This is a genomic window from Thermococcus celer Vu 13 = JCM 8558 (assembly GCF_002214365.1).
Classification (GTDB): Archaea; Methanobacteriota_B; Thermococci; order Thermococcales; family Thermococcaceae; genus Thermococcus; species Thermococcus celer.
On record NZ_CP014854.1, the window covers coordinates 1,652,203 to 1,705,306 of the forward strand.

Genomic DNA, 53,104 nt, shown 5'->3' on the forward strand with positions numbered 1-53,104 from the left:
CGCCTGTTGGGGAGGCCCACTGCATCCACCAGCTCCTGAACCGTCGGTTCCTTTGCGAGGATGGGGAACACGCCGTGCTTGGTTCCGAGGCCGATAACCTCAAGCACCGCAAACTTAACCATCTGTTCAATGTTGACATCGACAGCGACTATTGGGTCCATACTATCACCTCACATGAACCTCCTGTAATAACGGTAATATTCCTTAAGGTAATCAACCACCCTCTTCCCGTAGTCCGTCAGGCGGTAGTACTTGAAACCGTTGTTGGAGACCTCCTCGACGAGGCCGAGGTACACGAGAGAGCTCTCGCCGTTGTAACGGTTACCAAGACCTACCAGGGCCCCCCTGACGTTCGATGGATCGGAACCGACCACCCTCGCTATCTCCGATAGGTAGGTGGCGGATGGGTATATCTCGCTCAGGTACATCAGTATCTTCTTCCTCAGCTCGCTTCGGTGAATGGAACGCAACACCTGCGGATCAATGATAACCGCTTTCATGTCTCATCCCCCTGCCCGTGCTTTAGCTTCAGCGCCTCTGATTATAACTGTCGGCCGCTGAAGTCATGGAAGGTTAACCCGTGATGTCCAACTTTAACCACGTATAGTATGTTCGAATAATATATAACGTTTTTGGTTGAATTATGGGGAAACTCCATTGATAATGATTTTAAATTGTAGAATTTTCATTCAGAACTTGAACAAAATATGCTTTAAAACCAGTCCTGCAAGGGTATGGATAATTTCCAATTGGTTGTTCGACTTCCGTCCGCGTCCATGCAGTGGGGGGCATAAAGTCTAAATACTATAACATCGCAGATTGTTCAGCTGAAACCGGGTGACATGGAGATGATAATCGAGCTCGCCGTTACCGCGGGAATCGCCGTGATTCTGGTGTACTACGTCAGGGACGTAACCAGGAAAGTCCTGGCCAAACACTTTGAACTCAGGGAAGAGCTCGGCGAGCTTGAATCCCGATTTTCGAACCTGAAGAACGAGCTGGAATCGGAAATATGGGATGTCAAGTCAAGTGTATCCTCGGGAGAAAGAGGGGTGAGGGACGAGGTCAACAAAAACCTCAGGGAGATCGAGGAAAAACTCAAAAAACTGGAGAGTTCCCTCAGGGACCTTCAGAAATTTGAAACGAAGGCGAACTACGAACTCGGAAGCATTAAACTTGAAGTGGAGAAAACCAACCGGCGTGTTGATTCCATCGAGGAGAAACTGGAAAAAACAGGGGACGTTTTGAAGGAAGAGCTCAAGGATGAACTGCTCTCGGAACTCAAGGAGGAGATAGAGCACCTCGAGGAGGCCATAGAACGGAGGAAGCAAACGGAAGTCGAGGAATTTCTTGAGGTGATAAAAGCCGCGGTGACACTCCAACCGGAGAAGCTCAGCTCGGGCATGGCGGAGGCCAAGAGGGCGTTGTTATCGCTGAGGGATATAGCCAAGGTCTACGTTCTCACGGGACGCGGACAGAGGGAGTTCAGGGAGCTCAAGGCTAACCTCGTGGAACTCCTGAAGAATCTGCGCAAGCTCGCCATAGTCTCCATTCCTGACGAGAACGTCTACGCGGCGTTCAACGACATAATAGTTAAAGTCAAGAGGCTCGATATACCGATGAGGGTTGAGAGGGACGGGAGGGAGAGGGAGCTCAACCCAGAGAAGAGCTTTATCCGGATCCATAAGATAGTATACGAGCTCGCCGGTGAACTCGACAGGATAGCAGATGAACTGCAGGAGCCCATACCAGTCACTCCGGTTGAGAAGGAGTTCTACGAGAAGTTACGGCGGCAATTCGAAGAACTGGAAAAGCTGGAGGAACAGGTACGGCGGCTCATACTTAAACTAAACACTGAAAAAGAAACCATCCCGAGGGAAGAGAATGAAAGCCTTGAGGACATACTTAGAGACCTCGGCCTATGATGCGACTGACCTTTGGGGTTTATCCAAATCTGAATGAATTAACGGAGAGTCCAACGCCTTCCCCTCAGCAGGAGCGGTATCATAGCCAACCCGATTACGATGGCTGGACCGCAGATCCCTTTCTTCTCGGCACCCTCTCTGGCGAGTTTCTGGATATCTATGACGTAGAAGTTCGAGCTGGCCGTTCCGACAACCGCCACGTTTCCCTCAACCGCTATGCTCCTGACGTAGCCGATATCCTTAACCACCCCCAGAATCCCCCCTGTTTTCGCATCGAGGGCGTAGAGCGAACCCTGGGTGTAAACCACAGTTGTCCCGTTCTGTTGCCTGCTCTCAAACCTGCCGATGCCGACGAGGAGGGTACCGTTGACGTACCTGACGACCTTGACCCTGGAGGGAAAACTCTGGTTCCAGAGCACGCTTCCGGTCTTCGGGTCGACGGCCGCGAGGACACCGTGGCCTTTCCCCATACCACCGACGTAGATCCTGCCGTCAGCCGTCTCGATGTCCTCCGTGTAGAAGAGCTCCTTTTTCCATATTACCTCTCCGGAGGGGTCGATGCGGTAGAGGTAACCCTCTGAGGTTCCTTCGCCGGTTCCAGCGATGACGTCGTTCTCGAAGAGCTCCATGTCCCTGACCCACTGGCCGGTTTTAACCGTCCAGGAGAGCGTTCCGTTGGGCAGGACACCATAGACGTAGCCGAACTGCCCCGGTCCAACGTAACCGGACGGAAAGCCCGCCCCGACGTAGATTATTCTCCTCCCAACGCGGACCCGGCTCACGAGGCTTGTGAAGTTCAGAACCCAGCCCTTCAGAACTACTCCGTCGTCGGTTACCTCACCCCTGTACAGGTGCCCCACGTACGTAACGCTACCGTTATCCGTGAAGAAGTCGCCATCGACGGCGTAAACGTTGCTTCCCTCGATTTGAAAATCGTAAAGCTTGTTGGCTGTCAGGTTCCTTGAGACGAACCTGCCGTTTCCGTCGAACGTTACGAAGCCACCGACGGTTCCGGCGATAATCCTTCCATCCGGGAGGGGGTACAGCCCCATCACGTAGCCCGAGTCGTTCTCCCAAAGGCGCGTTCCGTTCGAGGAGTAGGCGGCCAGCCGGCCAAGGTAGTATATCCCTATCATTCCGCTTGAGTTGGCCAGCTGTCTGTAGGAGCAACCGGCGTACACCCTGCCGTCGTTGACTGCAACCGCCTCTATGCTCTTCTGGTACTGGACATCCCCACAGACGGTGCCCTTCCACATTATTGGACTTCCATCGGCTACCACGGTTCCCAGAACTGAAAGGGTCAGTGTTAGCAGCAGAATCACCGAAATTGTCCGTTTCATTGCTTACCCCCGTGGGGTTAAGTGAAAAGCTTATATAAAACTTTGGCGGTATTTTACACAGGTGGTCGAATGGAGGAAGAGGGAGAGCTGGACCTCAGGGAGGCACTGGCCACGGGGGAGCACATCGACGAGATCGCCGTGCGGGCCACCCTCGACAGGGACTTTCTGAAAGAGGTGCTCAAGTACCTCGACGATGACCTGTGGATAGTTCAAAAGAACGCCCTCAGAGTCGTCGTTGAGGCAATACAGGAGATACCCGAGCTCCACGAGTCCTTCATAACCAAACTGATGGTCATGCTGAGAAAGAGCGAGTCAATACCCCTTACACAGGAGATAGCGAGGGCCTTTGGCGTGCTCGCCGAGGTCAACCCCGAGAAGGTCGCGAAGGTTGCCCCGGCCATATTCGCCAACTACCGGGTTGGCGACCCGAAGATAAAGGTCAACATGGCCTACGTCCTCGAGGAGATAATGCGCGTGAACCCGACCATTCTTGGGAACGTGTTCCGGGACATCGGTTACATGCTCACCTCGAAGGACACCACCGACAAGCTCACCGCCCTCAACTTCATCTCGGCACTCGGGGAGAGGGGGATCATATACATCACGCCTTTCCTGCCGAAGCTGTTTGCCCTCCTTCACGACAGGAACGAGATAGTCAGGGCGAGCACCGTTGAGACGCTTACCCACGTGGCAGAGCTCAACCCAAAGCTGAGGAAGTTAATCCTCTCAAAACTCGAGGAGATGAACGACGGAAGCGAGCTCGTCGCAAAGAAGGTCAGGGAAGGGTTAAACAAGCTCATTATCCTCGAGGGAAGTGGCTGAGGTTTCTTCCGGCTCTTTGACCTTGCCCTCCGTTGATCCCTCAAGCCTCTCCTGGAGGAGGGTCTTCAGGGCTTCCTTCAGCTTCTCATTCTCGTTCCTGAGCCTGGCGTTTTCCCGACGGATATCCTCGATCTCGCTGAGGATGCCCTTAATCTCACTCAAGGCACCCTCAAACTTTGACTTCGGAACGAACTGGGTTTTCAGGATGGTAAGGGCCCCGTCGACGTCCTTTGCCCCGGTTAGGGAGAGGAGCTCCTTCCGAACGCGGTCCATCTCCGTTAGTTTCGCCTCGTAATCGGAGATCCTCCTGCTCAGGGCGTTGATGCGCTTCGAAGTTTCCTTGTAGGCCGCCAGTTTGCGCTTGAGATCCTGGATCTCCCGCTCCCTCTCGGCCAGTTCCTTCTTCAGGTCTTCCAGTTCCTTGGCCGCAGAACGGAGGCGTACGTTCTCGACGACGAGCTCTTCGTAGTGCCTCTGGATCTCCAGGAGGGTCTTTGAGAGGTCAACGCTGACCCCGAGGGTGCTCCTCTTGAGTTCCTCCTCAAATTCCTTAAGGCGATCCTCAACGTAGGCCCTGATGAAATCGTCCATCCTCTTGCTGTAGTGTTCCTCGACCCGCCTGAGGATCTCCCCGGAGAGCCTCTCCATGCGTTCTTCCATCTCGTTAAGCTTTGGAACCAGACTCTCAACGCTGTCCAGAAACAGGGTCCGCCTTTCAAGTTCGGTCAGCTTGCTCTCAAGCTCCTTGATGCGCTTATCCATTGAATGAGTGGTCTCCCTGTGCGAGGTGCTCAGCTCGTCAAACTTCCCGTTGAGGGTCTCAATTCGTTCCGCAAGCATCTCCCGGCTAATTCTAAGCTCGCGGATCGTGGCGGCTATCGCCTCCAAGGCCAGAAGGGAGTAGTCCCCGATGTCCTCTGACTCGGGAATCGAGGACTTAACCCTGTCCCAGTCGGGAAGCGTTTTGAACTCGTCGATGATACCCGGGTGATGGGCTTTGATGTACTCCCAGTTGATCCCCGGTCTCTTCGATTTCTTGAGCATGAACATCTACCATAAAAATGTCTCCGGAGAAATTTAAATAGCTTTTGTGTAGGTGATTACTCCAGAAAGAGTAATGTAGTGGCCGGCGGCGTCCCCGGCTTCCCGCCCCCTCCCGGAGGGCAGTACAACCGGGATCGCTGGCGGGCTTAACTTCCGGGGTCGAAACGAGACCGGGTGTGACCCCGCCGCTATGACCGCCGTACCGTTCTATACCTCCCGCGGTGCATTTATAAATCTTACGGTGGATGGAGGGAGATGATGGAGAGGGAGATACTCGAACTGCTGAGACTGGAGCGTATCAGGGAACCGCTCAGCCCCGGAAAGAGACTCAGGGAGTTCCAAATGAGGCTCCAGAAGTTCAAAAACGGTGAGGAAGTGGAGGTAGCGGGTTTTCTCATAGGCAGAAGGCCACCCGGCGCCCCCCGAGACGCCCTCTACTACATCCTCTCTCCCCTTCCGCCGTCGGAGCTTTCCTCGCTTGGAAAGCGGGAATTCCGCACCTACCTTGTCATAAGGATAACCGAAAGGACGGAGATCTCCGGGAGGGCGAGGCCGGGGAGCTACGTCCTGGTTAAGGGTACCATCGACGCCTACCCCTGGGGGAACCTGAGGGTCGTTCACGCGGGCTCCATCGAGGGAAGGGACTACTCAGAGTACTGGAAGGACTACCGCGGGTTCGCCCTCAGCAGGCGGGAGGTCCTCGACCTCTTCGAGAGAACTGTTTACCTGCGCGACGACATGAGAAACGCCCTAATTTACTCGATCTACGGCGTCCCGTTCATACCGGGAAAAAGTTGGGGTGAGGGCTTCGAGTTCACCACCTTTAAATACGGGGAGAACTCTGACCTACTGGCCCTCTGGAAGGCCCTGAAGTACCTCTACTCAAGCCTCCCCTGGGAGGTTCGCCGCACCAGGCAGAGGATAATGGAGGTGGACGACCCGTTTTTGGGGCTGGATTTCAGGCTCGGGAACCCCAACGGGAGCGATATGAAATACTACACCCCCCCGACCAAGAGGGGACTCGTCCACCTTCCCTCGGACGTGGAGAGGGACTTAGAGGGCAAGAGGGTTATCGGCCTCCTTCCGAAGAACGTTGATGCAAACCCCCTCGACAGGATGGCCCGGCTCTCGGAGACCCCCTTCGTTCTTCTGCCCTCTGAGGAGAGGCCCTACTTCGAGAAGAACCGCGAGTTCCTCCAGCTCATCCCGAACCTCCTCGTCACGATTTTCACGCGGAGGGAAAAGTTGGCCGTCCTCGACAGAAAGAAGACCCTCCCCCTCGAAGAGGAGTTCCTGAGGTGGCTCCGGGAATTCAGGGATGACTACGGGGACCCGTTCAGGGCCCTGACGGCGCCAAGCGGCCCGATGAACGTTGGACTGAGAATTGAGCTGGGGAAGAGGCTCTTCGGTTCGATAGTGAGGTTCAACGGGAGAATCACCAGAAAGGCCGCGAGGGACGTCAGGTTGATAAACGAGGCCATCGTGAACGACTGGATGGTCGTCCTGAAGGATCACCCCTCGGAGATGATGAGGCTCCTGAGGGAGTACCGGATGTACGTTCCCGGAACACTCAAGGCCGGAAGGGCGCTCGAGGTTCTTCACGACCTCGCCTCCGTGAGCCCCTCGGGGGAGGTAACCCGGGAGGACTTCATCCGTGAACTGATAAGGGACGGCTTCTCCAAGGGCGAGGCCCTGGAGCTACTCGAGAAGTTCCTGGCCGGGGGCTACGTCTACGAGCCGTTCCCCGGAAAACTCAAGCCGATAGGGTGATACGATGTCCAAGAGGTTCATCCGCCAGAAGGAGCAGAGGGAGAAGCGTAAAATCGCCCGCGAGAGGATAGACGTTCTCTTCACCCTCGCCGAGCGAGTCTTTCCGTACGAGCCCGAGCTGGCCAACCGCTACGTCGGGATAGCCCTCGCGGTCCAGCAGAAAGCTAAGATAAGGATGCCGCGGAAGTGGAAGCGTCGTTACTGCAGGAAGTGCCACTCCTTCCTCGTCCCGGGGAAAAACGCCCGGGTGAGGCTCAGGGATAAGCCGTATCCCCACGTCGTCGTCAAGTGCCTCGAGTGCGGGCACGTCATGAGGTACCCGTACCTGAAGGAACAGAGGGAGAGGAGAAGGAAGTCCCTCGAGGAGAGAGCAAGCGGAAAAACCGACGCTGAGGAAAGCTCTCACTCGGAATCGGAATGAACGACCGCCACCGCCCTGACGGGACTGCCGGAGCCGCCCTCTATCCTGAGGGGAAACGCGATGAAGGTGAAGGTTCTACCGATGAGTCGCTCGAGGTTGGCGAGGTTCTCGAAGACCGGCACCTCCTCGCTCAGGAGTATCCTGTGAACCGCGTCGTCGCCGATGCTCATCACGTCGGTGCCAACAGCCTTGGCCCCCTCAGCGACCAGGAACAGCGCCACCTCGGGCGAGAGTTCCCTTCCCCCCGTTAGAAACAGGACGATCCTGTTGAGGTAGCCGCTATCCGGGACCTCGTCGAGTTTAACGCTTCCCTCGCCCTCCCTCACGTCGATCACGAACGCCTCCCCGATGAACTTCTCGAGGGGCATCTCGTCAACCGTCTTTCCGCCGGGGACGAAGTGGGCAGGTGCATCGACGTGCGTCCCCGAGTGCTCGCCGAGCTTGAGGACGTTCAGGTAGTAGCCGTCCCTATCGATGAAGGCCCAGGGCCTGATGCTCACCGGCGGGTCGTCCGGGTAGACGGGGGTTTCCTCGGAGAGGGGAACGGAGAGGTCGACTATCATGGGAACACCGAAGGCTCTACACCGTTCACCCTAAAAACCTTTCCGAACTTCGGGGCAATGAAGCAGGGCCTTTGAATGAAGAGCTTTTAAGGGGCAGCCACCTATGGTCACCGGTGATGGACGTGGACTGCACGGTGGACTACTGCGTCAAGGACCTATCCCTCGCCCCGGACGGGGAGAGGAAGATAGACTGGGTCTCGCGCTTCATGCCCGTTCTCCAGAGCATCAGGCGGGACTTCGAGAGGAGGAAACCGTTCAAGGGAATCAGGATAGCGACGACGCTCCACCTCGAGATGAAGACGGCCTTTTTGCTCCTGACCCTGAAGGCCGCCGGCGCAGAGGTCTCGGCCGCGGCGAGCAACCCTCTGAGCACGCAGGATGATGTTGTCGCGGCCCTGGCCAAGGCGGGGGTCAGGGTCTACGCGATTCGTGGCGAAGATAGGGAGCGGTACTACGAGTTCATGCACAGGGCCCTCGACATAAAACCGAACATCATCATCGACGACGGCGCAGACATGATAAGCACCCTGATGAGGGAGAGAGAAGAGCTCGTCGAGGACGTCTGGGGGGCGAGCGAGGAGACGACGACCGGCGTGATAAGGCTCCGCGCGATGGAGAAGGAAGGGGTTCTGAGGTTCCCGATAATAGCGGTCAACGACTCCTACACCAAGTACCTCTTCGACAACCGCTACGGAACCGGCCAGTCGACGTGGGACGGGATAATAAGGACGACGAACCTCCTCGTTGCGGGCAAGAACGTCGTCGTTGTCGGCTACGGCTGGTGCGGCAGGGGCATAGCCATGCGCGCCAGAGGTCTCGGAGCTACGGTCATCGTCGTCGAGGTCGACCCGATAAGGGCCCTCGAGGCCCGGATGGACGGCTTCCTCGTGATGAACATGATGGAAGCGGCGAAAATCGGGGACATCTTCGTGACATCAACCGGCGACATCAACTGCATAAGGCGCGAGCACTTCGAGGTCATGAAGGACGGCGTCATCCTCGCGAACGCCGGCCACTTCGACGTGGAGATAAGCAAGCCCGACCTCGAGGCCCTGTCGGTTGAGATAAGCCAGCCGAGGCCGAACGTAACCGAGTACAGGATGGCGGACGGGAGGAGGCTCTACCTGCTGGCCGAGGGCAGACTCGTGAACCTGGCGGCGGCCGACGGCCATCCCGCGGAGATAATGGACATGAGCTTCTCCCTGCAGGCGAAGGCGGCGGAGTACATCAAGGACAACCACGAGAGGCTCGACCCGAAGGTCTACGTGCTCCCGCGGGAGGTGGACGAGATGGTCGCCAAAATCAAACTCGCGGCCATGGGGGTAAAGATAGAGGAGCTTACAGAGGAGCAGAGGAAGTACCTGGCGAGCTGGGAGCACGGGACATGAGCCCTCACCATCCTGCGGTGAAAAGAACGTATCTCCCGTCCCCCTTCGCCCACTCCCTTTTCTTTGTGAGAACCCGGGTTTCCCAGGGCGATCTCAGGGTGATCGTCTCCGGAACCTCTCCATCCCACTCCAGTTTTAGAAGGATTGGCCGCTTCACCGGTGAGCCTCCTATCAGTTCGAGGGTGACCCTCCCGTTATCCCCGAGGCGCTCGATCCTGGGAGAGTCCCCCGCGGTCATGTAGGCCCTCAGCACGAGAAACGTTCTTGAAGGGTTCTCGGGGGGTTTTCGGTTCCCCCCGGGCTCCACCTGGAAGGCCAGTACAACGGCAACCGTCGCACCGGCCAGGAAGGGCAGGAGGAGATAGAAGGGGAACATCTGAGGAGGTTCCCTGGCCCAGGAACTTTGGGCGAAGAGGAGGAAGAAGAAAGCCATCCCAACGGCCATTGAAAATAGAACCTCCCCCAGGGCGGAGAGCGTTACCTCCCCCAGCTCCCTCCGGGAAACACCGGGGATAAGGGCGGACGACCACTCCAGGTACCCGGCCAGCAAGAGGAAAACCGTGTAAGCCAGGAAACCCAGTGTATATCCCGGGACGAGTTTCAGGGGAAGGCCGAGGAGGCCGGGGAAAAGGTAGAGGCCGAACTCAAGCCCAACCATAACCGGGAGCCTTCTCCAGAGGTAATAGAGGCCCGCGGAGAGCGGGGAGAACACCAACGCCAGAAGGATGACCGGAGGAACCCACAGTCCGATGACACCGTAGATCTGGGAAGAGACCTCGGTTCCCACCCTGCCCTCCGAGAGGAGCCAGGCAAGGGGCAGGGGTGAGGAGAGGGCGATGGAGTACTCCAGCAGTCCGATGGAATCCTCAGCGCGCACCGAAGACACCACCTACAACCCTTTTAACGGCGGTTCCAACGTCTTCCTTCCCCGGATCCCAGCGAACGACGAGGGCTTCGAGGTTCTTGGAGAGGCCCTCTTTGTGAAGGGATGATAGGACGAGGGGGACCTCCCCGAAATCCCCGTAGGGGTTGACGTCAACGAGGAGGACACGGCAACCGAAATGTCTCCTAAGCCCCCCAATGGCGTTTTTAACCTCGTCGAGGTTGTGGGGGGTAAGGTTGGTGACGATGACGGCGAGGCTGAGGCCTCCCCCCAAGGAGGTTCTGGAGCGTTCGACGGCGAGGGGGAGGGACTCGTCCTCCCTGACGGAGGGGCCGGCCGACAGCAGGGCACGCGTAAAGGTGGACAAGGCCTGAATTCCGGTCCTCGGGGTGATGAGCTTTCGGGAACCGGCGAGGTAGAGGCCCACGCGAAAGTCGTTCCTCAGGAGGAGGGCGACGAGGGACAGGGCGAGGCCAAGGGAACTCTCAAGGGCGCCGTGGAAGACGTTTCCAACCGCCACCTCCTCCGTCGTGTCGAGGTAGAGCATCACCGTTGCCCTCCCCTCCGGCTCGTACTCGTTGACGAGGACGTCCCCGAGGCGGGCGGTCGCCTTCCAGTTTATCTTCCTCAGCGGATCCCCGGGGCGGTACTCACGTATCTCCCTGAAGTCGGTCGACGTCGGCCCCATCGGTGCCACGTGACTTGAGGACATCCTCTCACGGGTTTTCAGTTTTGAAATCCGTATCCGTCTGAGGCCGGCCACCCTCGGGTAGGCCTCGATTCGAGCCTCGTCCCCTGCCACGAGGTAGGTAACGTCCTTTATGCCCAGAAAGTCCAGCCCTATGACCTCAACGGGGGAGAGCGTGTGGACGCCCTTCTTCAGGGGGCGAATGGTGTACTCGTACTCGGCGACCAGTCTCTTCCCTGGCCTTTTGAAAAAGACGTGGCGGTTCTCCCCGGCCACCTCGAGACCTGGGGAAGCAAAGTCCTCAACGACAACGAAGCCCGAACCCCTCTCAACGGTGAGGCGAACCCGAACGCGCCCCTCCTTGCCAACGCCCAGCTTCTCTCTTTCCACCCACCGCTCGACTTCAATGCCCGAGGGTGTCTCCGAGAGGATCCCGTAGAACAAAACGAACGCCGGAACAAAGCTGACGTAGGCTATTCCAATGACCCCCGTCAGAACGGCGAGCGCGAAGGGAGCCAACGTTAAAAGAACCAACCACGTCAGCCTATGCACCCCGTATCCCCCCGTGGGCTTTGAGCCTCCTCACCAGCTCCTTCACGAGCACTGCCCTTCTCCTCCTCTCCTCGAGGGCCATCTTTTCAACCACCCACGGAGGAGCGAGGGAAGGAGCCGATGCTTCCCTGTAATTGGCTATCGGCCTTATTATCTCCTCGAGGTGGGGGGTGTAGAGGGAGGAGGCGTTCCTCACGACGAACACCAGCAGGGGAGCGCTGTCGCCCTTCTCAACGAAAGCCCTGACGACCCTCTCCAGATCCCGCGAGTAGGCGTCCCTCTTGGGCTCAAGATCGGGAAGTGGCAGGGGCGTTAAATCTTCTGAACCGGCCCACCTCGAGGAGAGATAGCTGGAGACGAGGTACGCGAGGTAGAACACCGCCAGCGACGCGAAGAGGTAGAACAGCAGGAGAACTGCAGAGCTGGTGGACGGGTAGGCGAGTATGAAAGCTGAAATCGCTCCAACGGCGGCCATTCCAAGGAGGTTCCTCTCGAGGAAGTCGCTGTTCTGCCTGATCCTGAGAACGTAGGCGAGGGCATAGAGCAGGGCCACCCACAGGAGGAGCGACACCGCGAAGGTCCCGAGCCACAGGTCGGTGTGGAGCAGGAAGACGGCGAGGGCCATTATCAGAAAACCCAGACCCCTGACCAGCAGGTCCCCGTACCTTCTGGCGTGCCTCGCGACCCCGGCAACGGCCGCACCCACCCCAAAGAGCAGGCCCGGATAAAAGCCCAGAAACCCCAGTCCCACGAGACTCCAGATGACGGCGTTCTTGACGAAGTCCTTGAGTGCATCACCGCTTTTAAGCATCAAACCACCCCCAGCCCCCTCAGTCCTTTGATGAGGTCGAAGAACTCCTTTTCTCCCACCGTGTGCTCCGAGTACTTCGCCAGAATAAACGGTCGGGTGACGGAGCGGAGAGAGTTTTCGTCGAACCCCCTGCGGACGAGCAGGCGCTCGATTTCGATGGGCGTCACGTTCCTTCCGGAAACGCCGCTGGAATACACAAAGGGCAGGAAGTGCAGTTCGTAGGCCTTGATGATGGCCTCCCTCGGCGGAAGAACGTAAAGCTCGAGCTCGCCCTTTCCAGCGCTGAGAACGTGGCGGCCCTCCCCAGGCCTCAGCGTGAACTCCTTTCCAGCGCCGAGGTACTCACCGTCGAGGAAGAGTTCTCCCTCCGACGATAAGGCAACCCTAACCGTCTCGTCCGGAAGGAAAACCCTGCGCGACGGTTCCAGAAAGTCCACGCTCCCGCCGGGGGATTCCTTCCGGGAGGGGTGATAGGCCCTGTTCCCGGTCTTTTTCTTTGAGTATGCGGAGTAGCCCGCGCTGACAAGGGCGGCAGCGGCCAGCAGGATGAAGAGCCCACCGAAAGTCCGGGAAGACCTTTTCAAAAGCTTCAGCAGTTTCTGCAGGATGGGAGTTGAACTGGTGCCCCCCTCACCGGTCGAGAGCGGGACGGTCTCGTTGAGCGGGAGGTAGTAACGGTTCCCCCCGTAAACGATGTTGGTTGAGTCCGCCCGAACGCCGCTCAGGTTGAGGGTCGCGTAGCCTTCCCCGTCGGTTTTGAGCGTAACCACCCCCGAACCGATGGAAACGTTCAGGGTCTCGTTGGCGAGCGGGACGTTCCTCCAGTGGAGGTAAAGCCTCAAAGTAGAGTTGATTATCTCCACGGAAAGCTGGGGTTTTCGCCTGACGACAATAGTTGGATCGCTGTTGGAGGGGTAAGCCTCGTAACCGCGGTAGTAGGCTATGACGTGGTACCTGCCGGGTGGCAGTCCCGGTTCCAGAGTACCGTTCACGATGAACCTGCCGTGCCGAACCGTTCCCCGGCCCAGTTGAACCCCGGGCTTGCCCTTGGTCTCGTTCAGCGTCACCCACACGACCCCGCTCTCCACGGGCCTCCCATCGGGATAGCGGACGGTGCCGGCGACGGTAATCGCAAGTGAGCCGTTCCCCTCAACGACCGCCGGATAATCCGTTATCTCAACCACCGGCTTCTTGAGAAGGGCCACCCACATGAGGAGTGCGGCGGTCCCTCTCCCGGATTTGACGGTGACGAAGAGCGGGTAGTACCCCGGCTTCTGGGAGGGGTCCACCGGGCCGATCGAGTACCTGTAAATCCGATAGCCACCTGAAATCCGGAAGGATTCCTCCTTCAGGGGTAGGGAGGTATGGATGTGGGCCACACCATTGTCGGAGCTCTCCCTGAACTCGAGGGTGACGCTCTGGTTGTAGGTCATGAAAACCAGCGGGGTATCCGTGTCAATCGTAACCGAGCCCGGGGAGATCCCCCTAATCGTTCTGACCTCTCCATCCTCAGAAACGAGGGGAACGTAGTAGGTGCCGTTGTACCACACGATGATGTCATCGGGTGAACTGTTGGGAAGAACGGGAAGGCTATTCGCGGGCCCTTCGGTGCAGACGAGCATCGGATCACCCGGCAGGACCGCCACGGGACAGTTGGTTTTGATGTTCGCGGGCTTAAACGTGAAGTCGGATCTGGGGAAGTCCTCCCGGAGGTTTAACCCTTCACTGGAAGAAGTTTCCTCCTTAACTCTGCGGGGGGAGGCATTCCTATCCCCGGAGCGGGACGATAACATCGCCTTCAGCAGGCTCTGGACGTGTGAGTCCCCCGACTTCGAAGTGTTTGAACCCCCCGATTTCAAATCCGGAGAACCGCCGGATCGTGAATATTGAATGGTGGAATAGCCGAGGGTTATGGACGCGAGGAACAGCATCGTGATGAAGAGGAGCGCGGCGTGTTCCTTCCTCATTTTTCGGCCGCCCCTTTAGGCACAGGGGTCTTCGTCAACGCTTCCCTGACAACGTCCACCCCACTCACGCCCTCGAAAGCGTACTCCGGCTTAATTACAATCCTGTGGGCAAGAGCATCCACCGCATAAACCTTAACATCATCCGGTAGCACAAAATCTCGCCCCTCAAGCAAAGCATTCGCTTTAGCAACCTTCATCAGCGCGATGCCACCCCTCGGACTCGGGCCAGCCTCAACCCGCTCATCAGAACGAGCATTCCGCACCAACTCCGCAATATACCGCAACAAATCCCCGCTGATGAAGATTCCCCGCTCAACGAACTCCTGCATCTCCATGAAGGTCTCCCGATCAATAACGGGCTCAAGATCAACCGTCGGATCATCCTTCCCCCAGGAGAGGCGCGCTTCAAGAATGGCAACCTCATCCTCCAAACTCCTCGGATAACCCACGCTTAGCCGAAGCAAGAACCTGTCCAGCTGGGCCTCGGGGAGGGGGTAAGTTCCCTCGAACTCTATCGGGTTTTGAGTGGCGATCACGAAGAACGGTTTCTCCAGGGTAAAAGTCTCTCCTTCAATGGTGACCTGCCTCTCCTCCATCGCTTCAAGCAAAGCACTCTGTGTCTTCGGAGGAGCCCTGTTGATCTCGTCCGCGAGGAGGACGTGCGTGAATATCGGTCCCTTGATCAGTTCGAAGGTTCCGATGTTTTGACGCCAGACCTTCGTCCCGAGGATGTCGGCCGGGAGTAGGTCGGGCGTGAATTGGACGCGCGTGTAGTTCAGGCCGAGGGTTTTTCCGAAGGCTTTGGCGAGGAGGGTTTTGCCCAGTCCCGGGTAATCCTCGAAGAGGACGTTCCCGTTCACGAGAGCCGCCGCCAGCGTCTTCCTAACTACCGTTTCATTCCCAATATAAACCCGCGAAATGGCGTTGATTACATCGCGCGCTATTTCACTAAACTCGTCAACGGTCGGCATAGTACACCCCACCTATGGAGCTTGTTTACCATTCAACTTAAAAATTCGAGGAAGTTTAAAAGTTTTATGGGACGCCTGGAAAACTGAATGGATGCCTGTTCTTTAGAACACGTGAAGGGCGCTCGCCTTGAAGCCCGCGTAGAGCTCCTTCCCCTCCTCTATCCCAAGCTCGAGCATCGAGGAACGGGTCACGAAGGCCCTCAGATGAATTCCTCCAACTTTGAGGTGCACCCTGACGAGGGGGCCGAGCTCCTCGACCGATTCGACCGTTGCCCTGAGCTCGTTCCTGGCGGAGGTTCTCACGGGCTCGAGAGAGAGGATTACATCCTCGGGCCTCAGACCTACGCGCACCCTCCCGCTCGCCTCCACCGGGAGCTCTATCTCTATGCCGTTCGCCCTCAGGAGCCTCCCTTCGGCCGTCCCCTCGATGATGTTCTCGAAGCCGAGGAAGCGTGCTACCTCCTCGCTCGCCGGCCTCGAGAAGACCTCCCCGACTGAACCGACCTGGACGAGCCTCCCGTCGAGCATAACCCCCACCCTATCCCCTAAACTCACCGCCTCCTCGAAGGAGTGGGTGACGTGAAGGGCCGTGAAGCCGAGTTCCCGCCTCCAGCGCTTCATCTCCACAATCAGCCTCCCCCTCGTCCGGACGTCCAGGTTGGCGAAGGGCTCGTCGAGGAGGAGGAGCCTGGGCTCCACCGCGAGGGCCCTCGCTATGGCCACCCTCTGGCTCTCGCCCCCGCTGAGGGTCTTCGGTCTCCTGCGGAGGAGGTGGGTTATGCCGAGGACCTCTGAGATATCCCTGATCTTCCGCTCGATTTCCTGCTTTGGAAGCTTTCTCAGCTTTAAACCGAAGGCTATGTTGTCGTAGACGCTCATGTGGGGAAAAAGGGCGTAGTTCTGAGGGATGTACGCCAAACCGCGCTTCTCGGGGGGCAGGCGGGTTACGTCCCTTCCCTCGAGGAGGACCCCGCCCGAGTCGGGGGTTATTATACCCGCGATGATCTCGAGGAGAACCGTCTTCCCAGCGCCGCTCGGCCCGAGGATTATGAAGTACTCCCCCGCCTCAACGTCGAAGGTAATCTCCCTGAGTTTGAACTCCTTCCAGTCCTTGGATACGGATTCAACCCTCAGCATTCGAACCCCTCCCGACGAGCCACCTGAGAACCACGAACAGGGTGAGGCTCACCACGATGAGGAGAACGGAGAGGGGCCTCGACGCCCTTAGGCCGTAGTTGTTGAAGTACTCTAAGACGAGGATCTGGGCGGTCTTCGGGTAGTAGGCGACTATCAAAATCGCCCCGACCTCGCTTATCGCCCTCGCCCACGTCATTATGGCCCCGCTTGCTATGGACGGAAGGGCCATGGGGAGAGCTATCGATAGGAAGGCCCTTAAGCGGGACGCCCCAAGGGTCCTCGCGACGTGCTCCAGCCTCTCGTCCACCGCCAGAAATCCATCTCGCGCGGCGTTTACCGTGAAGGAAGCTGATACGAAGAGCATCGCCGCGATTATTCCAGCGTAGTTATCCAGAATCGCCTTCGAGAAGGTCACGAGGAGCATTATGCCGACGACGGAATGGGGGATGACTATGGGGACATCTATCAGAGCCTGGACGAGGCTCTTGCCCCTGAAGTTCTCCCTCGCAAGGACGTAACCGAGGGGAACGCCGAGGAGGAGCGCTATCACCGCGGTGGCGGTTGCCGTCAGCAGGGAGTTCCTGAGGGCCCTTATCACGAGTCCGTCGTGGAGCGTCTTTAAGAGCATCCTCCAGTCGGCCGCCTGTTTCAGGAAGATGGCGACTAAGGGAACCGCGATGTAGAGGATCAGGAAGCTCCCCATTATCGCGAAGAACGCCACCGTGTAGTCGCGCCTCATTCTCGTCCCCCAGAGGGTTAAAGGTGAAGAATAAAAACTCATCCCTCGACCTTGACCATGTCCTTTATCTCCTCGGGCACGTTGCCGAAAGCCACCGGTGGCCATACGAAGTCCTGGTGGTTCCTCTCGAAGATCTCCCTGCCCCTCTCGCTCAGGAGATACCTGAGGAACTCCATCGCGAGCTCCCTGTTAGGCGCGTTCTTGGGAACCGTGACGCCGTAGACGATGGGCTTTGCCGTGAGTACCTTTCCGGTTGAGCCGAGGTAGACCTTAACCTTACCGTACTCGTCCGCCAGCTTGAGGCTCTTCAGGTTTATCTCGTCGGGCAGCTCGATGTAGCGTAGGTTGTGCTGTTCCGCAACGCTCTTGTAGATGAAGTAGTAATCGAGGGAGCCGCTCTCGACCAGCGGGGTCAGGTCCGTCTCCTTGGGCCTTATCACGAGGCGGTCGGTCCCAACCTGAATCTCCTTCGGAACCACGATGTGGGTTCCGTTGAAGCGGACGTTCGTGTTCTCCTCGACGAGGGTCCCGAAGACCGGCTTGCCGTAGTAATAATCCGCGAGCTTCATGGCCATGAGACTCCTGTAACCGCATGGGTCCTGGTTGGGGTCGCTGAAGCCGAAGGAGACGTCCCTCCTCGAGAGGACCTCGTACCAGTTGCTCGGGTTTATCTCGTCCGCGTACTTGCTCTTATTTGTGAAGGCTATCACTATCTCGTTGGTGGCGAAGGCAACGTAGAAGTCCGTGTAGTTCGGCACCATGAGTTCTGGTATGAGGGAGTAGTCGGCGACGGCCACCACGTCGGCCTTCATTCCGAGGTCCGTGACCTTCCTGACGGCCTTGACGCTCCCGCTGGCCTCGTCGTGGAACGTAATCCTGTACCCGAGCTTCTCCTTCGCGTACTCCTTAAAGCCGTCCTCCACCTCTCCAAGGGGGATGCTGAGCGAGCCCGCGTGGAAGACCGTCAGCGTGGCCTCCTTGAGCCCTGACGTTGAACTGGAGTTACCGCCGCTTATGCACCCCGCGGCGACCACCGAGAGGAGCAGAACCATGGTTAAGAGAACGCCCTTCCACCTCATTGAACCACCAACCGATACTCAGAAACGGGCATTTAAACATTTTGGGGAAACAGGAGCGTTTAAGTTAAATATTCTCGTTTACAACGGATTTCGCAATCGGGCGTAGTTTACAGAAACGAGAAAAATTGAAAGAAGGCGCAACTTCACCGCCTTTTCCTGAGGAAGAGCGGTAAAGCTGCGAGGGCCACCATTATCCCCGGCCCGCAGATCCCGCCACCGGCTTCAGTTGTGCTTCCTCCTCCCGGCATCCTGTGCTCAACGTATATCGCCTGGAGCTTTCCGATTATCGTCTCGTTCTTGATGAGGTAGGCCTTGCCACCGGTGAAGAGCAGCAGTCCATCGTTGTCGAGGGCCGCCTTCACGATCTCGGGTGTGGCCGAGACGTTGTACTCCCCCTCAACTATCGCCACGAGCTTTCCATCGTAGGCTATGCCTATAGCCGGCACCCCTCCTATCCCAGTGTAGTTGTACTGGGCCGCGAAGAGCCTCTCGTTCTCGTCGTTGTTGACCAGCTCGTAGTAGGTGAGGCTCTTTTCACCGTAGACCTTTGGGATCTCCGCCTTCATCCTCTGACAGTGGGGGCACGTTGCCATCCCGTACATGTAAAAATGAAGTTTGCTTGGGTCGATTTGGGCCTCAGCGATGGCGTAGGAGACCGTTGAGAACACCAGCAGACCCATGAAAAACAAACTTAACTTCTTCATTTTCTCACCCGGTCCCATTTCTCACGGGGAGTTATAAACCTTGGCCGCGGAAAGCTTAAATCCTTGGAGTTCCAAAAGTTCTGGGGGTCATCATGCAGGAATGGTACCGCTCCCGGGCGCTTTACGAGGCGGTTCTCAAGCTCCTCGATTCGGGGAAGGTGGAGGAAGCGATGGAGATGGCCGAGGGCATACCAGACAAGGTCATCAGGTCAAAAGCACTCTCCAGAATAGCGGTTGAGGTCGCGCGAAGGGGTGCACCCTACGGGGAGGCACTTGAGAGGGCCATCAAAGCGGCGCTGGATGTGGATAACCACGAGGAGGGCACCAAGGCCCTCATGGGCCTGGCCTTTGAGTTCCTCAACATGGGCAAAACTGAGGAAGCACTCCGCGTATCGAGCTACATCACCGACCTCTCGAACAGGTCGAAGGTTGAGGCGGAGGTAGCGCTTGCCCTTGCAAAGGCCGGGAAGGTCTCCGAGGCCATGGAACTCATCAACAGGATCCTCGACGAGGACGTTAAGACGTGGGCCATGTCACGTCTCGCAAGCCAGCTTTAACTTTGGGCTTTGTCCTGTCTATTTCCTTGAAATTTCAGGCGGATTTTGACAGCAAGCCATCCACAAGACTTTTTACGCTTTTCTCCCCCTCCAGCTGGAGGTGAGAGAATGAACGGTGGAGCTTTAATAGGACTCGTAGGAATGCTCCTCCTTGTGAGCGCGTGGGTTCCCCAGACGTGGGAGACTATAAAGACGAGGAAGTGCCCGCTCAACATGGGGTTCATACTGATATACGTGACGGCCTCGACGTTGCTCACGGTGTACTCCTACATAATCGGGGACTGGATATTCTTCGCCCTGAACTTCCTCGCGGCGTTTCAGAGCGCGATAAACCTGACGGTAAAACTGATGGAAAAGAAAAGGTGATCACTTCCTCTCGTAGAGGCCGACGAGCTCTCCCCTCTGGATGACGTGGCCCTCCATGGCCCTCTCCAGCTCCTTTCTGTCCGAGCCGGGCCCGAGGTTGAGGGTCGTGTCGAGTGCGTAGACCTTGAAATGGTAGTGGTGAACGCCGTGGCCCCTCGGCGGGCACGGACCGCCGTAGCCTATCCTCCCGAAGTCGTTGCGGCCCTGAACAAGGTGCACGGGGGCCTCAACCTCGGGCTGGGGAGGCACACCCTTTGGAATCTCCCCGAGCGGGGGGATGTTCCAGGCTATCCAGTGGGTGAAGGTTCCCCCTGGGGCGTCGGGGTCGTCCACGATGATGACAAGACTCTTGGCCTTCGGATCTATGTGCCCGATGAATATCGGTGGGTTGACGTCCTCGCCGTCGCACGTGAACTCAACGGGTATGTAATCCCCGTTGTGAAATACCGAGCCTATCTCCAGATCCATACTACCCCCTCCTTCAGGTTTTTGCTGGGATACACACCCAGCGGCCAGCATCCCAAAAACCAAAACCAGCACCACCACCCATTCCTTCATGTTAATAACTTCTTTTTCAAACGTAAAAATATTTCGGCGTTAGGATTTATTAAGTTTAAATGTAAAGAATGGATGGTGATGGCCGTGGAGCTGAAGGGAAAGGTCGCCCTCGTCACCGGCGGGGGAAGAGGAATAGGAAGGGCTATATCCCTCGCCCTCGCGGAGAGGGGCGCGAGCGTTGCCGTGAACTACGCCCACAGCAGAGAAAAGGCGGAGGAGACGGTGGAACTGTGCCGTTCCCTCGGGGTCGATGCCATCGCGGTGAAAGCCGACGTGAGCAACCGCGAAGAGGTCAGGAGGATGGTCGAGGAGGTCGTCGGCCACTTCGGGAGGATAGACGTCCTTGTGAACAACGCGGGGATCCTCGGAAGGGCCCTCAAGCCAATGGAAGTAACCGACGAGGACTGGGACGCGGTGCTCGGCGTCAACCTCAAGGGGGCCTTCATCGTCACGCAGGAGGTTCTCAGGTACATGAAGAAAGGCAAGATAGTCAACGTGGCCTCGATAGCCGGCAAGGACGGTGGAACCGTGGGCCCGCACTACGCCGCCTCCAAAGGCGGGCTCATAGCCCTGACGTTCAACCTCGCGAGGCACCTCGCCCCGGACATCCTCGTCAACGCGGTCGCCCCCGGCCCCGTCGATACAGACCTGATAAGTCCAGAGATAAAGGAGAAACTCCGTTCGCTCTCGCTGACGGGGGAGATAGCTAAACCCGAGGAGATAGCCCACGCAGTGATTTTCCTCCTCGAGAACGACCACGTAACAGGGGAAGTGGTGGACGTCAACGGCGGAAGACTGATGGATTGATTTTTAAGTTCCTTCCCCATTTTTCTTCGATGTCGCATGAGGGTGCTGTGGGAGAGGGAGATTCCGGCCGGGGAAATAGTCGTCTCGCCGAGGCCGGTCTGGAAGTGCCGCGCCTGTCCGATGTACGGTAAACGACCGAGCTGTCCCCCTTACGCCCCCGACTGGAGGGAGGCCGGGGAGTGGGTGGAACACTTCAAAAGGGCTCTGCTGGTGAAATTCGAGGTGGACATGGACCAGTTTGAGGAGGAGAAACGAAGGGCCATCCTGTACCTCCTGAAAAGGGAGGCGGAGTTCTTCAGGCAGGGAAAGATGTACGCCTTCGCCCTGTTCCCGGGAAGCTGCAACCTCTGCGACGACTGCCCCTTCGAGAGGGGCGAGCCGTGCAGGATGCCCACGAAGGTCAGACCGAGCATAGACGCCATCGGCATCGAGATAGGACGGCTCGTGAAGATAGACTTCTCGGAAAGCGTTTTGTACGGGATGGTGATGATCGAATAGTGGACGGTTGAGTTTCAGGTGTTGGGGATGGTGGTATGAAGCTCGCCTACGTTACGTTGCTCGGCCGCTCGGAGTGGGCCCTCGTCAACACCTACTACGCGGTCGTTTCGGGGGGAAGGAAGCCGGACAGGGTCTTCGTCTTCACGGAGGAGACGTATCGGGGAAAACTTCCCCGGGTGATTAAGGCACTCAGGGCAATCTCGGAGGCCCACAACTTCACACCGGAGATCATGACAGCTGTAATCCCAGATAACGGCTTCCTCGAGGCGGATAGAAGGTTCAGGGAGCTCTTCCGGGACCTCGAGGAAAAAGGCTACACGATAGACCTGGACATCACCTCGGGACGAAAGGCCCTCGCGACCGCCGCCGTGGTTCAGGCGGGAAAGTTCCGGGTTGGGAGGATAGTGTACCTCGCGCTCCTCGACACGGACTTCCCGAACAGGCCCTACATGATGATACCCCTCCACATGCAGCGCCTCAAGAACTTCACAGGTGAGGGGAATGAAGTTTCCGGTTGAGGTCATCGAAAAGCCCGAGCTCCAGATCCTCATGAACGTCCTCGGAGAGATGGAGGTTGGCTTTCCCCTCTACGATATTCCCCTGCTGAGGGCGAAACCCACGGAAAAGGGTTACCGGGTTGAGGTCGTAGCTGGGAAGAGGGAGTTCGACGAAAACGTTCCCGGGGGCCTCTCCCACGAGCTGCCGACGTGGAGCGACCTCTACGAGTGCTTCATCTCCTCGGGGATACTGAGATACGGGAACATCGACGAGTTTCTCCAGAACCTCGAGCTCTACGAGAGGCTCAGAAAGGGCGTCGTCTTCGCCCCCGACACCAACGTACTCTACCACCGCTTCATCTCAAGTTTTAGACCGCTCGACGGTTACCGGATAGTCGTGGCCGAAGGCGTGAAGAAGGAGATAGAGAACGCCATGAACTACAAGTACAGGCGCAGGGAGCTCGAGGAGATGAGGCGGGGGGTCAAGAACGGGCACCTCCTGATGGAGCTCAGCAACAGGCGAACGAAGAGGAGCAGGAAAGCCGCCTACATAGCCCTCAAGGAGTTCGAGAGGCTCAAGGACAGGGTAATCATAGCGGAGAGCGTTAAAGAGCCTGCCCACAACAACGACGAGGTGATAGTCAAGAGCCTAAAGCGTTACGACGACATGACGCCGACCCTTCTCGTCTTCCTCACCGCGGACATAGCGATAACCGACGTGGCGGAGATGGAGGGGCTGGAGTACTTCCTCTTCCGATACCCGCGTGAGAACCTCGGCAGGCACGACGTTTCCGCCTACCAGCTGAGGACGCTCCTCTTCAACCTCGCGGCGGTCTTCGGGGTTATCGAGGTCAACGGTATCAAGGTATTCGGCGAGTTCGGAGGCAAGGGCGGCCTCAACGAGCTTAAGCTGGTCTTTCCGGAGGAGAACCGACTATACCACGAGTTCGGCTTCCACCTGAGGCTGAGCAGGAAGCTGGTGGATATCATGAGCGGGAGGGCTTGAACTTGAACATGAGGACGGCCAGCTCGATAACGAACACGGAAGCAACGAGAGCCTCCGCGAGCGTTGCATTCAGGGGCAGGAGTAACATCGGCGTCGAGACCCCAACCGCGACCAGCTCTTCTTCCGCCTTGCCCTTACTCCCGTAGCGATATTCAAGGGCAAAGGTGAGCCAGCCGAGGAGCACCGCAGCGAGGTAATCCGGGCGGAAGTTCACGGCGATGTAAAAGGTACCCGGGAGCAGGAACGCGAGGGAAACGAAGAGACGGCGCATACCATCACCGTGTGTATTAAGAAATTTAAACTTAAAAGGGTTGTGGAAAATTTCCCAAAAGAAGGGACTTCAGCTCAGCATCCCCTCGAGCTTCTCGACGAACTCCATGCTCCTGTTGAGGTCGGCGAAGTACTCCTTTGCCTTCTCCACGTGCTCCTTTTCGACCTTTCCGCCCTTCGCCAGGACGCTCGCCGGGGCAAGGAGCTGGACGGCGTAGCGCAGGCTGGTCTTCTCGCCGAGCTCCGCCAGGTACTCCACCGCCTCCTCGTCCACCTCTATCTTCTCCTCCCTCGCACGGATCTTGACTATCTCTCTGATTTCTTCCTTCCTGTAGGGCTCGGTGTTGATGATGAGGAGCCTGTCGAGCATGTCTATGGGTATGCCGTGCGGCGCCTCGATGTCGGTGCCCCTTATCTTCGTCCTTCCCCTGTTGGTGGCCAGTATGAGGATCGGCGCCAGATCGCCCTCCATCGCCCTCGCGAGGAAGGAGAACGCCTCGATGTCGAGCATGTGAACCTCGTCGATGAAGAGGACGCCGGGCACGAGGCTGGCCTTCCCTTCCTCTATCCACTGCTTGACGGTCTCGTCCACCCTCGCCCTTATCTCGTCGTCTATCTCCCTGCCCATGCTGAAGAGCAGACCGAAGATGTTGCCGCGGGCGTTGGCGACGTCGAGGTCGTGGAGGGTGACTGTGTAGGTGAACTCCTTTATCTTGAGAACCGGGCCGCTCGGGAGCTCAACCCTGCGCTTGAAGAAGAGCCCCTCCTCCTCTTTTGTGGTTCCTATCTTGGAGATCCTACCCGTTTCGGCGTCTATCCCTATGACATCGCCCTCCTCGATCCCCATCTCGAGCAGCTGCTGGGCTATCTCCCTTCCAGCCCTCACCGTCTTCTCGTCGTCCTTCGTGCGGAGGGTTATTACAACGCTCTCCGGAACCTCAACGTAGGGGTTGAACGGATGCCTCGTTCTGTTGATCTCGATCTTTCTCACTTCGCCCTCGTAGACCTTCCTCTCCTCGCTTATCCTCACGCCTATGGCCTTCCTTAGGGCCTCCTTCAGGAACTCCGTTTTCTTGACCTCCGTCGAGTAGATCTCGCTCCCCGCGATTTGAACAAACGGCACGTCTTCGCCGAGTTCCCTCGCAATGCCCATGGCTATGGCAGTCTTACCGCTCCCGGTCGGCCCGACGAGGAGGATTCCCTTTCCGGCGAGCTTTCCGCGTTTGATGAGCTCAACGGCTATCCCGGCCGCTTCCCTCGCCTTGACCTGTCCGACCATTCCATCGGCCATGAACCTGGCCTTCCCGTTCTCGTCAAGACCGAGACCCTTTATGTGGGAGTGCATGCCGATCCTCTCGAACCTTCTCGTGGCCACTTCTTCCACCAGCGGCATGGTACCACCCCCTTAATCTTTCCGGCGGTTACTAAAAGAGGAAGACTTAAAAATTTGACGGAGGCTCAGGCCGTCGATCCCGGGCATCGCCTACCCCAAAGGCCAATCTCATCATCGCCGCCTCTCCTTGGAGAGAACGCTTAAAAGTCATCCGATCCTCATCGGCCACTCAGAGGACGTTGAGGTATTTGTGAACCTGAAAGCTCAGCCCGACGTTCCTCCTTCCGAGTATCAGGGCCGCCTCGCGGTAGAGCTCCATGAGTCTCCCCTGGCTTATCTCAATCGGCTCCCTCGGCTGTATTACGAGGGGCGCGAGGCCCCTCAGGAGTTCCGCGTACCAGCGGACGTTCTCGGTTTTCGTTTCGGATGTAACGACGAGCTTGGCGTAGACCTTGGCCCCCGCCTCCTTCAGGAGCTTAACGCTCTCGACCTCCCTCAGGACGAGCCCCCTCCAGTCCTCCGTGGCCCCGGCCGTCTCGTCCTTTATGTCAACGCTCGCGTAGTCGACGAGGTGGGCGACCTCTTTAATCAGGGCGGGCAGGCCCCCGTGGGTCTCGAGGAAGTTATCGAAGCCGAGTTCCCTCATCTTCTCCATCATGGCCCTCAAGGCCTTAACCTGGAGGGTCGGCTCGCCGCCCGTGTAGCTTATCGAGTGAACGTCGCCCGTGTCGAGGCGCAGGACGGCGTCGATTACCTCATTTAGCGGGGCAGGGTTCGGCCTGTACTCGAACCTCCCGGTGAAGGGCTCCACCTCGTACCTCCAGAGGGAAACCTTTGAGGCGTCTATGTATCCTTTGGAGTCGCACCAGATGCAGTGAAGGTCGCAACCGGCGAACCTGACGAATATCTGGCGCCTCCCGAAGGCCGACCCCTCGACGCTCCCTCCCTCGCCCTGCCAGCTGTTGAAGACCTCCGCCATGACGAGCCTCATAGCGACCCCTCAGAGTTCGTCCACGTCAACTCCCCTGATCTTATCGCTCACGTAACCTTCAAGTATCTCGATCCTCACTTCCCTCTCCTCGCCCGTGAGGTCGGCCATGAGCTTTACCCCCCTCGCGTAGTCCCACAGCCTCCTCTTCGCTTCCTCGGTAACGCTCTCGGCCATGACTATTATCTCCCTCTCCCCGGGCCTCTGACTTACGAACCCGATTACCTTCCCAGCGTCCTCCTCCGTGAAGGCTCCCCTCTTCTTGAAGAGCATCCCCCAACCTCCGGCTTTAATTGAATAAGCACATTAAGCAACAATTAAATAATTAAAGAGTTAAAGGTACTTCAGCAGGATTTCAACGGCCTCCTCAAATGCCTCTCTATCCTCTTCATCGAGAACGCCCTCGAGGTAGTAGAGGTTGGCTATGTTGAAGATGACGTAGGCGGTGTTCCCCTCCAGGCCGAGGTCGTAGGCCTCGTAGTAGACGATTTCCTTACCAAGGGCCTCGTTTATCAAGTCCACGAAATGGGCGATGTCCTCCACGCTCAGTTCGTCCCGCTTGCTCTCCATCTCGTCGAAGTAGCGCTCCATCACCCTCAGCGTCTCGAGGTCGAGCTTGAGCGTTCCCCTGAAGTAGGGAAACTCGCCCACGCGGAAGACCTTCACTCCCTCCCCGTCCTGGACACCGACGTAATCCCAGAGGATGACCCCTTCTATCGGGTTGTGGCCGTATCTACTCGCCAGATAGGAGAAGCGCTCCATCGCCTCGCTCATGTCGTCGAGGAACCCCTCCTCATCCTCGAAGTGGATTATCTTGCTCACGGTTCCGGCCATGCTTCGCACCTACCGGAAGTTGACCCAAGGGTTATAAGGCTTTACGCGTAAACCCTCCGCCCGACGAGTACCGGGTTGCGATGACGTCGGGACCCCCAGGGGGGCGACGTCCCAACTGCCCCCCTACAGTGATCTCACGGCTTTGAAGGCTTGAATCACCGTCCAGAAGGTCTGTAAGTGTGCACTCGTTTTTAAAATCCACCGCCGGGTTTCATCCCCGAGGACAGAAATCTTTAAATTGCCGGCGATCCCCACCGGTTCGGAGCCCGAGGGGTTTAATCTCCGGGCAAAGGTTTATAAAACGTCCCCTGGAACACTCTCCAGTCGTGAAAATCGGTTGATGTTAGGGGTGATGCTCATGGGAAGGACTAACAAGGTTGGTTCGGCCGGAAGATACGGTCCAAGGTACGGTCTCAAGATCAGAAGAAGGGTAGCGGCCGTTGAGGCCAAGATGAGGCAGAAGCACGTCTGCCCGGTCTGCGGAAGCAAGGCCGTTAGAAGGATAAGCACGGGAATATGGCAGTGCCAGAAGTGCGGCGCCACCTTCGCCGGCGGTGCCTACCTGCCGACCACTCCGGCCGGCAAGGTCGCCAGGCGCGTCACGGCCTCCAAGGCCTGACCTCTTTCCTTTGATTGGTTTATTGGGTGATAACCATGGTGATGGCCGTTTATCGGTGCGCAAAGTGCGGTAGGGAGGTCGAGCTCGACCTCGAGAACACGAGGGAAGTACGCTGCCCCTACTGCGGCAGCAAGATACTCTACAAGCCCAGGCCAAGGGTGGCCAGGCGCGTAAAGGCCATCTGATTCTCTCGTTTCGAAAGCCTTTTATCGTTCAAACGAATTTTGAGTGAGGGCCATGATGCTGATAACCACCTCCCACCGACCGACGAGGAGGACGAGGAGCTTCGGTCACGATCTGGAGAGGGTATTCCCCGGCTCACTCTACCTGACCCGGGGAAAGAAGACCGTCAAGGATCTCCTCATGGAGGCCTACGACAGGAACTACGAGCGATTGTTGATCATCAACGTCTGGAAGGGCAACCCGCTCAAGATGACCTTCATAAGGGTCAACCCGGAGGGCTGGGGCTACCTCGGCTACCTTTACCTCCACGGGATAAAGCTCCAGCGCGAGATGGGTTTCAGGAACGTAAGGCCCATACGCGAGGAGATGCCCTTCGTTGTGACCACCGCCAAGAGGGTCGGAATAGACCACACGGCCTTCGCCCAGGTCTTCGCCGAGCTGACCGGCGGTAAGTTCGTGCCGAGGGGTAACAAAAGCCTCGAAACGATAGCCGACAGGAACAACACCGACGTTATAGGCGTCGTCGAGAACTACCCGCGCGGGATGGCCGTCAACTTCCACCGCCTCGACGTCACGAAGGAGAGGGCCGTCGGCCCGCTGATCCTCGTCAAGATATGGCTCATGGAGGACGGACGGAGATGGGACTACAAGGAAGCCCTTCAGCAAAGGAGTGGCCAATCGAAGGCTTTATAGAGCTCTCTTTTCCTGATGAGGAGACGGCAAAGGTGGTTTACGAGAGCGTTCTTTACGAGCACAGGTCCGTCCCCTACAGAAGGAGCAGGATAGAGTTCCTCCGGGATGGAAAGAAGATAAGGATAAGGTTCCTCGCGAGGGACAACTCGGCCCTTCGGGGAACGCTGAACTCCTACCTCCGCTGGATCAGGGTCGCCATGGACTCGCTCGAGGTTTAGAGCCTTTTGCCCTCCCTGATGTAGACCACCCTCGCCCCGATTTCCTTGGCGTGGTCGCTTATCCTCTCGAGGTGCCTCAGGATGAGGGCGTCCACTGCGCTACACCTGTCCGGATCCCTGAGGTTCTCGAGGGACTTTAAGTAGAGGCCATCGATTTTCTCGTCGAGCTCGAGCAACCTTCCCGCCGAGGTCTCGTCGAGGTTCGAGAACCCGTCGATGGCGGTTCTGACTGCTTTAACCGTCACCTCGAAGCCCTCTTTGGAGAGCCCGGGAACGCAGTCGGGCTTAACGACCCTCATCGTCCTCTCGATCTCCATCGCGTAGCGGGAGATGCGGTAGAGGTCGTAGGAGACGTCTATGGCGCTCTGGATGAAGCGGAGGTCGCCCGCCACCGGGGAGTACCTCACGAGCAGCTCCGTGGCAATGTCGAGCACCTCATCCCTCATCAGGTGGAGCCTGCTCGCGGTCTCCACCGTCCCGTTGAATTCCCCGTCGAGGGATTTCCTCGCCGACTCAAGGGCGTCAAGCGAGCCGGTTCCCATCTCAATGATTAGCTTCCTTATCTGCCCCATACCCATGTCAAGGAGTTTCCTCATACCATCACCTCACTTCACAATCCGTACCCGGGCTGTTTTCGGGTGATAAAGGCCGATCCCGAGGAGGTGTTTCGCCAGTTTGAAGGCCCCTTCACAGTGCATCAAAACACCCATCACGTAGGGGTCGTCGGTCTTCACGTTTGTCTTCCAGAACTCCTCGAAGGACGACTCGAAAAACGGGGGCCTCTGAATCCCTGCCCTTCCCCCCGTGAGGGCTGAAACCCCCGCCTCCAAAGCGGGCTGAATCGTCGTGATGCCCTCTATCGCAGTGTTCCTAACGGGTTCCCTGCCGTCAACCATCAGGATGGCCTCGACCCGCGAGCAGTGCCTCACTATCCTGTAGGCGTCGTAGGAGGCAACAAGCAGCAAACGGGCGAGCGGTGCATCTCCGCCTGCGATCCCGTCCCCGGTGAGTACTCCGACGAGGGCATCTCTGAGCCTTTCCCTTGTGTCAACCGCCCTCCTCAGGAGGCCGTTTACCAGCCCGTACTCGTCCATCTGGGCCTCCCGAAGGAGAACGTTGGTTGCAGAGATGGTCACGATTCCAAGCTCTTTGAACCCCTTTTCAAGCTCCTCGAGGGGTTTCCTCATCCGAGCGCCCCCGTGACGTACTTCTCAGTCAGCTCGTGCTCCGGGTTCTCGAAGACCTTCCTCGTCGGGCCGACCTCGATGAGCTCCCCGAGGTAGAGGAACGCCACGTAGTCCGAGACCCTCGCCGCCTGGGCGGGCGAGTGCGTGACGAGGACTATCGTGTGATCGCTCTTCAGCTCAAAGAGGAGCTCCTCTATCTTCTGCGTTCCAACGGGGTCTATGTTGGCGGTCGGCTCGTCCATCAGGATGACCTTCGGCCTCATCGCGAGGGCCCTCGCTATGACCAGCCTCTGCCTCTGCCCGCCCGAGAGGTCCGAGGGGTAATCGTCGAGCCTGTCCTTGACCTCATCCCAGAGCGCCGCCTTCCTGAGCGCCCACTCAACCCTCTCATCGAGCTCTTCCTTCGAATCGACGAGGCGGTTGAGCTTCAGGCCAAGGGCGACGTTGTCGTATATCGTGAGGTGGGGGAAGGGGTTGGGGTACTGGAAGACTATGCCTATCCCTTTCCTTATCTCCACGGGATCGACGTCCGGGTCGTAAACGTTCTTCCCGAAGAGGAGCACCTCGCCCTCCACGCGGGCATCGTCGTTTAACTCGAGGAGCCTGTTGAACGTCCTGAGCATAGTGGACTTCCCGCACCCGCTCGGTCCCATGAGGGCGAAGACGCCGTTCGGCGGGACCTGCAGGTTCACCCCCTTTATCACCTCGTTATCACCGTACCAGACGCGAAGGTTCCTCGTCTCTATCGCGTGCATCAGAGTTTCACCTCCTTAAGACTGAGCCTTAGGGGAACGAAAACCGCGAGGAATATCAGTAGGAGAACAAGCGACGCCCCCCAGGCCATCTCGTGGTCGGCCCTGCTCGGGCTCTGGACGAGCTGGTAAATTAGCAGGGGCACCGCGCCGACGGGTCTGGCAATGGAACTCGGATAGCTCTCGTACAGACCTCCCGCCGTGAAGAGGAGCGGTGCCGTCTCCCCGGCGGCCTTGGCCATGCCTATGAGGACTCCCGTGAGTATCCCGCGCTTGGCCATGGGGGCGAGGAGTCGGAACAGAACATTTATCCTCGTCAGGCCGAGGGCGTAACCGGCCTCACGATAGGTGAAGGGAATCCTGCGCATTGCCTCGTGGGTGTATATGGCTACGTAGGGCATGAGGATTATCGCGAGGGCAAGCGCCCCGGCCACGGCCGAGTAGGTGCCCATAGGCACGACGACGAGTTGCATGACGAACACGCCGACGAGTATCGTAGGGAACTCCATCATTATCTCGAGCAGGGACTTCGTCCACCGCCCGATGGTGCTCTTGGGGTTCTCGTAGGCGTAGATTCCTACGATTATCGCGAGGGGGACTCCTATGATGCTGGAGAGGAAGGTCAGGATGAAGGTTCCGGCTATCGCGGGCCCGATTCCACCCTCCTCAAGCGAACCCGTGATGAAGGTCGTCCCCCCGGCGAGCAGGGTCGAGAGGCCGTTCATGGTGACCGTGTATATGATGTGGAAGAGCGGGAGCACCGCCAGCAGGGCCAGGGAGCCCGTGAGACCGAGGAAGAACTTCTCCTTTAGTTTGCGGTCAAAGCTGAACATTCTCCTCCCACCTCCTGAGGGCCCGTATCCCGAGCAGGTTCACGGTGAGTCCTATAAGGAACAGGGCGAGCCCCGCCGCGAAGAGAACCGGCGTCATGTAGGAGTAGATGAAGGCGTTTCCGAACTGGTTCGCTATCAGCGAGGAGATTGTGTAGCCCGGCGCAAAGAGCTTTGAGGTCATGTTGAAGGTGTTCCCGATGACGAGGCTCACAGCAACGGTCTCCCCGATGGCCCGCCCGAAGGCGAGTATGACACCGGACACCATCGCGGGCCGCAAGTAACCGAGGAGGATCCTGGTGGCCTCGTACCTCGTCGCGCCGAGGGCGTAGGCCGCCTCCCTGTAGGTGAAGGGTATCATGGAGTAGGCCTCCCTGACGACAGCGGAGACGAAGGGGGTGACCATTATCGCGAGGAGAACCCCGGCGGAGAGGTAGCTGTAACCTCCCACTGGAGGGTAATCGAAGAGCGGAATGAAGGATAAGTGAGCGTAAAGGGGCTTCATCACGTAATCCCGCAGGAACGGCACGAGGACGAAAGCGCCCCAGATTCCGTAGATTATGGTCGGCAGGCCCGCCATCACGTCGGAGGTTACGATAAGCGCGTTTTTTAGCCATTTGGGGGCGTAGTCGACCACGAAGACGGAGAACGCTACGGAGAGGGGGAGCGAGATCAGGATCGCGATTACGGATGTGTAAACGCTCCCCCAGATCGCCGCGGCTATCCCGTAAACCTCGTCCTCCGGAACCTCAGCGGCTTTCCACACGTTTTTTAGGTAGACATCCACCCCGAACCTGTGAAAGGCCGGAACGGCGTTCGTGAAGAACACCACCAACATTCCCGCGAACAGGCTGAATACGAGGAGCACAACCGGAAAGGTCAGGTAGTCAAAGGAGTCCCTTCTTCCCATCCTATCACCTCGCGGTGCTCTCCACCTTTTTGAAGTGGCGAAGCGATTCGATTATCTCATTCGGGGATCCGTAGTTCCTGACCTCGAGAACCGCCGTGGACGGGTTCACGGCCACCAGGAGTTTCCTTATAAAGTCCCTTCCGAGGAGGCCCCTCCCAGGTGGCAGGTGCTCGTCCCTCGCTCCGTTGTTGTCGTGGACGTGCGCGTGGTCAACGTACGGCGCGAGCAGGAGGAACTCGTCCATGCTCAGCCCGAGCTCCATAGCGGTCAGGAAAGCGTGGCCCGTATCGAGGCACACCTTAAGGTTCTCGTCGAGCAAAGAGGCGAGCTCGTAGGGGAGGACGCCGACCATCGGGCCGAAGAGGTTCTCGATGACGAGGCCAACCCCGCTCTCCTCCGCCATCCAGCTTATCTCCCTCAGCTGTCGCTTGGTGTTCAGGTAGGCCCTGTGGTAGGACTTCTCAACGCTTCCACCGTGGATAACGATCTTTTCCGCGTTCAGCGCCGAGGCAACCTGAAAGACCCTCTCCATGACCCTGGCGTTGAGCCTCGAGCGCCTTCCGAGATCGATGGAGGAAAACTTCCCGGTCCCGGTCGGCGCGTGAACCGTGAAATCCACCCCGAGACCGCCCAGGTCCCGCACGAGTGACCAGTCCACGGAGGTGCCTATCAAGGCCGGAACCTCGTCGAGGTAGACCTCCACGAGGGGAACGCCCAGCTCGTCTATGCCGAGGCCCCTTCCCGATACCTCCCGAACCAACCCGGATGTTACGCCGAGCCTCATGGCGGCACTCCCCAAGAAAAGGTTGGGTTGGAGGGTTTAGCCCTCCTGAATCATGTCAACGGCCTTGAGCCCTATCCCGGCCACCTCGGGCGGGAGGCCAACGTAACCGGGCGCCAGGTTCTCCGGCTTCTGCCCCTCTGTGAGAACCCACTTCAGGAAGTCCTTGATGGCCTTGGCCTCCTCCTTTGAGTAGTGCTTCCCGTTCTTGTTCTCCCAGACGAGGAGGTGGGTGAAGGCAACTATCGGGTAGGACTTCTCACCGGGGGCGTTGAGGAGCTGTCTGAGGTTCTCCTTGTAGCCCTCGGTCGGCCCGGGTATGAAGGACTTCACGCCCGCAACCGCGGCCTTTATGCTATCGTCCGTGGGCTTGACGAAGTTCCCCGCCTTGTTCTTGAGGGCGACGACGTTGAGTTTGTCCTCAATGGCGAAGGAGAGCTCGGTGTAGGCGATGCTGTACTTCGTGCTCTTCAGGGCCTGGACGACTCCAGGGTTGCCCTTTCCGCCTATTCCCCTGCCCATCTTGTCAACGGGCCAGTCAACGAGCTTTCCAGCACCCACCTTCTCGGCGAACTCCTTGCTGACGAGGCTGAGGTAGGTGGTGAATATCGCGGTGGTTCCGCTCGAGTCGCTCCTGTGAACGACGATTATCTTCTGGTGAGGCAGGTTGGCGTTGGGGTTGAGGGCCTTTATCGCATCGTCGTCCCAGTACTCTATCTCCCCCATGAAGATCTTTGCGAGGGTCTCACCGTCGAGTTTGAGCTCGCTAACGCCGGGAACGTTGTAGGCCACCACGACCGCACCGACGATCTCGGGGAACTGTAGGGGCTGGTCACCCGTCTGGAGGAACTTCTTCCAGGTGGCTTCGGTAACCGGCGGGTCGCTCCTTCCTATCTGCGTCAGACCCTTCAGAAAAGCGTCCTGACCGTGACCGCTTCCGCCACCCTCGTACTCTATCTTAACGCCCGGGTGGCTCTTCATGTAAACGTTGATCCACTTCTGAATCTGGTACTGCGGGAAGGTCGCACCGGTGGTGCGCAGGGTTATGACCTCGGCCGAGGAGGATGTTGACGATGACGTCGATGCGGGAGAGCCCGTTGGAGAGCCTGCACCCCCGTTGCCGTTGCTTCCTATGCACCCGCTGACGGCGACGGAGACCGCCAGCAGGAAAACCATCAATATAGCCAGTGCCTTTTTCATGGGTTTCACCGTATATCCCGAGGTTCCATTTAAATATAAAGATTGCCGCAATAGAATATAGTTTGATACCATTAACCGGACATATCCCAATAGTCTATATAGATAATCCGCCCAAACTTTCTTAAACTCCCGTCCCTACCCTATCCCGGAATCGCGATTACGGAGGTGTTGTTATGCAAAACATCCCACCCCAGGTTCAGGCCATGCTCGGTCAGCTCGAGGGCTACCAGCAGCAGCTCCAGCTGGTCATCCAGCAGAAGCAGAAGGTTCAGCTCGAACTCACCGAGGCCAAGAAGGCCCTGGAAGAGATCGAGAAAGTCGAGGAAGGAACGACCATCTACAAGACCGTCGGGACTCTCATCGTGAAGACGGACAAGGCCAGGGCGGTGGAGGAACTGAAGGAGAAGGTTGAGACCCTCGAAGTCCGCCTCAACGCCCTCGACAGGCAGGAGAAGAAGCTCAACGAGAAGCTCAAGGAGCTGACGGCAAAGATACAGGCGGCTTTAAGGCCCACCGCGGGCTGACCCCTCTTCTTTCCTTTGGTGGTGGCGATGGGCGGAGAGGGGAAAAGGGTTATCCACATAGGCCTGCCGGAGCTGAGCGAGGAGGAACTGATAGAGATAGGGGAGCTCGCCCAGGAGACGGTGATGAAGAGCATCTTTGGCGTCCTCAACAGGAGCGACGTCAAGGACGTAGAGGTAACGACGAGGATAAACCGCGGCGAGACGCTCGACCTCGAGCTGGAGGTCTACCTCGAGGTTCCCGTCTTCGTGAGGATCGATGTGGATAGGCTCATCGAAGAGGCCGTTGAGAGGGCTTACAATGTCGTTGAGAGGAGACTGAGGGAGATAGCGGATGAGGGGAAAGCTCAGGCTTAAGCGCTTCCTTCAAAACTCGCGGGATAGGTCCTTTCTCCTGCTCTGCCACCACAACGCCGACCCCGATTCCCTCGGCTCGGCGATAGCCTTCGCCCTCTACCTTAAATCCATCGGAGTTGAGGGGGTTAGGATAGGGGTCGCCCAGAGCGTTTCGTCCTACGCCAAGAGGCTCCTTACCCTCTCACCCGTCCCCGTCGAGAAGAACCCCGAGGTTCTCGAGGACGTCGTGATGATATTCGACACCTCGTCACTCGAACAGCTCGCGCCCATCGAGGTTCCAGGGGATAAAACGATTATCGTCATCGACCACCACCTCGAGAAGGAGAGGCCGATTAAAGCGGACATAGCCGTCGTTGACTCCTCCAGAAGCTCAACGGCCGAGATCGTCTGGGAGCTCTTTAGGTACTTCGGCTTCGCGGACGAGAACGCGATTAAGGCCCTCCTGGCCGGAATCGTCACGGACACGGCCAGCTTCCGGTTCGCGAACGCAAATACGTTCAAAGCTGTAGGCGAGATGTTAACGCTTTTCCCGATTCAGATGGGCGAGGTGTTCCAGCTCGTCGCACCGGTTAGCGAGGAGAACATCGACCAGTCGAAGAGAACCGCCGTTCTGAAGGCCTGCCAGCGGCTGGAGATAAGGAAGTTCCGAAAGTACATCATAGCGGTCTCCAAGGTCTCTGCCTACGAATCGCTGGCCTGCAAGGTCTTCCTCCAGCTCGGTGCCGACGTAGCCGTGGTCGGGAGCGAGAAGAGGGGCGTCAGGATATCCGCGAGGGCGAAGGAGAGCCTCGTGAAGAAGGGCCTCCACCTGGGCAAGATCATGGAGAAGGTGGGGCCGGTCATAGACGGTTCCGGCGGCGGCCACGCCGGGGCCGCGGGGGCCAACGGCAAGGCCAACCTCGACGAGGGCATCAAGCTGATCCTGAAGGAGATAGAGAATTTTTTAAGGGAAATGGTTTAGCCCCCGGCTTTTGGGTCTCCTCACCAACGATCCGGTAGCGCGTCCTTAGGAAACGTTTAAAACAACCGGCCACCAGAAGAATCCCGGTGGTGATGGAATTGGCGAGGTGCCCGCTCTGTGGGGCCGCCCTCGACTGGGCGGAGCTCATCGAACAGATGCTTTCAATCGAGAACGCCCGCGAGGTTTTCGGGGATAAGGAGAGGTTCGTGGAGGCCTTCGAGAACTTCGTCTTCAAATGCCCGCACTGCGGCGAGGAGTTCTACGGGAGGAACCTTCCGGCGAAGGAGGCCGAAAAGGTCTTCGAGCTCCTCAACGAGTTTAAGGGCTCAATAGACTGGGAGAGGGGGAAAGTCCGCCTCAGGCTCAACAACCTGCTCGCCCTCGACACCATGCTCGAGAACTGGGATAAGAAGGTGAAGGGTTAGCGATAGCCTTTTTTACTTCCGTTTCCTACTCTTCCCAGCCGGTGGTTCCCGTGGAGGCCGTTGAACTCTACCTGTCAAAGGGTGACTACAGGAACGCGCTGAGGAGCGCCATGGAAATCAAGGACAGGATACGCCGGCTCGTGGCGTTGGTTGAGGTGCTCACGGCCTTCCCGAGGGACGAAGTACTCGCGGCCATGTTCGACACGCTCGAGACCACTGGCGGAACTCCGGAGAAGGCCCTGGCACATTCAATCATGGGAAGGGCCTTCTACCTGCTCGACAGGGAAAAGGATGCAGAGGCCCACTTCGAGAGGGCGATGGAGCTGGTGCGGACGATAGCCTCCCCAAGGATACAGGGGGAGGTTCTGGCGGGGATAGCGAGGAACCTCGTCCTGTCGGACCGCTATAAAGACGGTCTGGAGCTCTTCAGAAGGGCCGTGGAGCTCCTCCAGACCTCGCGGGGGCTGTCCTCGGCGGCCACATCCTCGCTCATAAAGGTCGCCAGGCTGATCGAGAAGAGCGCCGACGAGATACCCAACGAGACCGCCCTCGAGTTCTACGGCCTCGCGAGGGACGTTTACTCCTCGATATTCTTCAAACTGCAGGCAAGGCACCTCAATGACAAGATGGAGCTCATCCGCGACGTCCTAAAGAGGGGTAAAGCGGCCGTGGAGGAGCTCATCGAGGTGGGGGAAGTCGAACGGGCCATCGAGACCATCCGCTTCCTTCCGCTGGAGGAACGGGTTACGGCCATGCTCGAGCTATCCTACTGGCTCCACCTCCACGAGCGTCCGGGGCTCGGGGGGAGGGTCTTCGAGGAGGCCCTCGAGATGGTCCTGGTAGGCAAGTTCGTTCCGGCCGATAGGGAACTGGAGCGCATCGCGAGGCGCTTCCTTCGCTTGGGTCTCCTCGAGGAGCCGCTCGTCCTCGCCGGAGTGATAAGGGACGACGGGAGGGCCTCGAGGCTGATCGGGGAGGTGGCCTTGGCGTACGCCCGGCGGGGGGAGGAGGCGAGGGCCCGCTCCATAGCCGAGGGGATAATGGACGAAAGCGTTAAGAGGCGTGTTCTAAAGGAACTGGTGGGGGAGAGCCATGTGGGACACGAGCAAGGATTATCGCTTACTGGTGGCGGAGAAGAGCGTGGAGCTGTTCCTGAAGACGGTGGAGCACGCGAAGTTCAAGGGGAAGTGGAACAAGAAGAGGGCGATTCAGCTGGCGAAGGAGATGATCCCAGAGATAGAGGCGATGAGGTACAGTTACGTGGAGCCGAGGGAGCTCGTAGAGACGCCGCAGATGAAGGCCCTTAAGGAGAAGGCCGCGGGAATAATCGAGGCCCTCGGCGGGGAGGACTGGCACCACACCTTCATAGGCCTCGCGGACAGGGACGAGAGGCCCAAGGTTGAGGAGCACGTCGCCAAGGTCCGTTTCTTCCTCAACACGATACTGGGCCTCGATAGGCGCCTGGCCCTCGGAAGGATAAACGACCCGGTCATAGCGGTGGACATAAAGGTCGGGGAGGTCATGAGCGTCGGCAAACACCCGAACGCGGACAGACTGCTCGTTACGAACGTTAACATCGGCGACAGGGCAATAACCGTCGTCACCAACGACCTAACCGTGAAGGAGGGGAACCGCGTGGCCGTCGCGTTGCTCCCGCCGGCGAGCTTCCGAGGGATAGTGAGCGAGGGCATGTTCCTCGGAGCCGGGGAGGGGGTCCTGAAGGACGTCAAGGGTGAGATCGGCGGCCTGCCGAAGGGGATCCCGCTCGAGGCCTTCAACGAGACGAGGAACCTGGTCGAGGCCTTCCTGAAGGGATGATCCCATGGACGAGGACACCGCAACGATCCTGGTCATCACGGCCGTCCCCTTCCTCTTCTTCCCCTACATAGTGCTTTTTGCCGTTGGGGTGTTGGATATCACCGGCGTGGACAGGATGCTTCCCGGCCCCCTCTTTCCAATCACAGCCTCCCTTCTCTCCACGGTTATTATCTGCGGCATCCTGGCCCCGGTCATGAAGTTCCTCAGAAAGCCCGCCCCCTGGATTAAGATGGCCCTGACAAGGATAGGGCTCGTTGCTTACTTCCTGTCCCTCCTGATCGTGAACTTTTTCTTCCGTGCCAGATAATCCCGGGAGCAGAACGTAAAGACAGAAAAGGAGAACAGTGGGATTGGGGACTCAGGCCCCCATCCTTCTCCTCACAGTCTCCAGGGCCCTCCCCGCGTCTTCGCTGAACTCCGGATAGCCGAGCTCCTCCATCGTCTCCGGCAACGGGACGCCGAGCTCTTCGTGCCAGCCCCTGAGCCTGTAGAACTCCCTCCTCGCCTCGAGGAAGTCGTCCATGTCTATGAAGGCCCTGTTGCCCTTCGCCGGCCCGTCGGGCTCGGGCTCCCACCAGCGCGGTGGAATCGTGTCGTCGATGGGCGGCGTTAACCGGTCGAGGGCGTCGTGTATCCTCGCGATGCTCTCGACGGCCCACGCAACCCTCTTGAGCTTTTCAACCGTCCACTCCTCACCCGTGGCGAGAGAGTAGAGCCTCGCGAGGTCCTCCATCCTGTAGGGCACGAACTTGCACACGCCGAGCATGTCGATGATGTAGCTCTCGTGCCTGGCCTCTATCAGGGACGGAACGAGCTCCTTCGCGGGCCCCTGGTTGGGGAGCTGGTGCGGCTCCGGCCAGCCCCTCAGGTGAGAGGCGCCGACGTCGGCGGTGGCGTAGCTCAGGCCGTACGTCCTCCTGCCGCGCGGGTCCCAGGCCGGGCTCTCCATGCCCTTGACGTGGACCGCGAACTCGCATCCCCTGCCGAGCCTCTCGCAGGCCCTCTTGACGCCGTCCGCCAGAATCGCCCCGATCCCCTTTCTCTCGGCCATCAGCTTGATGAGCCTCTCCTCCGCCTCCTCGTCGCCGAAGCCCTTAACCGGGAAGCCTATCTCCTCCTCGCCGATGAGGCCCCTCTCGACCATCTCGAAGAACCAGCCTATCGTCGCGCCCGTCGCTATGCTGTCCATCCCGAGGTCGTTGACCAGCCGGTTGAAGTAGGCCACCGCCGGGAAGTTGAAGACGCCGGTTGCCGCCCCGAGCATGGCTATGCTCTCGTACTCGGGCTTGACGCGTATCTTCTTTCCCTTATACTCAACCTCGACGTAGCGGGCGCACTTTATGGGACAGCTCTTGCCGTGGACGTACCACTCCGGGGTTACCTCGTACTTCTTGACCTCGTCCCCCGACAGCCTCAAGGCGAGCTCGTCCGGGATGTACGGCCTGGAGAAGTTGTAAGCGGGGCTCATCCCGAGCGAGGCCGCGCTCCTCAGCGCGTCGCTCGTGCCGTAGTTCCTCGTGTGCTCGTACTTTGGATTCGTGGCGAACTCGTCGTAGAACTCCCTCCAGAGCCTCTGGAATTCCTCTGGATCGGCGACCCCCGGCCTCTCCCCGGGCTCAACGACAACTGCTTTCACCCTCTTGCTCCCGAGGACCGCCCCGAGGCCGCCCCTGCCGCTGGCCCTCTCCGTGTCGTAGATGACGTTCGCGATTCTGCTCAGCCTTTCCCCCGCGGGCCCCACCAAAGCTAAGCTCGCCTTCGGGTACTCCCGCCAGAGCTCTCCCGCCACCTCGGAATTTCCCTTACCCCAGAGGTGGGCCGCGCCCCTGATCTCAACCTCTCCATCGTGGACGTAGAGGTAAACCGGTTCCTCGCTCCGTCCCTCGATGACCAGCGCGTCGAAGTGTCCCTTGAGCTTCGGCCCGAAGGCGTCGCCCCCGCTGGAATCGCTTATCAGCCCGGTCTCGGGGCTCTTGCTGACGGCTATGACCTTGCTCGAGCCCGGAATCAGGCCGGTCAATCCGCCGGGGGCGAAGACGAACCTGTTGGCCGGGCTGAGCGGATCCGTGCCCGGCGGCACCTCCTTGTAAATAATGTAATAGCCGAGCCCCTTCCCGCCTACGAACTTCCTTATCACCTCGTCCGGCAGTTCCTCGTAGGTTACCTTCCCCTTGGTCAGGTTCACGCGGGCGATTCTGTTCTTATAACCTAACATCAGACACACCTCCTCGCTTTTTCCCTGTCCTCCTTCGAGAGCCTCCACCCCATCGCGCCGGCGTTCTCCTCAACGTGCTCCTTCCTTCCCGCCTTTGGAATCGCCAGAACGTTCTCCTCCCAGATGAGGTAGTTCAGCGCGACCTGGGCGGCCGTTTTTCCGTAGGGCTTTCCAATCGCAGCCAGGCAGTCGTTCCGCGCTAAGGTGCCCTTCTCGAGCGGCGTGTAGGCTATGAGGGCAATCTTTTCCTTTTTCATGTATTCGAGCAGGCCGCTCTCCTCTGGCCAGCGGTCCTTCAGCGAGTACTTCACCTCGTTGGCGACTATCTCGTACCTTCTCATAACTTCCTGGCTCCTCCTCAGGAGCTCGAGGTCGAAGTTGCTCACGCCGATGTACCTTATCAGCCCCTCGTCCACGAGATCCTCGAGCGCGTGGAGCGTCTCCTCTATCTTCCCGAAGTCGTCGGTCGGCCAGTGGAGGAGGTAGAGGTCGATGTAGGTTCCCAGCCTTTTGGCGCTTGCCCTTGCGGCCTTTTTGGCCTCGTCATAACCGAAGTGGGTCGGCCAGACCTTGCTGACGATGAAGAGCTCCTCGCGGTCAAAACCCCTGATGGCCTCTCCAACGAGCTCCTCGCTGTGGCCCGCGGCGTAGAACTCCGCCGTGTCGATGAGGTTTATCCCGAGCTCAAGGCCGTGACGGAGGGCCTCGACGCTCTCCTTATCCCGTGAATAGTCCGGCCTCTCCTTTCCGCCGATGCCCCATGTCCCAAGTCCTATGGACGTAACCCTATCATCGCCGATAACCTTTAGGTCTTTCACGTTCATCACCGAAAATAGTTGGAGTCGGAAGTTATTAAGGTTTGCGTCTTAACGTTCAGAGGGAGAGAAGTGTGGATCGAACCGGAAGGTTGATGTTGACTCGAAAGAGCCCAAGAAGGCCCTGAAATGCAAGAAGTGAAGAAAACTGAAGGAGAGGGCCTCAAATGTTGAAAACGTGGGCTCTCAGGCCCCGAACTTCTCGCTCCGGTTCATGAGGTCCATCATCACCGGCACTATGTCGTGCCCCCTTATCCTGCCGAGGCCGCCGCGCATGCACTCGCGCTCGCCGAAAGTCTCCGTCCGGTCAGGCCTGACGCCGCCACCGGCTATCAGGAGCGGCACCGGGTCGCCGCTGTGGTTCATGACCTCGCAGGGCGTCGAGTGGTCGCCGGTTATGGCTATCACGACGTCCTCAAGGTCGAGGTTGTCAACTATGTAACCCACCATCCGGTCGGCCTTCTCTATCATCTCGGCCTTCAGCTTGGGTTTGTTGTCGTGACCGGCGGCGTCCGTCGGCTTGAAGTGCAGGAAGACGAAGTCGTAATCGTTGAGGAGCTCGACGACCTTCCTCGCCTTCGCCATCTCATCCGTGTCGTACTCGCCGGTCGCCCCTTCCGGCGTGTAGATATCGAAGCCTATCGCCCTTGCGACGCCCTTGACGAGGGAGACTGCGACGACGGCGGCCGCCTTCACCCTCCACTGCTCCGTGAACTTCATCGGGATGTCGGGGTAGGTTCCGGCCCCCCTTATCAGGAGGTAGTTGGCAGCGGGCTTGCCGGCCCTCCTCCGCGCCTCGTTTATCGGGTGTTTATCGAGGACCTCGTGCGCCTTCTCGACGAACTCTCCGAGGATCTCCGCCACGTGTCTGCTCTCCTCGTCCTCCCAGCCGAACTCGTGGGGTGGCTTTCCGGCCTCGTGCGGGTCGTTCTCGCCGACGCGGTAGCCCTTTGAGAGCCCCTTGAGGACCAGAACGGCCCTGTGACCTGTGGCCCCTTTGAAGATGAACTCAACCGGGAGCTTCACCTCCTCCTGAACCGCCCTCGCGAGCTCGTGGGCCTCCTCCGTGCTTATCCTTCCCGCCCTCCTGTCGGTGATGACGCCGTTCTCGAGGGTGGCGAAGTTCACCCTGAAGGCCAGATCGTCCTCATCGAGGTCGAGGCCGACGCCGAGTGCCTCGAGGAACCCCCTCCCGCGGTAGACCTTGTAGGGGTCGTAGCCGAAGATGCTGAGGTGCGCGGTGTCGCTTCCCGCCGGCTGTCCGGGCCTTATCGGGTCCTGCTGGCCCAGTATCCCGAGTTCAGCGAGTCTGTCCATGTTCGGCGTCTTCGCGTACTCGAGCGGGGTCTTTCCGCCGAGTTCCTTAACGGGCCTGTCCCCGAGGCCGTCGAGGATTATGAGAAGTCCCTTCCTCCGCTTCACGTTTATCACCACGGGTGAATATGTTTGGAAAGTTAAAAGCTTTGTCGGATGGCCGGCCGCTTCAAAAAAGCTTTTAACCCCCCGTCGTTTCTCCCACCGGAGGTGAGGACATGAAGGTGCTGTGGGCACCGTGGCGCATCGAGTACATACGCTCACCGAAGCACGAAGGGTGCATATTCTGCGATTTCCCGAGGGAGAACCGCGATAGGGAGAGGCTCATACTCCACCGCGGGCGTTACAGCTTCGTCATCATGAACAACTACCCCTACAACCCCGGGCACGTGATGATAGCCCCCTACAGGCACGTCGGGCGGTGGGAGGATCTCACCGATGAGGAGCTCCTCGAGATTATGAGGCTCTCCCAGCTCATGATAAAGGTTATCAAGAAGGTTATGAACCCCGACGGCTTCAACATGGGCGTGAACCTCGGGAGGGTTGCGGGCGCGGGAATAGAGGACCACGTGCACCTCCACATAGTGCCGAGGTGGAACGGGGACACGAACTTCATGCCCGTGGTCGCGGACACCAAGGTTATCCCCGAGTCGCTCCAGGAGGCGTACGAAGAGCTCAAGGCGGCGATAGAGGAGATGATGGAAGAATCTAAATCCGTCTGACCGTTATTTTGAACTTCTCGTTCAGCGGCAGGCCTTCGAAGAGCTCCGGCCCTACCTCCAGAACGGGAACGTCCGCCTCTACTACCGTTTCTTTACCGTTCTGTTCTCTCACCGTGAGTTTAAGGAGCTTTCCATCCCTAACGGTTGCGGAAAGCCTGATACCGTTCTCTGAAATCCCTTCAATGACGAAATCTTCCCCCTTGAGCTCCCAGACGATTCTCTTGACGAGCGCCGGTGCGCTCTCGGGGGTTACGTGGTGGACAACGCCGGCCCCATCCCCAAATTCCAGAACCGGGCAGGTAGAGCGGGCGGTGCAGAAGTCCCGTATGGCCTCTGCTATTCCCTCCGCGAAGATCTGGAGGGGTTTACCCATGAGGAGCTCGCCGAAGCCTGACCAACTGGCAGTTACCCTGAGGCGCCTCTCAGCCATCTCAAAGGTAACCGTAAGCACGCCCTTCTCTCCGGTAAAGGTGTAGACCGCACCGTTCTTCCTGAACCCAAGCGCCAGTTTGAACTCGTAACCGAAGTCGAAGATGAACCTCGGAACCCTGAACCTGACTGTCTCCCCCTCAAGGCTCTCAAAGTAGGGAAAGAACGGAAGGGTCTTTTCCGGTTCGCTGATGATTACCTGCAGGCTGTTCCACGAATGGGGAAGCTCCACCTCACAACTCCTGATCTTCACGATGACCACCGTGTTTTCGGAGAGAACGGCCGTGTAAAAAAAGTTTCTTAAACCATTTGTTTGGAACCCTCGAGCGCTTTCCACTTCTCCCTCGTCCTCTTCCAGCAACCGGGGGGCATGAGCTCTCCCTCGGGGCAGTAGCCGAGCTGGACGCACCTCGGCCCGAGCTTCGCCCACTTGATGATCGGCCTCAGCTCGTCGTTCCTCGCTATCTCCTCGAGCATCTTCCACGCCACTTCCCTTATCTCCCACTGCGCCCTTTCGCAGGCCCTGAGGCCGAGGAAGTGCTTGAGCTCCCGTAGGTTCATCGTGACGACGATTTTGGTGCGCACCGCCTGGGGGAGGATGAAGCGCGCGTCCTCCTGGTGGACACCGGAATCATAACTTTCCTCGTAGAGCTCCATCGCTTCCCTCATGAGGCCCTTCCATTTCTCGTAGAGCTCCGGGCGGTTCTTCACGCTCTCCGGAATCACGAAGGTCTCCTCCACGTCCTCCCGGTTCAGCTTGATGTACCTCTGGCTCTGCTGGGTGTAGCTCGCCAGCCTGTGCCTCACGAGCTGATGACTGCAGACGCGGGAGCATCCCTCAATCGCGAACGTCAGGACCGCGTGCTCAAGAATCGACTCGTGGCCGTAGCCGAGGACCCTGGGCAGGTGCATCTCGACGTCGTTTTTGCCCATACGCCCGAAGGCCTCGCTCTCCCATCCATCCCAGTAGCTTATAAGCGCCGCCCAAGTGACGGTTTCCAGGGGTTTTTTCGTATAGTTGACAAGATCAACCCTGATTCCATTCCCCATGCGCGCCACCGGTGGTAAATGATGGCCGGGTTTATTAGATTTACCTTGAGGAGAGATCAAAGGGAAAGATCCATCGCGGGCACACATTACATTTGGAAAGTTAGTGTGCGCTGGTGCTCAAAAGGTTTCAGCCGAGGGTTATTTTTTCCGACGAAAGGGTTATTAAAACGGAGCGTTAGCATTAAACGGTGATTCACATGGTGGTTAGTCTGGCCGGAAGGGACGTTCTCTGCCTTCAGGACTTCACGAGGGAGGAGATAGAGACCGTTCTCAAGACCGCCGAGATTATGAAGATATGGAAGAAGATAGGAAAGCCGCACCGCCTCCTCGAGGGTAAGACCCTTGCGATGATATTCCAGAAGCCTTCGACGAGGACGAGGGTCTCCTTCGAGGTGGGCATCTACCAGCTCGGCGGCTACGGCCTCTACCTCAACGCCCAGGACCTTCAGCTGAGGAGGGGCGAAACGATAGCCGACACCGCGAGGGTTCTGAGCAGGTACGTGGACGGGATCATGGCGAGGGTCTACGCTCACAAGGACGTTGAGGACCTGGCGAAGTACGCCAGCGTTCCGGTCATCAACGGCCTGAGCGACTTCAGCCACCCGTGCCAGGCCTTAGCGGACTACCAGACCATACTCGAGAAGAAGGGCAGGATAGCGGGCCTCAAGGTGGTCTACGTCGGTGACGGAAACAACGTGGCTCATTCGCTCATGATAGCCGGAACCAAGCTCGGGGCGGACGTTGTCGTTGCGACACCCGAGGGCTACGAGCCGGATCAAAAGGTCATCAGGTGGGCAGAGCAGAACGCGGCCGAGAGCGGTGGAAGCTTTGAGCTCCTGCACGACCCGGTCAAGGCAGTCAAGGACGCCGACGTTATCTACACCGACGTCTGGGCCTCTATGGGGCAGGAGGCTGAGGCCGAGGAGAGGAGGAAGGTATTCCTGCCATTCCAGGTCAACAGGGAGCTCGTCAAGCACGCCAAGCCGGACTACATCTTCATGCACTGCCTCCCCGCTCACAGGGGCGAGGAGGTAACGGACGACGTCGTCGACTCCCCGAACAGCGTCGTCTTCGACGAGGCCGAGAACCGCCTGCACGCCCAGAAGGCGGTGATGGCCCTCACCATGGGCGGGATAAAAGTCTGACTCCGCCTTTTCTCATTTCTATTGGTGCCTGGTAAGGGATGTCTCAACCTATCGCACGAGGTCCTCAAGGTCGCGCAGGTCCAGCATGTTCTCGCCCTTTCCCTCAATTCTCCGGGCAACGAGTAGATACCTTTTATTGCCCTCAAAGCCCTCCGCCTTCCGTTTAAGTTCTCCGAGCACTTTCTCCGCTTCCTTTCTTTTCAAGTCTTTCCACTTAACCTCGACGAAGAGGAGACCATCCTCGAGTTCAAGAATAGCGTCGATTTCCTGTCCCCTGTGCCACCACCTCGCGACCCTCCTCTGGCCGAAGTTGAGGAGCTTTCGGCGGAGCATATCCCTCACGAGCCTCTCAAAGGCCTGTCCGTAGTAGGCGTTCAGCTCGCGTTCAATCCTCAACCAGACCTCATCGACCAGTCCGAGCTCAAGGTCGCCCCGGTTCGGGTAGATGAAGCGGAACCAGAAGTTGAAGAAGTTGTCCCTTATGTAGTAGCGTCCCCTCTTCCGCCTGCCGTAGGAAAGTTCGTAACCCACCAGACCGAGCCTCTCGAGCGTTTCAAGGTACCTTGAGAGATTACCCCTGTCGATCCCCGTGAAGTTAACCAGCTCCCCCAGGGACTCGTAGCCGAGGGAGAGGCCTTTGAGTATCAGCTTGTACCTCTTCGGCTCCCTGAGCTCCTCTCTGAGGAGAAACTCCGGCTCCTCGTAGAGGACTTCCCCCTTCCTCAGGACCCTCTCCCTTATCGCATCCTCGACGCTCAGTCCCCTGATGAGGTCGAGGTAGAAGGGAATCCCACCGAAGACGGCGTAGACCTTCACGAGCTCTTCCATGTTCAGATTCGGGAGCATCCTCCGCATTGCTTTGATGTCAAAGGGCCCTACCTTCCACTGCCCCGTCCTCCTCCCGTAGAGAGGGCTTCTGTACTCGAGAGTCTTCTCCATCATTCCGATTGAGGAACCGCAGAGCACGAGGAAAGCCCGGGTGTTGCGAAGATGCTCATCCCATACCTTCTGGATGATGCTCAGGATTCCCGGTTCCAGACCCATCAAATACTGGAATTCATCGATAACGATGGCCACCCTTTCGTTCCTTATCTCTTCGGCAAGGTAGATAAAGAGCCTTCCGAAATCCTTGACTTCCCGGAAGTACCCCTTCCCCGTGAGTTTTGAGAATTTTTCGGCGAGTCCTTTAACGTTCTCCGCCATGGAATCTGCGGTGGCGAGAAAATAGACGCCCTTCTTATCCCTCAGGAACTCTCTCAAGAGCATGGTTTTGCCAACTCTCCTTCGCCCATAGACGATTATCAGCTGGGCTCGCTCTTCTCTCCACTTCCTCTCGAGGAATTCAAGCTCCCTCTCCCTATCCACGAACATGGCACCACCATTAAAATGCTGTAACCAAAGTATAATAATCTTTCTACAGCATTTCATCCCACACATCGGGCTCAAAGTATGTAAATGGAGAACGGTTTTTGTGATTCAGTGTGCCCGTCAGAACGGCGAACCTTTTAAACTCCCCTGCCAACCCAAAACCATGCTTGAGAGACTCTTCAGCCTCGGCTACTCCAGAACCTTCGCAGAGCGCTACTACGAGCTCTGGGGCGAGAGGGCGTTGAGGATAGCCGAGGCCATGGAAAGGCCACTGCCGAGATGCTTCCGTGTGAACACCCTCAGGATAACGCTCCAGGAGCTAACCAAGCTCCTCAACAGGAAGGGTTTCCAGTTCAAGCGAGTTCCGTGGGCGAGGGAGGGCTTCTGTCTCACGAGGGAGCCGTTCTCGATAACATCAACGCCCGAGTATCTAAGCGGCCTGCTCTACATCCAGGAGGCCAGCTCCATGTACCCCCCCGTTGCCCTCGAGCCGAAGCCCGGGGAGGTGATAGCGGACATGGCGGCCGCCCCGGGAGGAAAGACGAGCTACCTCGCCCAGCTGATGGAGAATAAGGGCCTTATCTACGCCTTCGACGTTGGGGAGGAGAGGTTGAAGGAGACCCGCTTAAACCTCTCCCGCCTCGGCGTGATCAACACCGTCCTGATTCACGGTTCGGCCCTTCACATAGACGAGCTCGGTGTGGAGTTCGATGGGATACTCCTCGATGCACCCTGCACAGGGAGCGGGACGATACACAAGAACCCTGAGAGGAAGGCCAACCGAACGATGGAGGACGTTAAGTTCTGCCAGGGCCTTCAGATGAAGCTCCTCGAGAAGGGGCTTGAGGTTCTCAAAAAAGGCGGAACGCTCGTTTACTCCACCTGTTCCCTCGAGCCGGAGGAGAACGAGTTCGTGATCCAGTGGGTCCTCGATAACTTCGACGTCGAGCTCCTGCCCCTGCGGTACGGAGAGCCGGCCTTAAGGAAGCCCTTCGGCGTCGAACTGAGCGAGGAGATAGAAAAGGCGAGGCGCTTTTACCCGGACAAACACGGTACGAGCGGTTTCTTCGTCGCGAAGCTGAGGAAGCTTTAATCCCCGGATTCCTTGACCAGCTTTTCCTCTATCTCACGGAGCCGCTCGAGAACGTCCCGGCTCAGGTTCCTCTCCAGTTCCTCGCGGGCGGCCTTGGCGAGCTCGAACTTCGAATCGAACTCCCCCAGGGACGTCCAGCTTACCTTCTTGCCCTCCAGAAAAACGTCTATGTCGCAGAGCCTCCTGTACCCGAGGTACTCGATGCCTTTGAGGAGGAACTTGACGCGTGCGGGGTCCTCCCAGGTGAGGAGCTTGAGCCTGTAGACGGGAACGCGCATGAACGGCCTCGGGTAGTCCCAGTCCCAGCCCTCGCCGACGACGAAGCCGAGGTCGAGGTCCTCTATGACCATCATCAGCCGCTCGATGTTTTCATCGTAGCGTTTCTCCGTGTCGTAGACCTTGATGGTGATCTCCTTCCACCCGGGTAGTAGTTTGAGCAGAAGAAGGGGGACGTCGATGGTCAGCTCGTGGTAAACCTTCAGGAAGTCCCTGTGTATCAGGATCGCCCCCTCGATGTCCTCCGGGCCAATAGGGGAGTTGAGATTCTTCCGAGTTACCCCTATTATCGTGTCGCCGGCCTCGCCCTCATCGAAGGCCGTCCTTACGTCCATAACCTTACCGCCGTACTTCTCCGCCAGAAGCTTAAGCCCTTCCTCCACCCTCTCGGGGATCCTCATGAGGATGAGCACGCTCTCGACATGAACCTTCTCGACCGGGAGCTTTCTGTTCACGACCTTGCTCAGAACGACGGGCACGTGACAGCTCAGGAGGAACGCCGTGTCCGGTGGAATGGTCTCCTTCTCCCACTCATCCGTGACGAAAACGATGGTCTCGAACTCCCTGCTTCTCCTTATGGCCTCGTCGGTGGGGATCTCCTCGACCCCGAAGAGCCGGGAGATTGCCGCTTTAACGTTCTCCTCCTCATGGGTTCGAAGGAAGATTATCGACGGCCCAAAGCGGATGACCCTCATCACATACCCCTCCACATCCTGTATCCCCTATCAAAGTCCGTTCCCGAGGGGTACTTTACCCTGTACGTTCTCCCACTCGGGAGTAGAACGAAGTTGACGCCGAGGACTCCGTTTAGACCCCTCTCGATCAGCTTGAAGTTGTGGCCGTAGAGCCTGAAGTCCGCCTCGAGTCCGGCGACGTCCCACAAGCTGTGGCCGAGGGCGAACCTGAATCCCCCGATGGTGACCACGGTCCCCGGTTCAACGACCGCCTTTCCGAAGAACTCCCTCAGCAGACCCGGGTCGTCCTCGTTGCCAGGAACTATGTAAAGAACCGCCCCGGAACCTTTGAGAATGTGGGCCAGTTTCCTCAGGGCGCCCCTGTAAAGGGGTAGCAGGTCGGGCCTCCTCTCCAGCTTTACGTTGTCGACGAGGTCGCCGGTGTGGATTACGTAATCCGGCCCGGTCTTCTCTATGAGTTCGTCGATAAAAGGGTAAAGGCTCTCGGGGGTGTCGCTCACGTGCATGACCTTGGTCTCATCGGAGGAAGCGAGCGTTTCCAGCACGTTCTTGCGGAAGATGGACAGTTTGAACGGCATTGGTAAATGTAAGGGCAGGGCTTATATATACCTTGCCCAACCGCTGGAGGGGATTGAGATGAAGGTTCTCGTCCTCGGTGCCGGAAACGTTGGAAGGGCCGTTGCGTGGGATCTGAGGGACGGGTTCGACGTCCACGTGGGGGACGTAAGCGGGGAGAGGTTGAGGGCCGTTTCCGAGTTCGCCACACCCATGAAGGTGGATGCGTCGAACTTCGATTCCCTCGTGGAAGCTATGGGGAAATTTGAGCTGGTGATCGGAGCCTTGCCCGGGGGTCTGGGTTACCGGGCGGTCAGGGCCGCGATAAGGGCGGGAGTTGACATGGTGGACGTCTCCTTCATGCCCGAGAACCCCCTTACCCTCAGGGACGAGGCCGAAAAAGCGGAAGTGACCGTGATATTCGACGCCGGCTTCGCGCCGGGACTGAGCCACATCCTGATGGGCAGGATATGGGGGGAGATGGACGGTCTACACGAGGGTTACATACACGTCGGCGGCCTCCCGAAGGAGCCGAGGCCACCACTTTATTACAGAATTACATGGTCACCTAAGGATTTAATTGAAGAGTACACGAGGCCGGCGCGCGTGATACGGAACGGCGAGGTTACGGCCGTTGACCCGCTCGGGGAGATAAGGCGCGTTTCCATAGGGAATTTCGAGTTCGAGGCCTTCGTGAGCGACGGCCTGAGGAGCCTCCTTGAGAGCGTAAAAGCCGGGAGGCTCGAGGAGTGGACCCTCCGCTGGCCCGGCCACCTGGAGAAGATGAGGGTTCTAAGGGAGCTCGGGTTCTTCGGGAGCGAACACGTCGATAAGACGCTCGAGGTGATTACCCCGCTCATGACGTACGATAGCCCTGACTTCTCGATAATGGAGGTGAAAGGAAAGGGGACCCTGGACGGGGAGGAGAGGGAGATCGGCTACCTCCTCTACGACGAGGAGAGGGACGGCTTCACGTCGATGGCGAGGGTTACGGGTTTCACCGCGGCGGCAATAGCGCGCATCGTCGCGGAGGGGAGGTGCATATACGGCGTGATTCCCCCGGAAATATTCGGAATGCGCATAGACACCTACGGGGAGATAATCCAGGGGCTCTCGGACAGGGGGATAAGGATAGAGAGGTGGGAGAATGCTCCATCTGGTGATAGCCGAGGCCGAGCTTGAACCCGTACCGAAAGACATAGCGAACCATCCGGCGGTGGTTAACCACGCGAGGCGGAGGGGCAAGAGGCCTGAGGAGACCATTTTAGATGCCACCTACCACCACGCGGCCATCAAAAAGCTCCCCGATGGTGAGAGGCGCGGGAGGCCCGATATCGTCCACGTCTGCCTCCTCAACGCCCTCGAGAGCATAGCCAACCGGGAGGGCCTTTTGAGGGTCTACGTGCACACGAGGAACGACGAGGTGATTTACGTAAAGCCCGAGACGAGGATCCCGAGGAACTACAACCGTTTCGTCGGGTTGATGGAGAGCCTCTTCAAAAACAGGGCGGTACCCAGGGATTTGAAACTGCTCCGGCTGGAGGAGAAATCCCTTGGGGAGCTCGTAGACGAGATAAAACCCGACGGGGTCTTCGTTATGCACGAGGACGGCGAATTGATGAAACCCCCTGAATTCGGGAGAACCCTATCGAGGTTCCAAAACCCGCTCGTGGTCGTTGGCGGCTTTCCCCACGGGGACTTCAGGGGGAAAATTCCGGGGAGAAAGGTAAGCCTTTACAGGGAACCGCTGATGGCGTGGACGGTTGTGAACGAAATAATAATCAATTTTGAGCATTGGAGCCTCTAAATTGGGTAGAAAAATCACACAATGTTTTTATATACCTTCCCCATTACTCTTTAGGGCCCTGATAGACGGAACAATCACTGGCCGGAGGTGCGATGGATGAGAAAGGTTGGCTTCCTGATGGCGTTTTTGATAACGGGGTACATCCTCGGGATATGGAACTTCCTGGTACTGCCGAAGTACTACATAAACTTTGGATTGAAGGGATTCCTGATATCTCTGATACCGATGCTCATCGCCCTGTTCCTGATATACAGCGAGGTTGAGAGCACCAGGCGCACAAGGTACCTGATATACGAGCTGTTCTTCAAGGTATCCCGCACACCCGCGTTCATCTTCGTCCTGCTGATGTTTCTGCTCGTGATGCTCGGAATAACCACATACTACTCCTCTTACAGCCTCATCTACGTCTTCAACGTTGCCCCCAGGTACATTCCGGCGATAGCCTTCGGAACGATACTCATCTCCTTCCTCCTCCTCGTACTCGCCAAGGGAAGAACTCTCGAGGTCATCTCCGTACTTTCGGTGCTTTTCGTGCTCTTTGCAATAGCTTCGGCGTTCCTTATCAGGGAGCAGGCACTCAGCACCGTTACATCACCACGGGCGATCAACTACATGGAAACCGCGGTCTCGGCGATAACGTCCTTTGGACACTCTATTTCCCTCAAAGGAGTTCTGTATATGTCCGTCTCCGTGCTCGTATCCCTCGGTCTCGGTGCCGGTGTTTACTACGTGGTGGGAAGCTTCACCCCTGAGGGGGTCAGCTTCAAAAGGGTCCTCGCCGCCGTTTTCATCCTCCAGGTAATACTGAGCTTCGCGGCGGCCTTCACCGTCGCCTACTCCCTCGGTGCCGCTTACCAGGGGTTTGAGAGGGCTTTCCATAACCCGAACATTCCGGCGGAGCGATCCATGAAGCTATTTATAGGGTTCCAGAACCTCAAGGAGTACACCACGAACACCGAGAAGAGCCCGATGACCTCGATCGAGGTGTTCTATTCGATCCCCTACGTGCTCAGGGGCAACATCGCCAACGCGGACAGGTTGATATACCTCCTCATGCTCTCGCTCTACTTCGCGGGGCTGACCACCATAATCGTCCTGATAGAGATGGGCAACCAGATACTGTCCGAGGTCATGCAGATCGGAAGGGGAAAGAGTCTAACTCTGGTGTCCCTCCTCGGTTTCGTGGTCTCGGCAACTATGGTAGTAGGCGACATCAGGACGATGTTCGTCGTGGTGCCCTTCAGCGTTGGCGCTATAATAGCCGCGGTGGAGGCGTACCCCCTTCTCTCGGAGGGGCTTGAGCACAACAAAGGGATAGTGGGGGTCATAGTGGCCACCCTTCTGCTGATCGGACTGCTCACGCTGTACTATGCACTCAGGACGTCGAGCACTACCGTGAGGATAGGGGGGCTCCTTGGACTGGTGCTCCTCGTGCCGGTCTTCATGAACGGAGTGCTGATGAGGGGCCGTCGTTGACCTTTCCTTTATTCAAAAATTTTTTAAAGACCAGTCCCAATCGGTTTTAGAACGCTTATGGAGGTCTGAGAAATGGGAGACAAGACCAAGGTTCAGGTCAGCAAGCTCAAACCCGGAAGGTACATCCTCATCGATGGAGAGCCCTGCAGGATCGGCAACATAACCGTTTCC

Annotated in this window: 63 protein-coding genes and 1 rRNA gene (2 of these 64 running past the window's edge); 28 read left to right on the plus strand and 36 right to left on the minus strand. The window is 58.1% G+C overall.

All coding sequences use genetic code 11. The features are described 5' to 3' along the window. Positions 1-161 carry the start of a class I SAM-dependent methyltransferase gene (locus A3L02_RS08975; RefSeq protein ID WP_088863587.1) on the minus strand. It extends 793 nt beyond the left edge of the window, so only the first 161 of its 954 coding nucleotides appear in the window; its start codon is at positions 159-161; its stop codon lies off the left edge, out of view. A gap of 9 nt (positions 162-170) precedes the next feature. After that, the gene (locus tag A3L02_RS08980; RefSeq protein ID WP_088863588.1) at positions 171-500 is read right to left on the minus strand and encodes a helix-turn-helix domain-containing protein; all 330 of its coding nucleotides are present in this window, start codon (positions 498-500) and stop codon (positions 171-173) included. 342 nt (positions 501-842) lie between these two features. Here A3L02_RS08980 and A3L02_RS08985 point away from each other — a divergent pair, with 342 nt between their 5' ends. Continuing rightward, a complete protein-coding gene (locus tag A3L02_RS08985) occupies positions 843-1,925 on the plus strand; it encodes a coiled-coil domain-containing protein (protein WP_237268601.1) in 1,083 nt (360 codons plus the stop codon). A gap of 38 nt (positions 1,926-1,963) precedes the next feature. Here the strand turns inward: A3L02_RS08985 and A3L02_RS08990 are convergent, their stop codons facing one another. Next, complete coding sequence (locus tag A3L02_RS08990) at positions 1,964-3,265, minus strand: outer membrane protein assembly factor BamB family protein (RefSeq protein ID WP_088863878.1); 1,302 nt, start codon at positions 3,263-3,265, stop codon at positions 1,964-1,966. Between the two features lie 69 nt (positions 3,266-3,334). On the opposite strand from A3L02_RS08990, the gene A3L02_RS08995 reads away from it, so the two are divergent. Continuing rightward, the gene (locus A3L02_RS08995) at positions 3,335-4,087 is read left to right on the plus strand and encodes a PH0542 domain-containing protein (protein WP_088863589.1); all 753 of its coding nucleotides are present in this window, start codon (positions 3,335-3,337) and stop codon (positions 4,085-4,087) included. Here A3L02_RS08995 and A3L02_RS09000 read toward each other — a convergent pair. Beyond that, on the minus strand, positions 4,052-5,137 hold the full coding sequence (locus tag A3L02_RS09000; protein ID WP_088863590.1) for a hypothetical protein: 1,086 nt from the start codon (positions 5,135-5,137) through the stop codon (positions 4,052-4,054). The genes A3L02_RS08995 and A3L02_RS09000 overlap by 36 nt on opposite strands. Before the next feature lie 74 nt (positions 5,138-5,211). After that, a 5S ribosomal RNA gene (gene rrf / locus A3L02_RS09005) occupies positions 5,212-5,333 on the minus strand. 53 nt (positions 5,334-5,386) lie between these two features. Between rrf and A3L02_RS09010 the strand changes: the two genes are divergently transcribed. Further along, on the plus strand, positions 5,387-6,901 hold the full coding sequence (locus A3L02_RS09010) for a hypothetical protein (protein ID WP_237268602.1): 1,515 nt from the start codon (positions 5,387-5,389) through the stop codon (positions 6,899-6,901). A 4-nt stretch (positions 6,902-6,905) separates the two neighbouring features. Next, on the plus strand, positions 6,906-7,322 hold the full coding sequence (locus A3L02_RS09015; protein ID WP_088863592.1) for a ribonuclease P protein component 4: 417 nt from the start codon (positions 6,906-6,908) through the stop codon (positions 7,320-7,322). Here the strand turns inward: A3L02_RS09015 and A3L02_RS09020 are convergent. Continuing rightward, complete coding sequence (locus A3L02_RS09020) at positions 7,304-7,885, minus strand: cyclase family protein (protein ID WP_088863593.1); 582 nt, start codon at positions 7,883-7,885, stop codon at positions 7,304-7,306. The genes A3L02_RS09015 and A3L02_RS09020 overlap by 19 nt on opposite strands. A 122-nt stretch (positions 7,886-8,007) precedes the next feature. On the opposite strand from A3L02_RS09020, the gene A3L02_RS09025 reads away from it, so the two are divergent. Beyond that, complete coding sequence (locus A3L02_RS09025; protein ID WP_088863594.1) at positions 8,008-9,273, plus strand: adenosylhomocysteinase; 1,266 nt, start codon at positions 8,008-8,010, stop codon at positions 9,271-9,273. Between the two features lie 4 nt (positions 9,274-9,277). Here A3L02_RS09025 and A3L02_RS09030 read toward each other — a convergent pair whose 3' ends face one another. The 9 genes from A3L02_RS09030 to A3L02_RS10440 all read right to left on the minus strand — a co-directional run bounded on the left by A3L02_RS09030 (position 9,278) and on the right by A3L02_RS10440 (position 18,804). Continuing rightward, positions 9,278-10,150 (minus strand): hypothetical protein, encoded by an 873-nt coding sequence (locus tag A3L02_RS09030; protein WP_088863595.1) that lies wholly within the window; start codon positions 10,148-10,150, stop codon positions 9,278-9,280. Continuing rightward, on the minus strand, positions 10,140-11,396 hold the full coding sequence (locus A3L02_RS09035) for a DUF58 domain-containing protein (RefSeq protein WP_088863596.1): 1,257 nt from the start codon (positions 11,394-11,396) through the stop codon (positions 10,140-10,142). Before A3L02_RS09035 ends, A3L02_RS09030 begins: the two co-directional genes overlap by 11 nt. Continuing rightward, on the minus strand, positions 11,389-12,207 hold the full coding sequence (locus A3L02_RS09040; RefSeq protein WP_088863597.1) for a hypothetical protein: 819 nt from the start codon (positions 12,205-12,207) through the stop codon (positions 11,389-11,391). Before A3L02_RS09040 ends, A3L02_RS09035 begins: the two co-directional genes overlap by 8 nt. Continuing rightward, on the minus strand, positions 12,207-14,174 hold the full coding sequence (locus A3L02_RS09045; protein ID WP_157895759.1) for a carboxypeptidase-like regulatory domain-containing protein: 1,968 nt from the start codon (positions 14,172-14,174) through the stop codon (positions 12,207-12,209). Before A3L02_RS09045 ends, A3L02_RS09040 begins: the two co-directional genes overlap by 1 nt. Continuing rightward, the gene (locus A3L02_RS09055; RefSeq protein WP_088863600.1) at positions 14,171-15,145 is read right to left on the minus strand and encodes an AAA family ATPase; all 975 of its coding nucleotides are present in this window, start codon (positions 15,143-15,145) and stop codon (positions 14,171-14,173) included. Before A3L02_RS09055 ends, A3L02_RS09045 begins: the two co-directional genes overlap by 4 nt. Before the next feature lie 102 nt (positions 15,146-15,247). Further along, the gene (gene wtpC / locus A3L02_RS09060; RefSeq protein WP_088863601.1) at positions 15,248-16,282 is read right to left on the minus strand and encodes a tungstate ABC transporter ATP-binding protein WtpC; all 1,035 of its coding nucleotides are present in this window, start codon (positions 16,280-16,282) and stop codon (positions 15,248-15,250) included. Next, a complete protein-coding gene (wtpB, locus tag A3L02_RS09065) occupies positions 16,269-17,021 on the minus strand; it encodes a tungstate ABC transporter permease WtpB (protein WP_088863602.1) in 753 nt (250 codons plus the stop codon). Before wtpB ends, wtpC begins: the two co-directional genes overlap by 14 nt. A 38-nt stretch (positions 17,022-17,059) precedes the next feature. Continuing rightward, on the minus strand, positions 17,060-18,100 hold the full coding sequence (wtpA, locus tag A3L02_RS09070; RefSeq protein ID WP_088863603.1) for a tungstate ABC transporter substrate-binding protein WtpA: 1,041 nt from the start codon (positions 18,098-18,100) through the stop codon (positions 17,060-17,062). A 143-nt stretch (positions 18,101-18,243) separates the two neighbouring features. Then, positions 18,244-18,804: a CGP-CTERM sorting domain-containing protein gene (locus A3L02_RS10440; RefSeq protein WP_088863604.1), complete on the minus strand. Its 561-nt coding sequence runs from the start codon at positions 18,802-18,804 to the stop codon at positions 18,244-18,246. A 92-nt stretch (positions 18,805-18,896) separates the two neighbouring features. On the opposite strand from A3L02_RS10440, the gene A3L02_RS09080 reads away from it, so the two are divergent. Together A3L02_RS09080 and A3L02_RS09085 are read left to right on the plus strand one after the other, a co-directional pair. Further along, positions 18,897-19,361 (plus strand): hypothetical protein, encoded by a 465-nt coding sequence (locus A3L02_RS09080; RefSeq protein ID WP_088863605.1) that lies wholly within the window; start codon positions 18,897-18,899, stop codon positions 19,359-19,361. Between the two features lie 108 nt (positions 19,362-19,469). Beyond that, positions 19,470-19,727, plus strand: coding sequence for a hypothetical protein (locus A3L02_RS09085; RefSeq protein ID WP_088863606.1), 258 nt, complete (start codon positions 19,470-19,472; stop codon positions 19,725-19,727). Here the strand turns inward: A3L02_RS09085 and A3L02_RS09090 are convergent, their stop codons facing one another. After that, positions 19,728-20,195: a YbhB/YbcL family Raf kinase inhibitor-like protein gene (locus tag A3L02_RS09090; RefSeq protein WP_088863607.1), complete on the minus strand. Its 468-nt coding sequence runs from the start codon at positions 20,193-20,195 to the stop codon at positions 19,728-19,730. Between the two features lie 162 nt (positions 20,196-20,357). On the opposite strand from A3L02_RS09090, the gene A3L02_RS09095 reads away from it, so the two are divergent. Genes A3L02_RS09095 through A3L02_RS09110 form a run of 4 tightly spaced genes read left to right on the plus strand, consistent with a single transcriptional unit; the run spans position 20,358 to position 23,093 of the window. Continuing rightward, the gene (locus tag A3L02_RS09095) at positions 20,358-21,092 is read left to right on the plus strand and encodes an SDR family NAD(P)-dependent oxidoreductase (protein ID WP_237268603.1); all 735 of its coding nucleotides are present in this window, start codon (positions 20,358-20,360) and stop codon (positions 21,090-21,092) included. Between the two features lie 36 nt (positions 21,093-21,128). Beyond that, on the plus strand, positions 21,129-21,590 hold the full coding sequence (locus A3L02_RS09100; RefSeq protein WP_088863609.1) for a DUF2284 domain-containing protein: 462 nt from the start codon (positions 21,129-21,131) through the stop codon (positions 21,588-21,590). A 35-nt stretch (positions 21,591-21,625) separates the two neighbouring features. Further along, positions 21,626-22,108 (plus strand): hypothetical protein, encoded by a 483-nt coding sequence (locus A3L02_RS09105; RefSeq protein ID WP_088863610.1) that lies wholly within the window; start codon positions 21,626-21,628, stop codon positions 22,106-22,108. After that, positions 22,092-23,093 (plus strand): PIN domain-containing protein, encoded by a 1,002-nt coding sequence (locus tag A3L02_RS09110; protein ID WP_088863611.1) that lies wholly within the window; start codon positions 22,092-22,094, stop codon positions 23,091-23,093. Before A3L02_RS09105 ends, A3L02_RS09110 begins: the two co-directional genes overlap by 17 nt. Here the strand turns inward: A3L02_RS09110 and A3L02_RS09115 are convergent. From A3L02_RS09115 to A3L02_RS09135, 5 genes are all read right to left on the minus strand, one after another. Next, positions 23,074-23,364 (minus strand): hypothetical protein, encoded by a 291-nt coding sequence (locus A3L02_RS09115; RefSeq protein WP_054833869.1) that lies wholly within the window; start codon positions 23,362-23,364, stop codon positions 23,074-23,076. The two genes, A3L02_RS09110 and A3L02_RS09115, sit on opposite strands and share 20 nt — an antisense overlap. 69 nt (positions 23,365-23,433) lie before the next feature. Continuing rightward, a complete protein-coding gene (locus tag A3L02_RS09120; protein WP_088863612.1) occupies positions 23,434-24,756 on the minus strand; it encodes a RuvB-like helicase in 1,323 nt (440 codons plus the stop codon). A 169-nt stretch (positions 24,757-24,925) separates the two neighbouring features. Next, complete coding sequence (locus A3L02_RS09125; RefSeq protein WP_088863613.1) at positions 24,926-25,687, minus strand: 7-carboxy-7-deazaguanine synthase QueE; 762 nt, start codon at positions 25,685-25,687, stop codon at positions 24,926-24,928. Between the two features lie 9 nt (positions 25,688-25,696). Next, a complete protein-coding gene (locus tag A3L02_RS09130) occupies positions 25,697-25,957 on the minus strand; it encodes a hypothetical protein (RefSeq protein WP_088863614.1) in 261 nt (86 codons plus the stop codon). Positions 25,958-26,017: 60 nt separating this feature from the next. Next, on the minus strand, positions 26,018-26,518 hold the full coding sequence (locus A3L02_RS09135; RefSeq protein ID WP_088863615.1) for a hypothetical protein: 501 nt from the start codon (positions 26,516-26,518) through the stop codon (positions 26,018-26,020). 358 nt (positions 26,519-26,876) lie between these two features. On the opposite strand from A3L02_RS09135, the gene A3L02_RS09140 reads away from it, so the two are divergent. From A3L02_RS09140 to pcc1, 4 genes are read left to right on the plus strand one after another with little or no spacing between them, the layout of a single operon-like run. Further along, positions 26,877-27,137 carry a 50S ribosomal protein L37ae gene (locus A3L02_RS09140; protein ID WP_054833914.1) on the plus strand — a complete coding sequence of 87 codons (261 nt, stop codon included), beginning with the start codon at positions 26,877-26,879 and terminating at the stop codon, positions 27,135-27,137. Between the two features lie 35 nt (positions 27,138-27,172). Then, a complete protein-coding gene (locus A3L02_RS09145) occupies positions 27,173-27,322 on the plus strand; it encodes a DNA-directed RNA polymerase subunit P (protein ID WP_014788082.1) in 150 nt (49 codons plus the stop codon). A 52-nt stretch (positions 27,323-27,374) separates the two neighbouring features. Further along, positions 27,375-28,013 (plus strand): ribosomal biogenesis protein, encoded by a 639-nt coding sequence (locus A3L02_RS09150; protein ID WP_088863616.1) that lies wholly within the window; start codon positions 27,375-27,377, stop codon positions 28,011-28,013. Then, positions 27,959-28,231 (plus strand): KEOPS complex subunit Pcc1, encoded by a 273-nt coding sequence (pcc1, locus tag A3L02_RS09155; protein ID WP_088863617.1) that lies wholly within the window; start codon positions 27,959-27,961, stop codon positions 28,229-28,231. The genes A3L02_RS09150 and pcc1 overlap by 55 nt, the downstream gene beginning before the upstream one ends. On the opposite strand, the gene A3L02_RS09160 is transcribed toward pcc1, so the two are convergent. From A3L02_RS09160 to pstS, 7 genes are read right to left on the minus strand one after another with little or no spacing between them, the layout of a single operon-like run. Then, complete coding sequence (locus A3L02_RS09160; RefSeq protein WP_088863618.1) at positions 28,228-28,827, minus strand: phosphate signaling complex PhoU family protein; 600 nt, start codon at positions 28,825-28,827, stop codon at positions 28,228-28,230. The genes pcc1 and A3L02_RS09160 overlap by 4 nt on opposite strands. A gap of 9 nt (positions 28,828-28,836) precedes the next feature. Beyond that, positions 28,837-29,418 (minus strand): hypothetical protein, encoded by a 582-nt coding sequence (locus A3L02_RS09165; protein ID WP_088863619.1) that lies wholly within the window; start codon positions 29,416-29,418, stop codon positions 28,837-28,839. After that, entirely contained in the window at positions 29,415-30,176 is a 762-nt protein-coding gene (locus A3L02_RS09170; protein WP_088863620.1) for a phosphate ABC transporter ATP-binding protein, read from the minus strand. Before A3L02_RS09170 ends, A3L02_RS09165 begins: the two co-directional genes overlap by 4 nt. Further along, complete coding sequence (gene pstA, locus A3L02_RS09175) at positions 30,173-31,003, minus strand: phosphate ABC transporter permease PstA (protein ID WP_088863621.1); 831 nt, start codon at positions 31,001-31,003, stop codon at positions 30,173-30,175. The genes A3L02_RS09170 and pstA overlap by 4 nt, the downstream gene beginning before the upstream one ends. Then, positions 30,990-31,910, minus strand: a complete 921-nt coding sequence (pstC, locus tag A3L02_RS09180) for a phosphate ABC transporter permease subunit PstC (RefSeq protein WP_088863622.1) — start codon at positions 31,908-31,910, stop codon at positions 30,990-30,992. The genes pstA and pstC overlap by 14 nt, the downstream gene beginning before the upstream one ends. A 4-nt stretch (positions 31,911-31,914) precedes the next feature. After that, positions 31,915-32,694: a sugar phosphate isomerase/epimerase family protein gene (locus tag A3L02_RS09185; RefSeq protein ID WP_088863623.1), complete on the minus strand. Its 780-nt coding sequence runs from the start codon at positions 32,692-32,694 to the stop codon at positions 31,915-31,917. Between the two features lie 36 nt (positions 32,695-32,730). After that, entirely contained in the window at positions 32,731-33,891 is a 1,161-nt protein-coding gene (gene pstS, locus A3L02_RS09190; protein WP_088863624.1) for a phosphate ABC transporter substrate-binding protein PstS, read from the minus strand. Between the two features lie 173 nt (positions 33,892-34,064). On the opposite strand from pstS, the gene A3L02_RS09195 reads away from it, so the two are divergent. From A3L02_RS09195 to A3L02_RS09225, 6 genes are all read left to right on the plus strand, one after another. Beyond that, entirely contained in the window at positions 34,065-34,415 is a 351-nt protein-coding gene (locus A3L02_RS09195) for a prefoldin subunit beta (protein ID WP_088863625.1), read from the plus strand. Positions 34,416-34,442: 27 nt separating this feature from the next. Then, the gene (locus A3L02_RS09200) at positions 34,443-34,769 is read left to right on the plus strand and encodes a DUF3194 domain-containing protein (protein ID WP_088863626.1); all 327 of its coding nucleotides are present in this window, start codon (positions 34,443-34,445) and stop codon (positions 34,767-34,769) included. Continuing rightward, the gene (locus A3L02_RS09205; RefSeq protein WP_088863627.1) at positions 34,747-35,730 is read left to right on the plus strand and encodes a DHH family phosphoesterase; all 984 of its coding nucleotides are present in this window, start codon (positions 34,747-34,749) and stop codon (positions 35,728-35,730) included. The genes A3L02_RS09200 and A3L02_RS09205 overlap by 23 nt, the downstream gene beginning before the upstream one ends. A 98-nt stretch (positions 35,731-35,828) precedes the next feature. Then, positions 35,829-36,155, plus strand: coding sequence for a hypothetical protein (locus A3L02_RS09210; protein ID WP_088863628.1), 327 nt, complete (start codon positions 35,829-35,831; stop codon positions 36,153-36,155). A 1,092-nt stretch (positions 36,156-37,247) separates the two neighbouring features. After that, positions 37,248-37,973, plus strand: coding sequence for a tRNA-binding protein (locus A3L02_RS09220; protein ID WP_088863629.1), 726 nt, complete (start codon positions 37,248-37,250; stop codon positions 37,971-37,973). Between the two features lie 4 nt (positions 37,974-37,977). Then, complete coding sequence (locus A3L02_RS09225; protein ID WP_088863630.1) at positions 37,978-38,280, plus strand: hypothetical protein; 303 nt, start codon at positions 37,978-37,980, stop codon at positions 38,278-38,280. A 51-nt stretch (positions 38,281-38,331) separates the two neighbouring features. On the opposite strand, the gene A3L02_RS09230 is transcribed toward A3L02_RS09225, so the two are convergent. The 3 genes from A3L02_RS09230 to A3L02_RS09240 form a co-directional block, all read right to left on the minus strand. Next, positions 38,332-40,188: an aldehyde ferredoxin oxidoreductase family protein gene (locus tag A3L02_RS09230; RefSeq protein WP_088863631.1), complete on the minus strand. Its 1,857-nt coding sequence runs from the start codon at positions 40,186-40,188 to the stop codon at positions 38,332-38,334. Next, positions 40,188-41,012 carry an aldo/keto reductase gene (locus A3L02_RS09235; protein WP_088863632.1) on the minus strand — a complete coding sequence of 275 codons (825 nt, stop codon included), beginning with the start codon at positions 41,010-41,012 and terminating at the stop codon, positions 40,188-40,190. The genes A3L02_RS09230 and A3L02_RS09235 overlap by 1 nt, the downstream gene beginning before the upstream one ends. A gap of 177 nt (positions 41,013-41,189) precedes the next feature. Further along, a complete protein-coding gene (locus A3L02_RS09240) occupies positions 41,190-42,425 on the minus strand; it encodes a 2,3-bisphosphoglycerate-independent phosphoglycerate mutase (protein ID WP_088863633.1) in 1,236 nt (411 codons plus the stop codon). Positions 42,426-42,535: 110 nt separating this feature from the next. Here A3L02_RS09240 and A3L02_RS09245 point away from each other — a divergent pair, with 110 nt between their 5' ends. Beyond that, the gene (locus A3L02_RS09245) at positions 42,536-43,039 is read left to right on the plus strand and encodes an HIT family protein (RefSeq protein ID WP_088863634.1); all 504 of its coding nucleotides are present in this window, start codon (positions 42,536-42,538) and stop codon (positions 43,037-43,039) included. Here the strand turns inward: A3L02_RS09245 and A3L02_RS09250 are convergent. Together A3L02_RS09250 and thyX are read right to left on the minus strand one after the other, a co-directional pair. Next, positions 43,026-43,730 carry a hypothetical protein gene (locus tag A3L02_RS09250; protein WP_335755125.1) on the minus strand — a complete coding sequence of 235 codons (705 nt, stop codon included), beginning with the start codon at positions 43,728-43,730 and terminating at the stop codon, positions 43,026-43,028. The two genes, A3L02_RS09245 and A3L02_RS09250, sit on opposite strands and share 14 nt — an antisense overlap. A 38-nt stretch (positions 43,731-43,768) precedes the next feature. Continuing rightward, positions 43,769-44,518: an FAD-dependent thymidylate synthase gene (thyX, locus tag A3L02_RS09255; protein ID WP_088863636.1), complete on the minus strand. Its 750-nt coding sequence runs from the start codon at positions 44,516-44,518 to the stop codon at positions 43,769-43,771. 197 nt (positions 44,519-44,715) lie between these two features. Between thyX and argF the strand changes: the two genes are divergently transcribed. Continuing rightward, positions 44,716-45,663 (plus strand): ornithine carbamoyltransferase, encoded by a 948-nt coding sequence (gene argF, locus A3L02_RS09260; protein WP_088863637.1) that lies wholly within the window; start codon positions 44,716-44,718, stop codon positions 45,661-45,663. Between the two features lie 48 nt (positions 45,664-45,711). On the opposite strand, the gene A3L02_RS09265 is transcribed toward argF, so the two are convergent. Beyond that, a complete protein-coding gene (locus A3L02_RS09265; RefSeq protein WP_088863638.1) occupies positions 45,712-47,034 on the minus strand; it encodes an ATP-binding protein in 1,323 nt (440 codons plus the stop codon). A gap of 160 nt (positions 47,035-47,194) precedes the next feature. Between A3L02_RS09265 and A3L02_RS09270 the strand changes: the two genes are divergently transcribed. Beyond that, complete coding sequence (locus A3L02_RS09270) at positions 47,195-48,124, plus strand: NOL1/NOP2/sun family putative RNA methylase (RefSeq protein WP_088863639.1); 930 nt, start codon at positions 47,195-47,197, stop codon at positions 48,122-48,124. On the opposite strand, the gene A3L02_RS09275 is transcribed toward A3L02_RS09270, so the two are convergent. After that, positions 48,121-49,095 (minus strand): hypothetical protein, encoded by a 975-nt coding sequence (locus A3L02_RS09275; RefSeq protein WP_088863640.1) that lies wholly within the window; start codon positions 49,093-49,095, stop codon positions 48,121-48,123. The two genes, A3L02_RS09270 and A3L02_RS09275, sit on opposite strands and share 4 nt — an antisense overlap. Beyond that, positions 49,095-49,673 carry a metallophosphoesterase family protein gene (locus A3L02_RS09280; protein WP_088863641.1) on the minus strand — a complete coding sequence of 193 codons (579 nt, stop codon included), beginning with the start codon at positions 49,671-49,673 and terminating at the stop codon, positions 49,095-49,097. Before A3L02_RS09280 ends, A3L02_RS09275 begins: the two co-directional genes overlap by 1 nt. Positions 49,674-49,731: 58 nt before the next feature. Here A3L02_RS09280 and A3L02_RS09285 point away from each other — a divergent pair, with 58 nt between their 5' ends. The 4 genes from A3L02_RS09285 to A3L02_RS09300 all read left to right on the plus strand — a co-directional run. Beyond that, complete coding sequence (locus A3L02_RS09285; protein ID WP_088863642.1) at positions 49,732-50,832, plus strand: saccharopine dehydrogenase family protein; 1,101 nt, start codon at positions 49,732-49,734, stop codon at positions 50,830-50,832. Further along, on the plus strand, positions 50,798-51,457 hold the full coding sequence (locus A3L02_RS09290; RefSeq protein ID WP_088863879.1) for a 16S rRNA methyltransferase: 660 nt from the start codon (positions 50,798-50,800) through the stop codon (positions 51,455-51,457). Before A3L02_RS09285 ends, A3L02_RS09290 begins: the two co-directional genes overlap by 35 nt. A 96-nt stretch (positions 51,458-51,553) precedes the next feature. Further along, a complete protein-coding gene (locus A3L02_RS09295) occupies positions 51,554-52,933 on the plus strand; it encodes a sodium-dependent transporter (RefSeq protein ID WP_088863643.1) in 1,380 nt (459 codons plus the stop codon). 72 nt (positions 52,934-53,005) lie between these two features. After that, positions 53,006-53,104: the 5' end (the start) of a translation initiation factor IF-5A gene (locus tag A3L02_RS09300; protein WP_088863644.1), read on the plus strand. The gene runs 312 nt beyond the window's last position; 99 of the gene's 411 nt are visible here — the first part of the coding sequence; its start codon is at positions 53,006-53,008; the stop codon falls past the right edge of the window.

What these genes read in the sequence shown, in the direction of transcription:
- A3L02_RS09110 (WP_088863611.1), top strand. Translation starts at nt 22,092, where the DNA reads ATGAAGTTTCCGGTTGAGGTCATCGAAAAGCCCGAGCTCCAGATCCTC.
- A3L02_RS09230 (WP_088863631.1), bottom strand. Translation starts at nt 40,188, where the DNA reads ATGTTAGGTTATAAGAACAGAATCGCCCGCGTGAACCTGACCAAGGGG.
- pstC (WP_088863622.1), bottom strand. Translation starts at nt 31,910, where the DNA reads ATGGGAAGAAGGGACTCCTTTGACTACCTGACCTTTCCGGTTGTGCTC.
- pstS (WP_088863624.1), bottom strand. Translation starts at nt 33,891, where the DNA reads ATGAAAAAGGCACTGGCTATATTGATGGTTTTCCTGCTGGCGGTCTCC.
- pcc1 (WP_088863617.1), top strand. Translation starts at nt 27,959, where the DNA reads ATGGGACTACAAGGAAGCCCTTCAGCAAAGGAGTGGCCAATCGAAGGC.
- A3L02_RS09160 (WP_088863618.1), bottom strand. Translation starts at nt 28,827, where the DNA reads ATGAGGAAACTCCTTGACATGGGTATGGGGCAGATAAGGAAGCTAATC.
- A3L02_RS08985 (WP_237268601.1), top strand. Translation starts at nt 843, where the DNA reads ATGGAGATGATAATCGAGCTCGCCGTTACCGCGGGAATCGCCGTGATT.
- A3L02_RS09115 (WP_054833869.1), bottom strand. Translation starts at nt 23,364, where the DNA reads ATGCGCCGTCTCTTCGTTTCCCTCGCGTTCCTGCTCCCGGGTACCTTT.
- A3L02_RS09130 (WP_088863614.1), bottom strand. Translation starts at nt 25,957, where the DNA reads ATGCTCTTCAAGAAGAGGGGAGCCTTCACGGAGGAGGACGCTGGGAAG.
- A3L02_RS09020 (WP_088863593.1), bottom strand. Translation starts at nt 7,885, where the DNA reads ATGATAGTCGACCTCTCCGTTCCCCTCTCCGAGGAAACCCCCGTCTAC.
- A3L02_RS09080 (WP_088863605.1), top strand. Translation starts at nt 18,897, where the DNA reads ATGCAGGAATGGTACCGCTCCCGGGCGCTTTACGAGGCGGTTCTCAAG.
- A3L02_RS09040 (WP_088863597.1), bottom strand. Translation starts at nt 12,207, where the DNA reads ATGCTTAAAAGCGGTGATGCACTCAAGGACTTCGTCAAGAACGCCGTC.
- A3L02_RS09265 (WP_088863638.1), bottom strand. Translation starts at nt 47,034, where the DNA reads ATGTTCGTGGATAGGGAGAGGGAGCTTGAATTCCTCGAGAGGAAGTGG.
- A3L02_RS09100 (WP_088863609.1), top strand. Translation starts at nt 21,129, where the DNA reads ATGAGGGTGCTGTGGGAGAGGGAGATTCCGGCCGGGGAAATAGTCGTC.
- wtpC (WP_088863601.1), bottom strand. Translation starts at nt 16,282, where the DNA reads ATGCTGAGGGTTGAATCCGTATCCAAGGACTGGAAGGAGTTCAAACTC.
- A3L02_RS09275 (WP_088863640.1), bottom strand. Translation starts at nt 49,095, where the DNA reads ATGAGGGTCATCCGCTTTGGGCCGTCGATAATCTTCCTTCGAACCCAT.
- A3L02_RS09105 (WP_088863610.1), top strand. Translation starts at nt 21,626, where the DNA reads ATGAAGCTCGCCTACGTTACGTTGCTCGGCCGCTCGGAGTGGGCCCTC.
- thyX (WP_088863636.1), bottom strand. Translation starts at nt 44,518, where the DNA reads ATGGGGAATGGAATCAGGGTTGATCTTGTCAACTATACGAAAAAACCC.
- A3L02_RS09280 (WP_088863641.1), bottom strand. Translation starts at nt 49,673, where the DNA reads ATGCCGTTCAAACTGTCCATCTTCCGCAAGAACGTGCTGGAAACGCTC.
- A3L02_RS10440 (WP_088863604.1), bottom strand. Translation starts at nt 18,804, where the DNA reads ATGAAGAAGTTAAGTTTGTTTTTCATGGGTCTGCTGGTGTTCTCAACG.
- A3L02_RS09085 (WP_088863606.1), top strand. Translation starts at nt 19,470, where the DNA reads ATGAACGGTGGAGCTTTAATAGGACTCGTAGGAATGCTCCTCCTTGTG.
- A3L02_RS09145 (WP_014788082.1), top strand. Translation starts at nt 27,173, where the DNA reads ATGGTGATGGCCGTTTATCGGTGCGCAAAGTGCGGTAGGGAGGTCGAG.
- A3L02_RS09120 (WP_088863612.1), bottom strand. Translation starts at nt 24,756, where the DNA reads ATGCCGCTGGTGGAAGAAGTGGCCACGAGAAGGTTCGAGAGGATCGGC.
- A3L02_RS09195 (WP_088863625.1), top strand. Translation starts at nt 34,065, where the DNA reads ATGCAAAACATCCCACCCCAGGTTCAGGCCATGCTCGGTCAGCTCGAG.
- A3L02_RS09165 (WP_088863619.1), bottom strand. Translation starts at nt 29,418, where the DNA reads ATGAGGAAACCCCTCGAGGAGCTTGAAAAGGGGTTCAAAGAGCTTGGA.
- A3L02_RS09245 (WP_088863634.1), top strand. Translation starts at nt 42,536, where the DNA reads ATGAAGGTGCTGTGGGCACCGTGGCGCATCGAGTACATACGCTCACCG.
- A3L02_RS08980 (WP_088863588.1), bottom strand. Translation starts at nt 500, where the DNA reads ATGAAAGCGGTTATCATTGATCCGCAGGTGTTGCGTTCCATTCACCGA.
- A3L02_RS09045 (WP_157895759.1), bottom strand. Translation starts at nt 14,174, where the DNA reads ATGAGGAAGGAACACGCCGCGCTCCTCTTCATCACGATGCTGTTCCTC.
- A3L02_RS09295 (WP_088863643.1), top strand. Translation starts at nt 51,554, where the DNA reads ATGAGAAAGGTTGGCTTCCTGATGGCGTTTTTGATAACGGGGTACATC.
- A3L02_RS09095 (WP_237268603.1), top strand. Translation starts at nt 20,358, where the DNA reads ATGGTGATGGCCGTGGAGCTGAAGGGAAAGGTCGCCCTCGTCACCGGC.
- A3L02_RS09000 (WP_088863590.1), bottom strand. Translation starts at nt 5,137, where the DNA reads ATGTTCATGCTCAAGAAATCGAAGAGACCGGGGATCAACTGGGAGTAC.
- argF (WP_088863637.1), top strand. Translation starts at nt 44,716, where the DNA reads ATGGTGGTTAGTCTGGCCGGAAGGGACGTTCTCTGCCTTCAGGACTTC.
- pstA (WP_088863621.1), bottom strand. Translation starts at nt 31,003, where the DNA reads ATGTTCAGCTTTGACCGCAAACTAAAGGAGAAGTTCTTCCTCGGTCTC.
- A3L02_RS09015 (WP_088863592.1), top strand. Translation starts at nt 6,906, where the DNA reads ATGTCCAAGAGGTTCATCCGCCAGAAGGAGCAGAGGGAGAAGCGTAAA.
- A3L02_RS09185 (WP_088863623.1), bottom strand. Translation starts at nt 32,694, where the DNA reads ATGAGGCTCGGCGTAACATCCGGGTTGGTTCGGGAGGTATCGGGAAGG.
- wtpB (WP_088863602.1), bottom strand. Translation starts at nt 17,021, where the DNA reads ATGAGGCGCGACTACACGGTGGCGTTCTTCGCGATAATGGGGAGCTTC.
- A3L02_RS09225 (WP_088863630.1), top strand. Translation starts at nt 37,978, where the DNA reads ATGGACGAGGACACCGCAACGATCCTGGTCATCACGGCCGTCCCCTTC.
- A3L02_RS09270 (WP_088863639.1), top strand. Translation starts at nt 47,195, where the DNA reads ATGCTTGAGAGACTCTTCAGCCTCGGCTACTCCAGAACCTTCGCAGAG.
- A3L02_RS09200 (WP_088863626.1), top strand. Translation starts at nt 34,443, where the DNA reads ATGGGCGGAGAGGGGAAAAGGGTTATCCACATAGGCCTGCCGGAGCTG.
- A3L02_RS09290 (WP_088863879.1), top strand. Translation starts at nt 50,798, where the DNA reads ATGCTCCATCTGGTGATAGCCGAGGCCGAGCTTGAACCCGTACCGAAA.
- wtpA (WP_088863603.1), bottom strand. Translation starts at nt 18,100, where the DNA reads ATGAGGTGGAAGGGCGTTCTCTTAACCATGGTTCTGCTCCTCTCGGTG.
- A3L02_RS09135 (WP_088863615.1), bottom strand. Translation starts at nt 26,518, where the DNA reads ATGGCCGGAACCGTGAGCAAGATAATCCACTTCGAGGATGAGGAGGGG.
- A3L02_RS09285 (WP_088863642.1), top strand. Translation starts at nt 49,732, where the DNA reads ATGAAGGTTCTCGTCCTCGGTGCCGGAAACGTTGGAAGGGCCGTTGCG.
- A3L02_RS08990 (WP_088863878.1), bottom strand. Translation starts at nt 3,265, where the DNA reads ATGAAACGGACAATTTCGGTGATTCTGCTGCTAACACTGACCCTTTCA.
- A3L02_RS09205 (WP_088863627.1), top strand. Translation starts at nt 34,747, where the DNA reads ATGAGGGGAAAGCTCAGGCTTAAGCGCTTCCTTCAAAACTCGCGGGAT.
- A3L02_RS09150 (WP_088863616.1), top strand. Translation starts at nt 27,375, where the DNA reads ATGATGCTGATAACCACCTCCCACCGACCGACGAGGAGGACGAGGAGC.
- A3L02_RS09090 (WP_088863607.1), bottom strand. Translation starts at nt 20,195, where the DNA reads ATGGATCTGGAGATAGGCTCGGTATTTCACAACGGGGATTACATACCC.
- A3L02_RS09220 (WP_088863629.1), top strand. Translation starts at nt 37,248, where the DNA reads ATGTGGGACACGAGCAAGGATTATCGCTTACTGGTGGCGGAGAAGAGC.
- A3L02_RS09010 (WP_237268602.1), top strand. Translation starts at nt 5,387, where the DNA reads ATGATGGAGAGGGAGATACTCGAACTGCTGAGACTGGAGCGTATCAGG.
- A3L02_RS09125 (WP_088863613.1), bottom strand. Translation starts at nt 25,687, where the DNA reads ATGAGGCTCGTCATGGCGGAGGTCTTCAACAGCTGGCAGGGCGAGGGA.
- A3L02_RS08995 (WP_088863589.1), top strand. Translation starts at nt 3,335, where the DNA reads ATGGAGGAAGAGGGAGAGCTGGACCTCAGGGAGGCACTGGCCACGGGG.
- A3L02_RS09140 (WP_054833914.1), top strand. Translation starts at nt 26,877, where the DNA reads ATGGGAAGGACTAACAAGGTTGGTTCGGCCGGAAGATACGGTCCAAGG.
- A3L02_RS09055 (WP_088863600.1), bottom strand. Translation starts at nt 15,145, where the DNA reads ATGCCGACCGTTGACGAGTTTAGTGAAATAGCGCGCGATGTAATCAAC.
- A3L02_RS09235 (WP_088863632.1), bottom strand. Translation starts at nt 41,012, where the DNA reads ATGAACGTGAAAGACCTAAAGGTTATCGGCGATGATAGGGTTACGTCC.